The 57671-nt window shown below is 41.3% G+C and carries 54 protein-coding genes (2 of these 54 only partly in view); 7 read left to right on the top strand and 47 right to left on the bottom strand.

What is annotated here, in order from left to right; translation table 11 throughout:
* Positions 1-336 carry the 3' portion of an NlpC/P60 family protein gene (locus ACIQXQ_RS08290; RefSeq protein ID WP_402956613.1) on the top strand. 324 nt of this gene lie to the left of the window's left edge, so the window shows 336 of its 660 coding nt (coding positions 325-660); the start codon falls outside the window, past its left edge; its stop codon occupies positions 334-336.
* A 55-nt stretch (positions 337-391) separates the two neighbouring features.
* On the opposite strand, the gene ACIQXQ_RS08285 is transcribed toward ACIQXQ_RS08290, so the two are convergent.
* The 3 genes from ACIQXQ_RS08285 to ACIQXQ_RS08275 all read right to left on the bottom strand — a co-directional run bounded on the left by ACIQXQ_RS08285 (position 392) and on the right by ACIQXQ_RS08275 (position 2862).
* Entirely contained in the window at positions 392-925 is a 534-nt protein-coding gene (locus ACIQXQ_RS08285) for a DUF3221 domain-containing protein (protein ID WP_402956611.1), read from the bottom strand.
* 153 nt (positions 926-1078) lie between these two features.
* Positions 1079-1870: an SDR family NAD(P)-dependent oxidoreductase gene (locus ACIQXQ_RS08280; protein ID WP_402869331.1), complete on the bottom strand. Its 792-nt coding sequence runs from the start codon at positions 1868-1870 to the stop codon at positions 1079-1081.
* Positions 1867-2862 carry an MBL fold metallo-hydrolase gene (locus ACIQXQ_RS08275; protein WP_402869333.1) on the bottom strand — a complete coding sequence of 332 codons (996 nt, stop codon included), beginning with the start codon at positions 2860-2862 and terminating at the stop codon, positions 1867-1869. The genes ACIQXQ_RS08280 and ACIQXQ_RS08275 overlap by 4 nt, the downstream gene beginning before the upstream one ends.
* A 521-nt stretch (positions 2863-3383) precedes the next feature.
* Here ACIQXQ_RS08275 and proC point away from each other — a divergent pair.
* Together proC and ACIQXQ_RS08265 are read left to right on the top strand one after the other, a co-directional pair.
* A complete protein-coding gene (gene proC, locus ACIQXQ_RS08270) occupies positions 3384-4229 on the top strand; it encodes a pyrroline-5-carboxylate reductase (RefSeq protein WP_402956608.1) in 846 nt (281 codons plus the stop codon).
* Between the two features lie 374 nt (positions 4230-4603).
* Positions 4604-5155 carry a MerR family transcriptional regulator gene (locus tag ACIQXQ_RS08265; RefSeq protein ID WP_402956605.1) on the top strand — a complete coding sequence of 184 codons (552 nt, stop codon included), beginning with the start codon at positions 4604-4606 and terminating at the stop codon, positions 5153-5155.
* A 172-nt stretch (positions 5156-5327) separates the two neighbouring features.
* Here ACIQXQ_RS08265 and ACIQXQ_RS08260 read toward each other — a convergent pair whose 3' ends face one another.
* The 5 genes from ACIQXQ_RS08260 to rnz form a co-directional block, all read right to left on the bottom strand.
* Complete coding sequence (locus ACIQXQ_RS08260; protein WP_402869338.1) at positions 5328-6122, bottom strand: ABC transporter ATP-binding protein; 795 nt, start codon at positions 6120-6122, stop codon at positions 5328-5330.
* Positions 6097-7125, bottom strand: coding sequence for an ABC transporter permease (locus ACIQXQ_RS08255; protein ID WP_402956603.1), 1029 nt, complete (start codon positions 7123-7125; stop codon positions 6097-6099). Before ACIQXQ_RS08255 ends, ACIQXQ_RS08260 begins: the two co-directional genes overlap by 26 nt.
* Before the next feature lie 33 nt (positions 7126-7158).
* A complete protein-coding gene (locus ACIQXQ_RS08250) occupies positions 7159-8154 on the bottom strand; it encodes an ABC transporter substrate-binding protein (RefSeq protein ID WP_402869342.1) in 996 nt (331 codons plus the stop codon).
* Between the two features lie 206 nt (positions 8155-8360).
* Entirely contained in the window at positions 8361-9179 is an 819-nt protein-coding gene (locus ACIQXQ_RS08245; protein WP_402956601.1) for a squalene/phytoene synthase family protein, read from the bottom strand.
* Positions 9180-9244: 65 nt separating this feature from the next.
* Positions 9245-10177, bottom strand: a complete 933-nt coding sequence (rnz, locus tag ACIQXQ_RS08240; RefSeq protein WP_402869346.1) for a ribonuclease Z — start codon at positions 10175-10177, stop codon at positions 9245-9247.
* 216 nt (positions 10178-10393) lie between these two features.
* Between rnz and zwf the strand changes: the two genes are divergently transcribed.
* Complete coding sequence (gene zwf / locus ACIQXQ_RS08235) at positions 10394-11890, top strand: glucose-6-phosphate dehydrogenase (protein ID WP_402869348.1); 1497 nt, start codon at positions 10394-10396, stop codon at positions 11888-11890.
* 42 nt (positions 11891-11932) lie between these two features.
* On the opposite strand, the gene ACIQXQ_RS08230 is transcribed toward zwf, so the two are convergent.
* Positions 11933-12085 (bottom strand): hypothetical protein, encoded by a 153-nt coding sequence (locus ACIQXQ_RS08230; protein ID WP_402869350.1) that lies wholly within the window; start codon positions 12083-12085, stop codon positions 11933-11935.
* A 272-nt stretch (positions 12086-12357) separates the two neighbouring features.
* Here ACIQXQ_RS08230 and ACIQXQ_RS08225 point away from each other — a divergent pair, with 272 nt between their 5' ends.
* The gene (locus ACIQXQ_RS08225; protein WP_402956599.1) at positions 12358-12531 is read left to right on the top strand and encodes an asparagine synthase; all 174 of its coding nucleotides are present in this window, start codon (positions 12358-12360) and stop codon (positions 12529-12531) included.
* 95 nt (positions 12532-12626) lie between these two features.
* Here ACIQXQ_RS08225 and gndA read toward each other — a convergent pair whose 3' ends face one another.
* From gndA to mce, 5 genes are all read right to left on the bottom strand, one after another.
* Positions 12627-14036, bottom strand: coding sequence for an NADP-dependent phosphogluconate dehydrogenase (gndA, locus tag ACIQXQ_RS08220; RefSeq protein WP_402869354.1), 1410 nt, complete (start codon positions 14034-14036; stop codon positions 12627-12629).
* Positions 14037-14064: 28 nt separating this feature from the next.
* Positions 14065-15330, bottom strand: coding sequence for a DNA polymerase IV (locus ACIQXQ_RS08215; RefSeq protein WP_402956597.1), 1266 nt, complete (start codon positions 15328-15330; stop codon positions 14065-14067).
* A gap of 328 nt (positions 15331-15658) precedes the next feature.
* Positions 15659-16780, bottom strand: coding sequence for a tripeptidase T (locus tag ACIQXQ_RS08210; protein ID WP_402956969.1), 1122 nt, complete (start codon positions 16778-16780; stop codon positions 15659-15661).
* A gap of 147 nt (positions 16781-16927) precedes the next feature.
* Positions 16928-18478: an acyl-CoA carboxylase subunit beta gene (locus ACIQXQ_RS08205; protein WP_402869359.1), complete on the bottom strand. Its 1551-nt coding sequence runs from the start codon at positions 18476-18478 to the stop codon at positions 16928-16930.
* Entirely contained in the window at positions 18475-18897 is a 423-nt protein-coding gene (mce, locus tag ACIQXQ_RS08200; protein ID WP_402869361.1) for a methylmalonyl-CoA epimerase, read from the bottom strand. Before mce ends, ACIQXQ_RS08205 begins: the two co-directional genes overlap by 4 nt.
* Positions 18898-19066: 169 nt before the next feature.
* Here mce and prli42 point away from each other — a divergent pair, with 169 nt between their 5' ends.
* On the top strand, positions 19067-19162 hold the full coding sequence (gene prli42, locus ACIQXQ_RS08195; protein ID WP_402869363.1) for a stressosome-associated protein Prli42: 96 nt from the start codon (positions 19067-19069) through the stop codon (positions 19160-19162).
* Between the two features lie 37 nt (positions 19163-19199).
* Here prli42 and ACIQXQ_RS08190 read toward each other — a convergent pair whose 3' ends face one another.
* The 15 genes from ACIQXQ_RS08190 to ACIQXQ_RS08120 all read right to left on the bottom strand — a co-directional run bounded on the left by ACIQXQ_RS08190 (position 19200) and on the right by ACIQXQ_RS08120 (position 38046).
* Positions 19200-19715 (bottom strand): L,D-transpeptidase, encoded by a 516-nt coding sequence (locus ACIQXQ_RS08190; protein WP_402869365.1) that lies wholly within the window; start codon positions 19713-19715, stop codon positions 19200-19202.
* A gap of 31 nt (positions 19716-19746) precedes the next feature.
* Positions 19747-20736 carry an aromatic acid exporter family protein gene (locus ACIQXQ_RS08185; protein WP_402956594.1) on the bottom strand — a complete coding sequence of 330 codons (990 nt, stop codon included), beginning with the start codon at positions 20734-20736 and terminating at the stop codon, positions 19747-19749.
* Between the two features lie 188 nt (positions 20737-20924).
* Entirely contained in the window at positions 20925-21647 is a 723-nt protein-coding gene (locus ACIQXQ_RS08180; RefSeq protein ID WP_402956592.1) for an amino acid ABC transporter ATP-binding protein, read from the bottom strand.
* Positions 21640-22299, bottom strand: a complete 660-nt coding sequence (locus ACIQXQ_RS08175) for an amino acid ABC transporter permease (RefSeq protein WP_402869370.1) — start codon at positions 22297-22299, stop codon at positions 21640-21642. The genes ACIQXQ_RS08180 and ACIQXQ_RS08175 overlap by 8 nt, the downstream gene beginning before the upstream one ends.
* A gap of 125 nt (positions 22300-22424) precedes the next feature.
* Positions 22425-23228, bottom strand: coding sequence for a transporter substrate-binding domain-containing protein (locus ACIQXQ_RS08170; RefSeq protein ID WP_402956967.1), 804 nt, complete (start codon positions 23226-23228; stop codon positions 22425-22427).
* 337 nt (positions 23229-23565) lie between these two features.
* Positions 23566-24003: a BrxA/BrxB family bacilliredoxin gene (locus tag ACIQXQ_RS08165; RefSeq protein WP_402869372.1), complete on the bottom strand. Its 438-nt coding sequence runs from the start codon at positions 24001-24003 to the stop codon at positions 23566-23568.
* Positions 24004-24130: 127 nt separating this feature from the next.
* Entirely contained in the window at positions 24131-25288 is a 1158-nt protein-coding gene (gene meaB, locus ACIQXQ_RS08160; RefSeq protein WP_402956589.1) for a methylmalonyl Co-A mutase-associated GTPase MeaB, read from the bottom strand.
* Positions 25288-27480 carry a methylmalonyl-CoA mutase gene (gene scpA, locus ACIQXQ_RS08155; RefSeq protein ID WP_402956587.1) on the bottom strand — a complete coding sequence of 731 codons (2193 nt, stop codon included), beginning with the start codon at positions 27478-27480 and terminating at the stop codon, positions 25288-25290. Before scpA ends, meaB begins: the two co-directional genes overlap by 1 nt.
* A complete protein-coding gene (locus ACIQXQ_RS08150) occupies positions 27477-29360 on the bottom strand; it encodes a methylmalonyl-CoA mutase family protein (RefSeq protein ID WP_402956585.1) in 1884 nt (627 codons plus the stop codon). The genes scpA and ACIQXQ_RS08150 overlap by 4 nt, the downstream gene beginning before the upstream one ends.
* Before the next feature lie 333 nt (positions 29361-29693).
* Entirely contained in the window at positions 29694-30968 is a 1275-nt protein-coding gene (locus ACIQXQ_RS08145) for a dihydrolipoamide acetyltransferase family protein (protein ID WP_402869380.1), read from the bottom strand.
* Positions 30969-30991: 23 nt separating this feature from the next.
* Positions 30992-31975 (bottom strand): alpha-ketoacid dehydrogenase subunit beta, encoded by a 984-nt coding sequence (locus ACIQXQ_RS08140; protein WP_402869381.1) that lies wholly within the window; start codon positions 31973-31975, stop codon positions 30992-30994.
* 12 nt (positions 31976-31987) lie between these two features.
* Positions 31988-32983, bottom strand: a complete 996-nt coding sequence (locus ACIQXQ_RS08135) for a thiamine pyrophosphate-dependent dehydrogenase E1 component subunit alpha (RefSeq protein ID WP_402956965.1) — start codon at positions 32981-32983, stop codon at positions 31988-31990.
* A 22-nt stretch (positions 32984-33005) separates the two neighbouring features.
* A complete protein-coding gene (lpdA, locus tag ACIQXQ_RS08130; protein WP_402956583.1) occupies positions 33006-34427 on the bottom strand; it encodes a dihydrolipoyl dehydrogenase in 1422 nt (473 codons plus the stop codon).
* A gap of 69 nt (positions 34428-34496) precedes the next feature.
* Positions 34497-35594, bottom strand: coding sequence for a branched-chain amino acid dehydrogenase (gene bcd, locus ACIQXQ_RS08125; protein ID WP_402869385.1), 1098 nt, complete (start codon positions 35592-35594; stop codon positions 34497-34499).
* 385 nt (positions 35595-35979) lie between these two features.
* On the bottom strand, positions 35980-38046 hold the full coding sequence (locus tag ACIQXQ_RS08120) for a sigma 54-interacting transcriptional regulator (protein ID WP_402869387.1): 2067 nt from the start codon (positions 38044-38046) through the stop codon (positions 35980-35982).
* Between the two features lie 173 nt (positions 38047-38219).
* On the opposite strand from ACIQXQ_RS08120, the gene ACIQXQ_RS08115 reads away from it, so the two are divergent.
* Entirely contained in the window at positions 38220-38456 is a 237-nt protein-coding gene (locus tag ACIQXQ_RS08115; protein WP_402869389.1) for a DUF2627 domain-containing protein, read from the top strand.
* A 45-nt stretch (positions 38457-38501) separates the two neighbouring features.
* On the opposite strand, the gene ACIQXQ_RS08110 is transcribed toward ACIQXQ_RS08115, so the two are convergent.
* The 18 genes from ACIQXQ_RS08110 to spoIIIAG all read right to left on the bottom strand — a co-directional run.
* Positions 38502-39233 carry a glycerophosphodiester phosphodiesterase gene (locus ACIQXQ_RS08110; protein WP_402956581.1) on the bottom strand — a complete coding sequence of 244 codons (732 nt, stop codon included), beginning with the start codon at positions 39231-39233 and terminating at the stop codon, positions 38502-38504.
* 74 nt (positions 39234-39307) lie between these two features.
* On the bottom strand, positions 39308-40885 hold the full coding sequence (locus tag ACIQXQ_RS08105; RefSeq protein ID WP_402956579.1) for a flagellar assembly protein A: 1578 nt from the start codon (positions 40883-40885) through the stop codon (positions 39308-39310).
* A 357-nt stretch (positions 40886-41242) separates the two neighbouring features.
* On the bottom strand, positions 41243-42034 hold the full coding sequence (spo0A, locus tag ACIQXQ_RS08100) for a sporulation transcription factor Spo0A (RefSeq protein WP_402869392.1): 792 nt from the start codon (positions 42032-42034) through the stop codon (positions 41243-41245).
* 311 nt (positions 42035-42345) lie between these two features.
* Entirely contained in the window at positions 42346-43647 is a 1302-nt protein-coding gene (spoIVB, locus tag ACIQXQ_RS08095) for a SpoIVB peptidase (RefSeq protein WP_402869393.1), read from the bottom strand.
* Between the two features lie 153 nt (positions 43648-43800).
* On the bottom strand, positions 43801-45516 hold the full coding sequence (recN, locus tag ACIQXQ_RS08090; protein WP_402869395.1) for a DNA repair protein RecN: 1716 nt from the start codon (positions 45514-45516) through the stop codon (positions 43801-43803).
* Between the two features lie 22 nt (positions 45517-45538).
* Entirely contained in the window at positions 45539-45988 is a 450-nt protein-coding gene (gene ahrC, locus ACIQXQ_RS08085; RefSeq protein ID WP_402869397.1) for a transcriptional regulator AhrC/ArgR, read from the bottom strand.
* A 335-nt stretch (positions 45989-46323) separates the two neighbouring features.
* On the bottom strand, positions 46324-47151 hold the full coding sequence (locus tag ACIQXQ_RS08080) for a TlyA family RNA methyltransferase (protein WP_402869399.1): 828 nt from the start codon (positions 47149-47151) through the stop codon (positions 46324-46326).
* Between the two features lie 4 nt (positions 47152-47155).
* Positions 47156-49048, bottom strand: coding sequence for a 1-deoxy-D-xylulose-5-phosphate synthase (gene dxs, locus ACIQXQ_RS08075; protein ID WP_402869401.1), 1893 nt, complete (start codon positions 49046-49048; stop codon positions 47156-47158).
* A 247-nt stretch (positions 49049-49295) separates the two neighbouring features.
* On the bottom strand, positions 49296-50189 hold the full coding sequence (locus ACIQXQ_RS08070; RefSeq protein ID WP_402869403.1) for a polyprenyl synthetase family protein: 894 nt from the start codon (positions 50187-50189) through the stop codon (positions 49296-49298).
* Position 50190: 1 nt separating this feature from the next.
* The gene (locus ACIQXQ_RS08065; RefSeq protein WP_402869405.1) at positions 50191-50424 is read right to left on the bottom strand and encodes an exodeoxyribonuclease VII small subunit; all 234 of its coding nucleotides are present in this window, start codon (positions 50422-50424) and stop codon (positions 50191-50193) included.
* Positions 50421-51773 (bottom strand): exodeoxyribonuclease VII large subunit, encoded by a 1353-nt coding sequence (gene xseA, locus ACIQXQ_RS08060; protein WP_402869407.1) that lies wholly within the window; start codon positions 51771-51773, stop codon positions 50421-50423. Before xseA ends, ACIQXQ_RS08065 begins: the two co-directional genes overlap by 4 nt.
* Before the next feature lie 149 nt (positions 51774-51922).
* Positions 51923-52798, bottom strand: coding sequence for a bifunctional methylenetetrahydrofolate dehydrogenase/methenyltetrahydrofolate cyclohydrolase FolD (folD, locus tag ACIQXQ_RS08055; RefSeq protein ID WP_402869409.1), 876 nt, complete (start codon positions 52796-52798; stop codon positions 51923-51925).
* 67 nt (positions 52799-52865) lie between these two features.
* Positions 52866-53258 (bottom strand): transcription antitermination factor NusB, encoded by a 393-nt coding sequence (gene nusB, locus ACIQXQ_RS08050; protein ID WP_402869411.1) that lies wholly within the window; start codon positions 53256-53258, stop codon positions 52866-52868.
* 465 nt (positions 53259-53723) lie between these two features.
* A complete protein-coding gene (locus tag ACIQXQ_RS08045) occupies positions 53724-54137 on the bottom strand; it encodes an Asp23/Gls24 family envelope stress response protein (RefSeq protein ID WP_402869413.1) in 414 nt (137 codons plus the stop codon).
* A gap of 29 nt (positions 54138-54166) precedes the next feature.
* Positions 54167-55519, bottom strand: coding sequence for an acetyl-CoA carboxylase biotin carboxylase subunit (gene accC, locus ACIQXQ_RS08040; RefSeq protein WP_402869415.1), 1353 nt, complete (start codon positions 55517-55519; stop codon positions 54167-54169).
* Positions 55520-55533: 14 nt separating this feature from the next.
* Positions 55534-56028, bottom strand: a complete 495-nt coding sequence (gene accB / locus ACIQXQ_RS08035; RefSeq protein WP_402869417.1) for an acetyl-CoA carboxylase biotin carboxyl carrier protein — start codon at positions 56026-56028, stop codon at positions 55534-55536.
* A 592-nt stretch (positions 56029-56620) separates the two neighbouring features.
* A complete protein-coding gene (locus ACIQXQ_RS08030; protein ID WP_402869419.1) occupies positions 56621-57205 on the bottom strand; it encodes a SpoIIIAH-like family protein in 585 nt (194 codons plus the stop codon).
* A 14-nt stretch (positions 57206-57219) separates the two neighbouring features.
* Positions 57220-57671 carry the 3' portion of a stage III sporulation protein AG gene (gene spoIIIAG / locus ACIQXQ_RS08025; protein WP_402869421.1) on the bottom strand. Its footprint extends 220 nt past the window's final position, so the window shows 452 of its 672 coding nt (coding positions 221-672); its start codon lies beyond the right edge, outside the window; the stop codon is at positions 57220-57222.

Below are 57671 nucleotides of genomic sequence, written 5' to 3'. Positions count from 1 at the left end.
ACATTGACAGGCTCACCATACAAATGGGCTGGCACGACACCAGCAGGATTTGACTGTTCGGGGTTCATCTATTATGTATTCCAAAAATCACAAGGAATTACCCTACCACGGACAACATCCCAGCTTTACGCGAATACCGGATTGAAAGTATCATCGCCATCAAAAGGCGATCTTGTATTCTTTGATACTTCTTCTGGAAAGACGGGTGTTTCCCATGCTGGAATCTACATTGGAAACAATCAGTTCATTCATGCTTCATCTTCTAAAGGAATTACCATCACCGATATGAATAACTCCTATTGGGCGCCAAAATACCTGGGTGCAAAAACTTTATAAAAAAACATAAGACTAAAACGAAGCAGGGCAGAATCTATTTGATTCTGCCCTGTTATTATTTTAGATATAAGATTTCTTCAGTAGAATCGTCTACGGTCACAGTAAATGATGCATCCAAGTTGGAGCGATTCATCATTTCAATATTGTATACATGCTCGGAAGGGAAATGAATGATTTCAAGAACCATGAAACGCTGACTAGGAGCTTTAGTCACATGCTCCAGTGCAGCAGTTACGGCCTTTTGCTCTTCTAGACTCTCTTCATCCTTTAAAATCCGTATCAATTCTGCATCCGCTTTCGAAGGAAATGATTCTTCGACCTCTCCACCGTACCATGGTTTAACTTTCATCCCGATTGCCAAGTCTGAATAACTGAGCTTTGCCCCATGTTCATCTTGTATATACGTATGATTTTTCACCTTGTAATACGTCCGTTTTATCAGAATCCGCTTATCATCTAAATCTGTAATGAATCCTTCTTCTCCCTTGCCAATGGACTTATGGGGTTGCTCTTCAGAGAAGGATTGACAGCTTCCCAGAATGAAAAAAAGGAATAAAAAGATAAAAGACTTTCCCATAACGAGCTTCATACAAAATCCCTCCTATAAAACAGACGAATTCACCAATGAAATGGTTACATAAGATGGAAAGATAATCCAAATAAATTCAAAAAAAGGGAATGTCAGATGACACTCCCTTAATTTCTTATTAAAATAGTAATCTTCACTTATATTTAGAAGTATCTATTTTTTAAAAAATGCTTTTTTCCCAACGGTCTCAGTGATTCTTGGAAACAAGGTATAAAACTTACTCACCATATTCATCCAGGCGGGCAGATTGACTTCCCGTTTATTAGTTAGCATGGCAGCAACGATTTTGGCTGCTACATCCTCAGGCTTAAGCATGAATTTCTTAATGCCCTTCATATATGTCCCGGATTCATCCGCTATAGTAAAAAAGTTGGTTTCGATTGGCCCAGGATTGACGGTGGTCACATGAATGTTGTCTTCCATCAATTCAAGCCGGAGAGCATTCGAATAACCAAGCACCGCGAATTTAGTGGCTGAATAAAGTGTGGACTTAGGTGTTGCAATTTTCCCTGCCTGTGACGCAATATTAATGATGTGCCCCGCTTGTTTGCGCTTCATATGTGGAAGCACAAACTTCGTACAGGCCATCAAGCCGATTACATTGACAGCAAACATCCCTTTACTCTCTTCTAAATCCGTATCAAGGACTTCTTTAAACGTGCCGTGCCCGGCATTATTGACCAACACATCCACGGTGCCGACCTGGTCGTGGATGTCAACGAAGACCCTTTCCACTTGTTCTGTATCGGAAACATCCAACTTCCATACAAAAACATCGACCCCGTATTGGCTGGTCAGGCTCTCCTTCAGAGTCTGCAATTTATCCAGGCTCCTTGCCAAAAGAACGAGTCTTGCCCCAAGTCGGGCAGATTGAATCGCAATTTCCTTTCCAATTCCTCCCGAAGCCCCGGTAATGACAATGACTTTCCCGCTTAATTTACTCAATAGATTATCCCCTTAGAAACTGTCGTCGCACTTGAATATAAAATGACACCCGATTGCATTTCCAATTCGATTTCACCCAAATCCTCCAGATAATCCAACTGACCGACCGTTTCCGAGAGTGTCAAGTCGACTTCCTGACGATAAACTTTTGGGAAGAGGCGCTGACACACTTCAAATCCCGTTAAAGGTTTTTCTTGGAGCATGCTTTTCACCTGCATGGCCCGATTATGCTGTCGCTCAAATCTATATCGAATCAAATCGGACACTTTCTCTCCATCAATTTCTCCCCCATGTCCTGAATAAACCTTAGAAATCGGAAAGTCTAATAGTTTTTGAAGGGAGGCATTGTATTGAAGCAATGGCCGTTGACGAACGCCACCCACAATCAAGGGTGGCTCCATTAATGGATTAGGCGAAATTCTTGCAAGTAAGTGGTCTCCTGCAATCATTAAGCCGTCACTCTCCCGATAAAAGGAAACATGGCTTTGCGCATGACCAGGAGTCTCGATTACTCGCCATCCTGGAAGGCCCGGAAGTTCGTCACCCTCAGCCAAATGTGCTTGCATGTTCCTTTTACTAAGGAATTGGATTTCTTCTTTGTCATGGGTCAATCTATGTTTCAATTCTTCAGCCACGCCCAATTTCCCTGCAAAGTCTAGAAAGAAAGAATTATGGGTGTCAAGGAACTCATCGCTTAGAGTCAGCCACCGCTGATTGTTTTTATGACCATACACCGGGACTTTCTTATCGAAGAAATCGAGTGCACCAGCATGGTCTGGATGATGATGCGTCAAGATTATTTGTTCAATATCAGATAGTTGCAGCCCTAATTCCCCAAGTCCAGCATTCAGTGCCTCTTTTGATTGTACGGTTTTAACCCCCGTATCAATTAAAGTTAAGGCATCTCCTTTAACTATGTAAACATTTACATCGCCCACTGCAAACGGCGTCGGCAGAGAAAGCTTTGCGATATCCCCATTCCAATTCACCATGTCTATTTCCACCTTAATATTATATTTAAATAAGCTTATATATCCGTAAAATTTGGTATTTCCTTATTTTATTAGAAAACTGTGTATGTAATCACTATTTTACATATAATCCTGAACATTGTCATTATTTTCACATAATTAACGACTATATTTTAAGGCTCAGCATATATTACTATTGACAGAGTACTCATGCATCCTTCATAATCACAAGTAATTAAAGACGGCACGGCTATGATTGAGGCCAAGTAAATAATGGATGGCGTAAAGAGAGTGAAGTTCTTAAATGTGCTGAAAAGCTTCACCGTCCTCTCTATTATTGAACCTACCTTATGAGCCTTCAGTAAAACTGACGTTCATCCCACGTTAGCGGATTCAAGTGCAACTTCCTTTTTATTTTGTAGGAGTTGAACAAAGGTGGTACCACGGAAGCCAGACCTTTCGTCCTTTATTGGATGAGGGGTCTTTTTTATTTTATTTGGGAAAACTGACCGTTACTAGTATGCATTAAAGGAGTGAGTGAAATGAAAAAAATAGCTTTTATCGGGGCTGGATCAATGGCCGAAGCAATCATTTCCGGTTTGGTCACTCAGCAAGTAATAAACCCGGCTGACATTTTTGTGACCAACAAGAAAAATGATGAACGATTCACTTATCTAACAGAACAATATGGGGTTACCCCAACACGGTCTCTTCCGCAACTACTAGAGAATGCGAACATAGTAGTACTTGCAGTAAAGCCAAAAGATATTTTAACCACGATGCAATCCATAAAGGAATACATCCAGGAAGATATGCTGTTCATTTCCGTTGTGGCAGGGGTCCATACGGCAAGTCTTGAAGGGATTGCAGCCAAACCGGTCGCCATCGTAAGAGCTATGCCTAATACATCGGCAGCCGTTGGAAAGTCAGCCACTGCCCTATCGGCCAATGCACATACAAATGAATCGCAATTGCAGACGGCCATCACACTTTTCGAAACGGTGGGCTCGGTTGCCATTGTCGAAGAAACACAGCTTGATGCCGTAACGGGCTTATCCGGAAGTGGTCCCGCTTATATTTATTATTTGGTCGAGGCTCTGGAAAGATCCGCGGAATCCATTGGCCTTGATGCCGTAACAGCAAAGCAATTAATCCTTCAGACTTTAACCGGTGCAGCTGAGATGCTGCAGAAATCGCCAAAAACACCAGCGGTACTGCGAAAAGAAGTCACTTCACCGGGAGGGACAACGGAAGCTGGCCTGAAAGCACTTCAAGCCCATCATGTACAAGAAGCATTTATCTCCTGTGTTCAAGAAGCCACCGAACAATCCAAGCGGATGGGAAATCAAATCAGTAAAGAGCTGGCTAAATATGTAGTTCCCCAATAACAACAAGTAAACAGGCTGTTGATTCCCAACTGGGAGTTAACAGCCTATTGTGTCTAAATGGCCATGACTAAGATAATGAAGAGAAGCTGTCATCCATCCTTCAAGATTAACCCATATTTCAAATCGAATATTTCTAAAATCCCCTTCCCGCTTATCCAGCTTACTTGGCAAATACGTTTTTCCCTCCGAAATGATTGAATTACGTCGGGAAGAACACCCACTGGAAATACGACGGTACCGGTAAATAAAATCGACATGGCAGCAAAAACAGGTAGGAAATCCACTATCTTTGGCGAATCAGTACTTGTTTTGTCAACGGCAAAGGAATCGCTTCTTTTATCTAGAATTCTACAACCAAAAGGAGGGGAATCTAGATGAATACAAGTGCAGTTGCCAAGTTATTGAACGTTTCTCATAGTACCATTCAACGCTGGGTTACCCAATTGAACATGGAAGTAGAACGGAATCAGCTAGGTCATTACCAGTTTTCGGAGGAAGATATTGACTTATTGAGGAAAATCCAAGACCAGCTGAACGAGGGAGTGGTCTTACAAAAGGTGAGCATTTCAGAAAAGAAGACCAGAAAGGCCACTGTTAAACAACCTATTGAGTCGGAAAAAGGACAAGATCACCTAAACGAAAGAGTCTCCAGGCTAGAAAAAAGTCTGAAAACAAAAGCGGATGACGTTGTTTCCTATCAACTATTACAGCATAGAAGTGAAATGGAAGACATGCATAAGCTCGTCACTAAACTTGAAGCCCGTATTGAAGCATTAGAAGCGGCCACCATTCCACCAGCAGATTTTTATCTCGCTACCGAAGAAGCTGCCGCCGCTAAAAAAACAAAGAAAAAGTCCTTCATGAGAAACTTTTTTGGAACCAAAAAAGATGACAATTCTCCTTGGAGCACAGCTGATAGCGATTAAGCAGGAGGACCTTGCATTCTCTCCGAACGTCCACTGTCCTCTGCAGTCAACCCGTTCTCTTGGCCTTCCGTAAGGCGAGACTCAGTCACTCGATAGTAAACCCTTCCGATTCCGCCGAAAAAAGAGGCCTCGGTCCAAGGTCATTCACCTTGAGCGCTAGGTCTCTTTCACTTTATATCAACACCGCACGGTCATTTAGCATTTTTTCACCCTTGATACGCTGGAATTCATTCAAGAGCTTATCAACAGTCAGTGCCTGTTTTCTCGGGCCTCTTGCCTCGAAAATGATTTGGCCTTTATCCATCATGATTAAAGAATCACCAAGATCGATGGCCTGCTGCATATTGTGAGTCACCATCAATGTAGTTAACCGGTTCTTTTCAACAATTTCCTTCGTCAGGCTTGTAACAAGCTCTGCCCTGGATGGATCGAGAGCAGCTGTATGTTCATCGAGAAGCAGGATTTTCGGATCGGTGAAGGTCGCCATCAATAACGATAATGCCTGACGCTCCCCTCCCGATAATAACCCCACTTTTGCATTCATCCGATTTTCCAATCCTAAATGGAGTGTACTCAGGCTATCGTTAAAAAGCTCTTTCCGTCTTTTCGTTACCCCAAAGCCAAGACCCCTTCGATTCGTCCTGCCATACGCGATGGCCATATTTTCTTCAATGGTCATGTGCGGGGCCGTTCCGAGCATGGGGTCCTGGAAAACCCGCCCAATCATTTTCGCCCGCTTATGTTCTTCAATCGATGATACATTTTGGCCATCAATGATGACATCACCAGCATCGGGAAGGGTCTTACCGGAAATCATATTCATCAACGTGGACTTCCCAGCACCATTACTGCCAATGACCGTTACAAATTCACCCTTTGACAGCTGTAAATCCAGATTGCCAAGGGCAAGCTTTTCATCCGGAGTCCCTTCATTGAAGACCTTATAGATCTGATTTAGCTGCAGCAAATTCCTCTTCCCCCTTTGTAGGCTCGATACGGTGCAGTTGCAATTCTTTGAGTCTTTTTTTCTTACGACCTTTTTCTTTTTGTTTTTCGGAAATTTGCGGGATGACTAAGGCACCGATTACAATAAGCGCAGTGATTAATTTCACATCACCCGTATCAAGGAATTTTACACGTAGCGCCAATGTAACGACGATACGATATATGATGGCTCCCCCAATGACAGCTAGCGTGGCGCGTACAATCGTTTTTGCGCCAAATAACGCTTCCCCGATGATGACGGAGGCCAGACCGATTACGATGATCCCGATTCCCATCCCAATATCGCTAAAACCATTGTACTGGGCAACTAAAGCACCAGAGAAAGCAACTAGGGCATTCCCGATGGCAAGGCCTAATATCTTCATATTCCCTGTATGAGCCGAAAAACTCTTGACCATCGCTTCATTGTCACCAGTTGCCCGAAGCGCAAGGCCTACATCCGTTTTTAAAAAGGCGGACATCCCCAGTTGAATCATTACTACTACAATAAACATGACAATGAGAATGCCCCATGTTTTTGGCAAACTTTCACCAAGGCCAATGATTGAAAAAATCCCATTAAACATTTGATCCAAACCAGTATGAGACCATGCTTCTGAGATGTTCGTGATAATCGTCGTTTGAGAAAGCAAGGGAATGTTCGAAGCCCCCATGATCCTTAAGTTAATGGAAAAGAGCGCAATCATCATTAAAATACCGGCAAGAAGCGGATTTATCTTCCCTTTTGTATGCAGCAGCCCTGTCATCGTCCCTGCCACAAATCCGGCAAGCATGGCGCAAAACGTGGCCATAATCGGCGAGAAACCATTGACGATCATAATAGCGGCGACAGAAGCTCCTGTCACGAAGCTACCTTCGACCGTCATGTCCGGGAAATCGAGAATTCTGAATGTCAAATAGACTCCAAGTGCCATGATCGCATAGATCATTCCAGATTCAAAAGAGTTAAATATGGCTGTTGGCATTTTTATCTTCCTTCCCTGGAATAACGCAAAAGCTTATTTAACAAACTCAGCATTTGCTTTCCATTCTTCTTTTATTTCAACACCCATTTCCTTTGCAGCTGTTTCATTAATCACCAATTTTAATTTTTGAGGATATTGAACCGCGATATCACCCGGTTTTTTATCATCTTTTAATATTTCTACCGCTTTCTGGCCTGCTTCGTAGCCAATATCATAGTAACTGAAGCCATATGCTGCGAAACCGCCTGCATTCACGGAATCAAGTTCCCCGACAAATAAGGGGATATCCTGGTCATTCGCTACCGAAATCACTGATTCTAACGCTGAAACTACTGTATTATCCGTAATGATATAGAAAGCATCCGCTTTTCCAATCAACGATTCCGTTGCCTGCTTAACTTCGGCTGAAGTCGAGACGGATGCTTCCACGACTTTCAAGCCCGCTTTTTTTGCCTCCGCTTTCACATTTTTAATTTGAACGACTGAATTTTGTTCGCCCGTATTGTAAACCGTCCCTATTGTTTTCGCTCCAAGCTCTTCTGCCAGGAACTTCATGGAATTTTTGATGGCATCCGGATGAGAATCGGTCGTACCTGTCACATTTCCACCTGGTTTCTCCATGGACGTAACAAGTTCCGCAGCTACTGGATCAGTTACAGAAGTGAAGACGATTGGAATATCTTTAGTCGCATTCAATGAACTTAAAGCGCTTGGCGTCGAGTTAGCAAAAATCAAATCCACTTTATCCCCGACAAAGTTATTCGCTATCGTCTGGCTGTTGTTTTGATCGCCCTGAGCAATTTGGAGATCATATTTTGCTTTAATGTCACTATCCTTCAAAGCAGCCTGAAACCCTTCATATGCTTGATCCAAAGAATCGTGCTGAACGATTTGTGTCACTCCGACTTTGAAAGCATCCTTATCACTTTCGTTTTTTGCCGAGTCTTTCTCGTTTTCATTTCCACACCCTGCAAGTAAAATTCCAGTAATCAAGGTCAAGGCTGCCGTTGAATATAATCTCTTTTTCATAATGTTCCTCCGCTTTTCTCTTTTTTTAAAATTCTGTCTCTCTAACGAAGTCAACTTTTCCGCTTTTATGTACTAAATTATAATCGTTTACTGCCACTATTCCAATGTATTTTTTTAAATTTTTAGAATTTTACGATTACTCTTATGAAGTAATAAAAAAGCTACTGTATAAAGTTGTATAAACTTTATACAGTAGCTTGCTCTTCTTAATTATCGACGACCTGGTTTACGATAGTGGTAACCGTTGACCGATTGATTTTTTCTTTTCCTTCTTTTAACGCCTTCAAAGTAGCTTTAGCCAATTCCAAAGGAATTTTACAGAAATGGACAATATCCTTTGTCTCGATGTCTTCAATGTACCTATCCGCCAATTCAAGATTATATTCTGTATGGCTCAGCATCTCTTTGAAGCCCCATCCATTCGGATAAAAATTCACGCCGCGTTCTGCATCTTCTTCACGGTTCCGTAGGATGTTGACCGTTTGAAGGCCCTGTCCAAATGCAATGGCAAGATTGCGATCCGTATCTGTTCCATCATACCATTTCCAAATATCAGAGAGCATCACCCCAACTAAACCAGCGACATAATAGGTATACTCATCAAGCTCTTCCTTATCATGTATTTGCCAATTCTTCGAAACCCACTTCGCCATGCCTTCAGCCATTTCCTTGGTAGACTCAAGGACCTTACCAAGCACACCTGGAGGACAATAATCCATCCAATCTCCAAGTTGCAAGGTCACTTCCGGAAGCACATCCTTATATGGTTCAAAAACAGCCTGGATGTCCTCTTTACGATAATCGGTTTTCAATAGGCTGCTAACAGCCTGCAATAGGGCGATTTTATCTTCGGCACCTAGATTCGGGTGGTCTTCAATTTCATCAATGGCCCGCATGCAAAGATATGCCGAACCAATGGCTTCCTGTAATCCTGATGGCAAGTAACTAATAGGGATAAAAAAAGTACGACTTGTTTTCAAAAGAAAATCCATCGCCTTGTTATGTAAATTATTTTGTTCAGTCATTTTTTCACCCTCCTTATATCCAATAAGCAATTGAACTATTATACCAAATAATCGTAATGATTTCCCTATTCTTGTACATATAAAGGGATTTTAATCGACAATAAATCTTCTGCCATGGTTGTATTCGAAAGGATTGCACTGCTTTCCTCTTTTAACCGTTCTGCATCCTCAAGAGTATAGCGTGAGGAGATATGTGTTAAAACAAGGTGCTTAACCCCCGCTTTTTTGGCAGTTTCAGCCGCTTGTATAGTAGTTGAATGGAAATAGGCCGTTGCCAATTCCGTTTCTTCCGCAGAAAAGGTTGCTTCATGGATGAGATAATCAGCTGAGTCGGCAAGGACGAGGGCATTGTCGCAAACCCTAGTATCACCAAGTATCGTAATAATTCTGCCCTTCTGTGGTGCACTAAGATAGTCTTTCCCATTAATGGTCCGGCCATCTTCAAGACGGACCGATTCCCCATTTTTCAATGCTTTATAAAGGGGACCCGGTGGCACTCCTTGTTTACGCAACTGGTCAACCAGTAAACTCCCCTGCCGATCTTTTTCCACGATTCGGTAACCGACACTATAAATGCCATGATCAAGTTCCAGGGCCGTCACGGTAAACTGGTCATCTTCGAATATGACGCCTTCCTCAATTTCAATGATTTCCAATGGATATTTCAAATGAGTGGCACTCACTTGTAAACTCGTCGTGATATAAGCATCAATGCCTTTTGGGCCGTACACCGTCAATTTTTCGACTCCACCCTGAAAAGACCTGCTGCTTAAAAGACCAGGAAGACCAAAGATGTGGTCACCATGCAAATGCGTTATGAAAATCTTTTCAATTTTACGTGGTTTAACCGCCGTTTTTAAAATTTGATGCTGTGTCGCTTCCCCGCAATCAAAAAGCCATACTTTTCCCCGTTCTTCTAATAATTGAAGGGCGATTGCCGTCACATTACGCGCCTTTGCCGGAACACCAGCACCCGTTCCTAAAAAAACAAAATCCACATTCCTACCTCCGTTGCAAAAACTTTATACCTTACTATAGCATAACAGAGGCCCTGATTCATTTTTCAACTTTTAAAATTCGGTCTCTTTGAAGATTTTAATGAAATTACGAAAAAATGCGCAAATAGATTGCTTTGAGGGAAAGCTAACCGTAAAATTAAGAATTAGTACATATCCAACTTTAAGACAGAAATTACAGAAAGTTGAGGTTCTAACATGACAGAAAATAAACCTACAGCATTAATCATGATTTTTGGCGCTACCGGAGATTTAGCGAAACGAAAGCTGTTTCCTTCGATATATCGACTATTCCAAAAGGAAAAAATCAATAAATTCGCAGTGGTGGGTGTCGCCAGAAGGCCATTAACCAATACTGAGTTTCAAGCAAGTGTAAAAGACTCCATCCTGACATTTGGACATGCGGAGGAAAAGGTTGATGAATTCGTTTCCCATTTCCACTATCATTCACATGATGTAACTAGTTCAGAGTCCTATTTACAATTAAAGCAGGTTGCTGATAATTTAGACGGCCAGTATGATCTGGAAGGCAATCGTATCTTTTATTTAGCGATGGCACCGGAGTTTTTCGGAACCATTGCCGAACAGGTAAAAGCCCAAGGCTTGACCGATACCAAGGGTTACAAACGCCTTGTCATCGAAAAGCCATTTGGGCACAGTTTTGAAACAGCACAAATCTTGAATGAGCAAATACGTACCGCATTTGCTGAAGATGAAATTTATCGAATCGACCATTACCTGGGCAAAGAAATGGTACAAAACATTGAAGTCATCCGTTTTTCCAATGCCTTATTCGAACCACTATGGAATAACCGTTATATTTCCAACATCCAAGTTACTTCAAGTGAAACACTTGGTGTCGAGGAACGTGGGCGTTATTATGAAACGAGTGGCGCCTTACGGGACATGGTCCAAAACCATTTATTGCAAATGGTCGCCCTGCTTGCCATGGAACCTCCGATTGCCTTGACTACAGAAGAAGTCCGCAGCGAAAAGGTCCGAGCATTACGGTCACTCCGACAAATGAAAGTGGACGAAGTCAAAGAATATTTCGTCCGTGGTCAATATGGCTCAGGTACGGTAGGGGAACAAACACTCCCTGCTTATCGTGATGAATTGAATGTCGATCCTGAATCTAATACAGAAACCTATGTTGCGGGTAAATTGATGATTGATAACTTCCGCTGGGCGGGTGTTCCTTTTTATATCCGTACTGGTAAAAGAATGGATGTAAAATCAACGAAGATCGTTGTTCAATTTAAAGACATTCCAATGAATCTCTATTACAAAACCGAAGAAACCTTGCAACCAAACCTTCTTGTCATCCATATCCAACCTGAAGAGGGTATTTCCCTTTACTTAAATGTGAAGAAATCGGGAACGACGATGAATACGAAGCCAGTGAAGTTGACGGTTTCCAACAAAGGAATCGAACATATCAATTCACCTGAAGCTTACGAAAAGCTTTTATTTGATAGCATGCGTGGAGATGCCACAAACTTTACACATTGGGATGAGGTCGCACTTTCTTGGAAATTTGTCGATACCATTTCGAATGCCTGGGAAAATACGAAAGAAGCCTCTTTCCCCAATTATGAAGCGGGTTCGACAGGACCAAAAGCATCCGATGAGCTTTTAGCAGAAGATGGACATGTTTGGTGGCAAATCGAAAAAGAAAAAAGAAATAATCAGTAAACTAATAAGAGGATGCAGTGAACCTGCATCCTCTTCTCTATTTTATGAGGCACTCTTTTTGATGATTTTCTCTCGAATGGCATGGATAAAATCCTTCGATTCTGAATCTGTTCCATGATTAAGCCAAAAAGTCACACTTGATTCAATAACCACAAAAAATAAAACAAGGGCTACGATCATCCAGATGAAGTGCATAAATTCAACCACTCCTTTTCTTGCTTCACTATACGCTCATCATCCCATACATTTTATACAGGTACATAAACTGTTAAAGATGGTTGCTATAAATCTTACTACTTTCGGCATAAAAAAGAAATATACAAAGTACCCATTTTTTCATTGAGTTCAGTTTATTATTTCATCTCTCCTTTTTCCATATAGCCGAATGATACCGTCCAGCTGTGGTAACAATATAAATGGTGTTCTTTATCTGAATACCACTACTAACCGATGCGGAGGGATTTACGATGGATGTTCGTGAAGGATTAATTCCAACAGCGTTAGGAACTGCCGTAACTGCTGCAGGTTATGCCATGAAGCAGAACCGTGGCTCAAACAAGATGGTCGCTAATACGGTTTTTGGTTTCGGATTGGCACATGTTGTATTAGGGGTCATTGACCTTGTTGAGCATCGACGTTAGTAGAAGAAGGGAGCACACTTGTGCTTCCTTCTTTTTAAGTTGTCGAATAAAAAAACTGGCTAAAATAGAATGTCTATTCCAGCCAGTTTTTTTGATTATTTGTCCATCCATTCAGTGTGGAAGGTACCTTCTTTATCGATCCGTTCATACGTATGTGCTCCAAAGTAATCGCGTTGAGCTTGAATTAAATTGGCCGGAAGCGTTTCTGTACGGTAGCTATCGAAATAAGCGAGTGCAGAAGACAAGCAAGGAACTGGAATGCCGTTCAACACAGCGGTAGAGACCACTTCACGCAAAGCTCCTTGATAATTTTCGGCAATTTCTTGGAAATAAGGATCTAGAAGCAAGTTGTTCAAGTTTGCCTCGCGATCATATGCATCTTTGATTTTTTGCAGGAACTGAGCACGGATGATGCAGCCCCCACGGAAAATCATCGCGATGTCCCCATATTGAAGGTTCCAGTTATTCTCTTCAGATGCAGCCTTCATTTGAGCGAAGCCTTGTGCATACGAACAAATTTTACTCATATAAAGCGCTTTGCGAATGCTTTCAATCAAAGCCTTTTTATCACCGGTAAATTTAGCTTCCGGACCGCTGAGGACCTTGCTTGCTTCTACCCGCTCTTCTTTTATGGCTGAAATGTATCGTGCAAAAACGGATTCCGTTATGATTGGAAGTGGTACACCAAGATCCAGTGCACTTTGGCTCGTCCATTTACCTGTACCTTTTTGGCCAGCTTTATCTAAAATGACATCGACCATGGGCTTACCTGTCTCTTCATCATAGCGTTTGAAAATATCAGCAGTGATTTCAATAAGATAGCTATCCAACTCTCCCTTATTCCATTCAGTGAACACCTCATGAAATTCTTCAGCGGACAGACCCAGAAGATTTTTCAAAAGGAAATAAGATTCCGAAATCAGCTGCATATCACCATACTCAATTCCATTATGCACCATCTTCACATAATGTCCGGCACCACCTGGTCCGATATATGTACAACATGCATCCCCATCAACCTTGGCAGAAATATCCTTCAAGATAGGCGCTACCAAATCATATGCTTCCTTCTGCCCGCTTGGCATGATGGAAGGACCAGTCAGGGCTCCTTCTTCCCCTCCTGAGACACCAGTTCCAATGAAATGAATACCAAGTTCACTCAATTCCTCATTGCGGCGCTGCGTGTCCTTGTAGAACGTATTCCCGCCATCAATGACGATGTCCCCTTTTTCAAGAAGCGGCTTAAGTTGATCAATGGTTGCATCCGTAGCGGCACCCGCTTTTACCATCAATAGAATTTTCCTTGGTGTTTGAAGCGAATTCACGAATTCTTCAAGCGTATATGCCGGTACTACATTTTTGCCTTTCGCTTCTTCCATCATTTCGTCCGTCTTTGCAGCGGAACGATTATACACGGAAATTGAATACCCTCTGCTTTCGATATTAAATGCAAGGTTCTTACCCATTACAGCAAGTCCGATAACGCCAATTTGTTGTTTTGTCATGATTACCTTCCCTTCATTTGGATGTATGTCACCTTAGTCCATTTTTACTTCTGGTTCGCTCAAAAAAGTCTTTGCTAAAACTGGTATTCGTACCAATTGACCGTTCTTTCAAAGTAAGGCCCTTTTTAATAATATTTTCTCCATACTTATTTTGCAAGTGTTCCATCACTTCGTATAAAGGTTCTTTGTCAGCATCCTCTTCAAAGGAAAAGATATCGAGTTGTTTGAATGCAGATTCTTTTTCAATGACATCATAAGCCGTTACACCTAACAGGCGAATGGCCTCTCCATTCCAATTCTTCAAAAACAGCTCAGTAGCCCAATCCGAAATATCCGTTTTTTCAAAAAATGGATTGGAAACCATCTTACTTCTTGTAATGGTCCTCCAATTTTTATAACGGATGGTCACTCCAATCTTCTGACCTAGCAAACGTTTATTCTTCAAACGTACTGCAACTTTTTCCGAAAGCTTCTCCAATACCCCGACCAGCTCTCTTTGATTGGTAGTATCCTTAGGCAGGGTTGTCGAGTTCCCAATGCTTTTATGGTCAAAAATGGCCTCTGGATCAACAAGTCGCGAATCCATTCCGTTAGCCCGTTCCTTCAAACGGATGCCATTTATCCCTAGCAACTGTTTTAACTGGGTTTCGTTGGCCTTGGCAAGGTCTCCAATTGTCTGGATACCGATTGTCTGGAGTTTTTCTGCCGTTTTACCCCCAATCCCATGCATCTCCACCACCTGTAAGGGCCAGAGAACCTTGGGAACATCTCTTTTCCTTAGAACCGTGATCCCCATCGGCTTTTTCATATCCGATGCTGTTTTAGCCAAAAATTTATTTGGGGCGATGCCAATGCTACAAGGAAGATCCATTGTATTATATATACGCTCTTGAATACTTTTGGCAATTTCCAAAGGTGAACCCCATTCTGCACACTCACTGATATCCAGATACCCTTCATCGATGGAAACAGGTTCAACTATTTCCGTATACTGCCGCAATACTTCAAATATGGCGAGGGAAGCCTTTCGATATCGCTCAAAATTCGGCTTTTTAATGATTAATTGAGGGCATAGTTTTTTGGCCTGCCAAATGGGCATGGTCGTTTTAACACCATATTTTCTAGCTTCATAACTACAGGTAACGATGATTCCCCTTCTTTCTTCAACATTACCGGCAATTGCTAATGGCTTCCCTTTCAATGATTCATCATAGGACATTTCCACAGATGCATAGAAACTATTCATGTCTACATGGAGAATGACCTTTCCATTTTTAGGATACATATCCTTCATGTGACTGTCACATCCTTGTTGGTACAAATCTCAGGAAATTGGGTCCATATAAACTAAATCTTCTTCATTAAGATACCCCAATCTAACCTTGATAACCATTGAAGTAGTGCTTCATTCTAAGAAAAACAGTCATCATATTACTGATGACTGTACATATATTCCTGTATCCCTTTTATGTCCACTAAAGATGAACGAGTTTTTTTGGATCATTATTAATGTGACAAGTGACTTCCAATATTCGCTACACCCTGCATATATTCGGTTTTTTGGTGGCTAACACGCCAATTTACGATATTCTCGGGAAACTACTTCATCCATCTTCGCGTAATTATTCTGCCGAAACTTCCTGAATGATACTGATGACCATTTCAGCCAACTTTGTCAATTCTTCCACTGGAATTCTTTCATTCGTTGTATGAATGTCTTCATAGCCGACTGCTAGATTAACCGTAGGAATGCCAAATCCAGCAATTACATTTGCATCACTACCGCCGCCGCTTTTCACCAATTCGCATGGACGGCCAATTTTCTCTGCCGCTTTTCTTGCAACTTCGACCACATGGTCACCTGCTCCATATTTAAAGCCTGGATACATGACATTGACTTTCACTTCGGCCCGTCCGCCCATTTCGATGGCAGCAGTCTCGAAAGCTTCTTTCATTCTTGCTACTTGTTTTTCCATTTTTTCAGGAACCAATGATCTTGCTTCTGATAAAATTTCAACATGATCACAAACGATATTCGTTTGTTGTCCACCTTGGAAACGTCCGATATTGGCTGTCGTTTCATCATCAATGCGGCCTAAAGGCATTCTTGAAATGGCTTTGGCAGCAATCGTAATGGCAGAAACCCCTTTTTCAGGAGCTACGCCAGCATGGGCGGTCTTGCCTAAAATGGTTGCAGCTACCTTGGCTTGAGTAGGGGCAGCAACGACGATATTCCCAACTTTACCATCACTGTCAAGAGCAAAGCCGTATTTTGCCGTTACAAGAGAACGATCTAGAGCTTTTGCTCCTACTAACCCTGATTCTTCACCAACGGTAATGATGAACTCAATTGTTCCGTGCTCAATATTCTGCTCCTTAATCACTTTCAACGTTTCTAACATAACAGATAAACCTGCTTTGTCATCTGCCCCTAGAATCGTCGTTCCATCTGACACTATGTATCCATCTTTAATAGACGGTTTGATACCGTTACCTGGTACGACCGTATCCATATGTGATGTGAAATAAATGGTATCTACGCCAGGTTTCGTGCCTTTCAGCGTACAAATTAAATTACCAGCCCCATGACCCGTAACAGACATTGTATCATCTTCAAAAACATCCACGCCAAGTGCCGTGAATTTTTCTTTTAAAACTTTAGCTATTGCTGCTTCATTTTTAGTTTCTGAATCAATTTGCACCAATTCAAAGAATTCACTAACTAACCGTTCTTCATTAATCATCATTTAAACCTCCATAAAAGTAATCCTTTATAAGTATATCTCTAAAGCCGTTACCCGGCAAATAATCCGATAGGAAGATCTCCTTTCAATAAAAACATAAAAAAGCAAAAAAAGGAGCCTGGTTTCAGGCTCCCCTCATACTGGTACTTACAACGGAATATTCCCGTGTTTTTTCCATGGACGGGTTTCTTTTTTATTACGTAGCATTTCAAGCGATTGGATGATTTTAATTCTTGTTTCACGAGGGTCAATAACATCATCGACCATTCCAAGACTTGCCGCTACATATGGATTTGCAAACTTTTCACGATATTCCTCAATTTTCTCTGCACGTGTGGCTTCAGGATTCTCACTATTTTTAATTTCACGGGCAAATATGATGTTTGCAGCTCCAGCTGATCCCATCACCGCAATTTCAGCATTTGGCCAAGCAAACGTAAGGTCTGCCCCGATGGATTTACTATTGAGGGCCACATAAGCACCACCATAGGCTTTACGGAGAATGATCGTTAATTTTGGCACAGTTGCTTCTGAATAGGCATATAAAAGTTTCGCACCATGGCGGATGATCCCACCATGTTCTTGTTTAACACCAGGGAAAAATCCAGAAACATCTTCAAAAGTGATCAATGGTATATTGAATGAATCACAGAATCGTATGAACCTGGCAGCTTTATCAGATGAATCAATATCGAGTCCACCAGCCAACACTTTAGGCTGGTTACAAATAAGCCCCACTGATTTCCCTTTAATGCGTGCTAGACCAACCACGATATTCTTCGCAAACCCTGCTTGCACTTCCATAAATGAATCCTCGTCGACAATTTGATTGACCACTTTTCGGACATCGTATGGACGAATGCCTTCATATGGGACAACGTCCGTTAGATCTGGACGATAGTCGTCTTCATCTGTCGCTTCCAGAGCCGGTGGCTTTTCTTGGTTGTTTTGCGGGAGATAGCTTAAAAGACGTTTAACATCAGCTAAAACTTCTTCCTCCGAAGCACCCATGAAATGAGCATTACCACTGACCGTGTTATGTACCTTCGCTCCACCTAATCCTTCAGATGAAATTTTTTCCCCTGTCACCGTTTCGATAACTTTCGGTCCTGTAATGAACATCTGGCTTGTTTTCTCAACCATGAAAACAAAATCCGTAATGGCTGGTGAATAAACCGCGCCACCTGCACATGGACCCAATATGACAGAAATCTGAGGGATCACACCAGAATATATCGAATTACGATAGAAAATTTGACCGTATCCATCAAGGGAGACAACCCCTTCCTGAATCCGAGCTCCGCCAGAATCGTTCAACCCGATGAAGGGAGCACCATTTTCCGCAGCCAAATCCATAACATTGGCAATTTTCAGAGCATGCATTTCTCCGAGCGCCCCACCAAACACGGTAAAGTCTTGAGAGAACAGGTAAATGTCACGACCATTGACTTTCCCATAACCAGTTACTACTCCTTCTCCCGGTCCTTCTGCTTTTTCCATGCCAAAATTGGTGTTCCGGTGTTTGATAAAGGGATTCAGCTCAACGAAGGTACCCTCATCCACTAGAAGTTCGATTCTTTCCCTCGCCGTTAGTTTTCCTTTTTCGTGTTGCTTTTCAATTCTATCTTCCCCGCCGCCCATTTCTACCTTTCGGCGTCGATCGTACAAGTCATTGATAGTTTCATAGATATCAGTCATTTTTGCTCCTCCTTTAATTCAGTTCTTTCACATAGCTCATATAGGACACCCGACGTCGATTTAGGATGGATAAAAGCGACATCTGCGTGATGTGCCCCTTTTCTTGAAGTCTCATCAATCATACGAAGACCGGATTCTTTTATTTCCTGGATTCGATCCTCTATTCGCTCTACACCCAAAGCCACATGGTGAATCCCTTCACCCCGTTTTTCAATGAATTTAGCGACGGCGCTATCAGGAGATAACGCTTCCAATAACTCTAAACGAGTATTCCCTGCTAGGATAAATGCCACTTTAACGCCTTGGCTCTCAACCGTTTCTATTCCTTCAAGCTCCAATTTCAATGTTTCAGTGTAAAGCGGCAAGGCTTCCTCTATTGATTTAACCGCAATCCCGATATGATCAATATTCTTAATCATTTTACTATTCCCCCATACTATGTACTATTTTCACTCTATTGAATTTTCTATCAATTCATTATGTAACTATACCATTCTTTTGAATAATGAGAATATTGCACTTTTGCTTGTTTCTCCTATATGTTCAAGTTAAAATGAAAATAATCATACTGTTTGAGGAGAGAACATAATGAAAAATAAAAAAGTAAGAAAAGTTGTTGTCTATCTCATGCTTATCTCGATGTTATTGACGACCTTACTATCAGGCATCGCATTTTTATTGTAATAGGCTGCAGGAGGGGAGCTAAAAGCTTCCCTCTTTCTTATTTGATAGCCCCTATATTTCTGGCTAACGTGTTGAAACTTTCATTTGATAGAGTTATTAGAACCTTTGTCCCAATCGGAACCTTGTCATATAACCGCTCTACATCCGGTTTATGCATCCTCACACAACCATTGGAAATGTATTTCCCGATTGAGGATGGTTGATTGGTTCCATGTATCCCATAAATCCTGCCATCTGTATTCCTGGCATCAAAACCAATCCATCTTGACCCAAGCGGATTTCTGGGATCTCCACCAGGGATATTCTTTTTTCGATAGTAAGGATTAACCGCTTTTACCTTGACGGTAAATAACCCTTCAGGCGTCAATTCCTGACTCTTGCCTGTTCCGACTGGAAGTATCTCTTGTACCACGTTGTCGTCAATGAAAGCCAGTTTATTATTCGCTTTATTGATAATAATGAATGGCTCTCCGTGATTTACGGTTTGAGCAAGGGCCTGAGATGGTACAGCTGACAAGACAAGCAATAACAATAAAGAAAGGATTCGTTTCATTTCTATCAGTTCCTTTACTTTTTTGCTTAGTTTAAGCCAACGGCCTCTTTTTCATTCGATTATGACTCTCCTTAGGGAATCCCTTGAAAGAATGCTTAAGCAATAAATAGCGTTCCATTTCCTTCATAAGCTGCAATAAAGCTGCACGTGATTCAAACTCTTCCCGGGTTTGAGGAAGTTCCATCCCCTTAAAAAACTCTTCCATTTCCTCAAGTTGCCTCAAGTAAAGGATCGCCGTATTTTGAGGATGAACATTTTCAGCCAAATCCTCTATAAAGTCTGCCAATATACCGCTTTGCTTCACTCTTAAAGGAATATTTGTGACCAAAGGGAGAATCCTCTCAATAATTTCGAATTGCTTTTCCCTCATTTTGAAATAATGATAATGGAGATCTTCTTCCCGAAGAAAATGATTCTCCACATCCCTAAAGGCAAGACTTTTGGCTTCATTAAGAAGATTTGCTGTTTTTGTAATTTCCTTTCCATCCCATGTATGGTCATTATCCCGTAAATAGCGGACAACTGCCATTAAGATAGCACTAAAATTCATCTCAATTCTATCCTGGTAAGCAATTAATTTTTTTTCCACACTAGGCATGTATAGATTCATGATAAGTGCCACACCCACTCCAACGACAATCAAAATCGTTTCATTGACGAGCAGTGCAATAGTAATCTTTCCAGAGCCATAGAGATGTAGGATGATGACACTGCTTGTAACTATTCCCTGGCTAACATTCAAGGCAACTGTAGTCGGGATGAAGATGAGAAGGATTAGCCCGATTACAAGGGGATGGAAAGCTATACCCTGAAACAGTAAAGTAGAATAAAGCATTGCGATCATACAAGCCAAAAATCGATGCCAGGAGGCAAATACCGATTTCCTTTTTGTAACCTGTATACACAAAATCGTTATGATGCCAGCAGAAGAGAAATTATTCAAACCCAGCAATTGTGCAATAATAATTGCGATGGATGCCCCCATAGCAGTTTTAATCGTTCTATACCCGATTTTGAACATTGTTATGTATCACCTTGCTTCTTTCACTTCTATTATAATACTATCAGCTATTCAGATAATTTTACAGTCCTTTATGAAGGAAAATTCTAAATTATTAATAATTCATTATACCTATGATACATTATTTGGGTAAAATAAAAAAGGTAACTAAAGTTACCTTTTTTCACTACATGTTCATTTTTTTCATTTTAAAGCACTTTTTGAAGAAAATCTTTGGCACGCTGGCTTTTCGGGTTGGAAAAGAACTCATCCGGAGCACCTTCCTCAACAAGCAAGCCGCCATCCAAGAATAGAACCCGATCGGCCACTTCTTTAGCAAATCCCATTTCGTGCGTAACAATTAACATTGTCATCCCGGTATGGGCCAGTGACTTCATAACGTCCAATACTTCTTTTACCATTTCCGGGTCTAATGCGGAAGTCGGCTCGTCAAACAGCATGACTTCCGGATTCATGGCCAATGCACGTGCTATGGCAACCCTTTGTTTTTGCCCGCCGGAAAGACGATTTGGATACGTTGTTTCCTTATCAGCCAATCCAACTTTATTCAAAAGCTCTCTTGCCTGTTTCACAGCGTCTGCTTTGGATAACTTTTTCACCTTCATAGGCGCATATGTCAGGTTCTCAAGCACCGTCTTGTGTGGGAATAAATGGAAATGTTGAAATACCATCCCGACATTCTCACGGACTTTCATAATATTAGTCTTTTTATCCGTAATATTTTGATCTTTGAACCAAATCTGTCCATCAGTAGGTGTTTCAAGCATATTGATACACCGGAGAAAAGTCGACTTTCCTGATCCGGAGGGACCGATTATCGCTAGGACTTCACCCTGTCCAATTTCTGTACTGATTCCTTTTAGAACGTTAAGTTTGCCATAACTCTTTTGAAGCTGATCTATTTTAATCACTGCGTCTCATTCTCCTTTCGATCACTTTACCTAAGATAGTGAGAATCATGACCATCACATAATAAATGAGACCGGCAAATAATATCGGCTCGAAGAATTTATAGGTCTCACCACCGACAATATAAGAACGGCGCATAATATCGCCTAAACCGATGATGGTTACCACGGCGGATTCCTTCGTTAAGGAAATGATTTCATTCACTAAAGAAGGGAGAATGTTCTTGATGGCCTGTGGCAAGATGATATTCAACATCATACTTGAATAAGGAACCCCAAGGGCAAGCGCGGCTTCCCGTTGCCCTTTATCGACCGCTAATATACCACCCCTGATGATTTCCGAGATATACGCGGCAGAGTTTAAGCCGAAAGCCAAGAAAGCAGCCTGAAACGCTTCGATTTGAATCCCTAAAATTTGTGGGGAACCAAAATAAATAAGCATTAATTGTAAAACTAATGGTGTACCGCGGAAAATCGATGTATAAAAGTCAGCAATCCAATTTAACGGCTTAATTCTGCTGATTTTCAGTATGGATAAGATGATCCCCAAAACAAAACCGATTACAGCCGCAACCGCCACAACTTTTAGTGTAGTCGGTATTCCCTCCATGATATATGGAAGGGAAGGCATAATCCTTTCAAAATCCAGATTCACTCCATTCATCCTCTCTTATAAAGACCTATAAAGGCCTTCCTTATTCACTTTATACTCAATAAAGCGTGGAAAAACGCTCAGAAGGCGTATTTTATCACTTCTGAACGTTTTCCCTTTTCTCTGTATTATTTAGTTTCACTGCCACCGAACCATTTTAGAATTAATTTTTCCATTTCACCATTTTCCAACATTTCGTTCAGTTCAGCATTGAAATCTTCCGTTAAATCACTGCCCTTTTGGAATGCAATAGCGGAACCAGCGTCTTCTTCCCCAGTTTCCATCTCATATCCTACTAAATCCGGATTGTCTTTCAAATATCCTTTAGCAACTGTATCTTCAATAATCACGGCATCAAAACGTTTCGCAACCATTTCCTGGATGATTTCAGGAATACGATTCCGTTTTTCAATCTTCATCCCGATATTTTCATTTTTATTCAAGTCATTTGCCAATGTCTCTTGAATGGAAGCAAGCTGTACGCCTACCGTTTTCCCTTTTAAATCATCTACCGTTTTTATCTTGCTGCCATCTGTCGTAATGATCATGTTTTTCGCTGTATAATAAATATCACTAAAATCAACGGATTTCTCACGTTTCGGTGTTGGAGTCATTCCAGAGATAACAAAATCCACCGATTTATTTTCAAGTGATGGAACAAGACTGTTAAAATCAATATCCTTCACCTGGATTTCATATCCTAATTTCTTACCGATCGCTTTAGCGATATCTACGTCAAATCCTTTGATTTCATCGCTTTTGGATGTTTCAACATATTCAAACGGTGGATAATCCGCAGATGTTCCCATTACTAGCACTTTTTTATCTTTATTACCTGATGTATTCTCTTCTTTTTTCTCTGAGGTTCCACATGCTGCTAAAATACCTACTAATAAAACAGAAGTAAGCAACAATGCTACCCGCTTTTTCAATTTCATCATTATTCCTCCAAGTAGTTTTTGATTCTTGTATGAGCCAATGGCCAAATTACGATAAACTTAAACTCGTATGCGAACTAATATTCATGCACTCTTGTGTATTTTAACACATTCTTATAATTATTCAATAAGCTTAATGAAAAATTTATTTTTTAGAATATTATTTTAACCAAATTCTAATATAATACTCTACCTACTACAAAATACACCTGGTTAACCAACCAATTTCTTCCGATTCCAACTGATTCCAAGCAAATTCACCAATAAAAAAACCGCCAAACTCGGCGGTTTTCCTAAAAGATACTAGTAAGCTTAATGCATAAGCAAAGTCTTACACTTCTTCACAATATTCATCGAAGTAAGCTTGCAATTTTTCCACTACAGACATTGGATGATGACCCTCGATTTCATGACGCTCAATCATCGTGATGATTTTTCCATCTTTCAGAAGAGCGAATGATGGTGATGATGGTGGATATCCTTCGAAATAATCACGGGCCTTCTCAGTCGCTTCCTTATCTTGACCTGCAAAAACAGTTACAAGCTGATTAGGACGTTTATCGTTATGAATCGCATGGGCTGCAGCTGGTCTAGCAATTCCCCCAGCACAACCACAAACGGAATTGACCATAACTAGCGTCGTACCCTTTTGGGCCAATACATCTTCTACTTCCTCAGCAGTCGTCAGTTCTGTATATCCAGCAGTCTTAATCTCATCGCGAGCTTGTTTGACCACGTCATTCATTAAAAAATTGAAATCCATATTCATAGTATAGTGCTCCTTCCAGCTTTTTCTCTTCACCACTATCATAACAATTGACGAAGCCCGATTCAATCAATTTAACTGGCCATGATTAAAAACATCAAGATTCCAATTGGTGATAAGAAAGGGAGAGCTATATCCGTTCGTTATCTGTGGGACCGCATTCATTCGAACTTAAGGATTCAGAGAACGATTGAAATGCTTGTTGTACGGCTTTAGTGACCGTTTTATTACCGGACATCACTTCATTTTCAAGCTTGGGCAGTAAGCCTTTGACAGTATCATTTTTATAGAACATGGTTTTAAGCTGATGGTCTATTAATGAATACAACCACTCTTTGGATTGCATTCTTCTCCGTTCCTGAAAAACACCCGATAACTTTGTTGTCTGCGAAAAGTCCTGTAATACGTCCCAAATTTCAGGAATCCCTTTTCCTGTAACAGAAGAACATGTATACGCTTTTCCAGCCCACCCTTTAGTGGCAGGCTGAAGGAAATGGAGAATACGACTGTATTCCGACCTTGTCCTGTTCGCAAGCGGAATGTTTTCACCGTCTGCTTTATTGACCACTATACCATCAACAAGTTCCATGATTCCTTTTTTCATGCCCTGCAATTCATCTCCGGCTCCTGTTAGGACAAGCAACATGAAAAAGTCGACCATACTTCGGACAATCGCTTCACTCTGCCCTACACCCACCGTTTCAATCAAAATCACATCAAAACCGGCCGCCTCACAAAGTAACATCGTTTCCCTCGTTTTCCTATGCACCCCACCCAAAGTTCCTTCTGATGGGGAAGGTCGGATAAAAGCTTGAGGATTCCGTGCCAGTTCCTCCATCCTCGTCTTATCCCCAAGGATGCTCCCTCCATTAATCGAGGAACTTGGATCGACAGCGAGTACCGCAACCTTATATCCTTTATTACATAAAAACGTTCCAAAGGTTTCGATGAATGTACTTTTACCAGCCCCAGGGACACCTGAAATGCCGATGCGGAGCGAAGCACCTGTGTGTGGGAGAATTGAGTGCAAAAGTTCTTGTGCCAACTCGAAATGATGTTCGGCATTGCTTTCCACTAATGTGATCCCTTTAGCAAGCTTTGCTCTCTCCCCTGTCAAGATTCCATCTTTCAATTGCGGTATCGAGATTCTCTCATTTTTCTTTTTGATAAATCTACTTTTTGATGCTTTATTATGACCAGCATCCAATTCCACACCTGGCTTTAACGAAGAAGCAAAACCATCCTGATTGTTAGGATCGACCCATTCCGGCTTCTTATCTTCACTCATTACTGTGCCACTTCCTCATATCCTAGGCGATGGTATATTTCTTGTAGCACTTTTTTAGCTGCCTGTGGGATGACCGTGCCAGGTCCAAAAATCGCTGATGCGCCGTTTTGCATTAAATAATCATAATCTTGTGCTGGGATGACTCCACCGACAATGACGATAATGTCTTCCCGGCCCAATTTCTTCAACTCGGCCATCAATTGCGGCAATAGTGTTTTGTGGCCGGCAGCGAGCGAGCTCATCCCAACAACATGCACATCATTTTCCACAGCCTGAAGAGCGGTTTCCTCCGGTGTTTGGAATAGTGGCCCGATGTCAACATCGTAGCCTAAATCAGCAAACCCCGTACCAACCACTTTCGATCCTCGATCATGGCCGTCCTGCCCCATCTTAGCCATCAATAAACGAGGGCGTCTGCCTTCATTTTCAAGAAATTCGTCAGTCATGGCAATTACTTCTTCAATTTCCGCCTCTTTCGAATAAGCTGAGCTATAAACACCACTAATAGAACGGATGGTGGCCTTATGGCGACCAGCCACTTCTTCAATTGCATCGGAAATTTCCCCAAGTGAAGCGCGGACTCGAGTTGCCTGTACTGCCAATTCAAGCAAGTTACCTTCACCAGTTCGTGCCGCTTGCGTCAATGCCTGAAGAGCTTCATCGACTTTCGCCTGATCTCTTTTTTCTTTAAGGATGCTTAAACGCTTAAGTTGACTTTCGCGGACGGCGGTATTATCTATCTCCAAGATTTCAATCGCATCTTCTTTTTTCAGGCGATATTTATTGACACCCACGATTGTTTCATCTTGAGAATCGATTTTAGCTTGACGTTTTGCTGCCGCTTCTTCAATCCTCATTTTCGGAAGACCGGTTTCAATCGCCTTTGCCATGCCCCCAAGACCTTCAATTTCTTCGATATGAGCCCAAGCCCTTTCAATCAGTTCATTTGTTAGCGATTCGACATAATAAGAACCTGCCCATGGATCGATGACCTTTGTAATGCCAGTCTCCTCTTGAAGATAAAGCTGTGTATTCCGGGCAATGCGTGCTGAGAAATCGGTTGGAAGGGCAATGGCCTCATCCAATGCGTTCGTATGCAAAGATTGGGTATGGCCCAAGGCAGCTGCATGCGCCTCGATCAGTGTTCGTGCTACATTATTGAAAGGATCTTGCTCTGAAAGGCTCCACCCCGATGTTTGGGAGTGTGTTCGTAAAGCCATCGCTTTCTTATTCTTCGGTTCAAACTGTTTCATTAGTTTTGACCATATGAACCGTCCCGCTCTCATTTTTGCCACTTCCATGAAATAGTTCATTCCAACAGCCCAGAAGAACGACAAACGAGGGGCAAATTTATCAATATCGATACCGGCTTTCATTCCTGTCCTTGCATATTCCAGGCCATCCGCCAACGTATAAGCAAGCTCGATATCTGCAGGTGCTCCAGCTTCTTGTAGGTGATAACCGGAAATGGAAATAGAATTGAACTTTGGCATATATTTTGAAGTATATTCAAATATATCAGCAATGATTTTCATCGACATCTCGGGTGGATAGATATACGTATTCCTAACCATGTATTCCTTTAAGATATCATTTTGAATGGTACCAGAAAGCTTATCCTGGGTGACTCCCTGCTCCTCGGCTGTAACGATATAAAAAGCAAGAATAGGTAAAACCGCTCCATTCATTGTCATGGATACCGACATTTGATCGAGTGGTATTCCATCAAATAGGATCTTCATATCCAAAATCGAGTCTATCGCCACACCCGCTTTTCCTACATCCCCAACAACACGAGGATGATCCGAATCATAGCCGCGATGTGTTGCCAAATCGAAGGCCACCGAGAGACCCTTTTGACCCATCGCTAAATTCCTGCGGTAAAATGCGTTGGATTCCTCTGCAGTTGAGAACCCTGCATATTGTCGTACTGTCCATGGCCGGTTCACATACATGGATGGATAGGGTCCCCTTGTATATGGAGCAATTCCCGGTACACTTTCCATGTGCTCCAAATTCTGACTATCTTCTTTCATATATAATGGTTTAACCTTGATTTGTTCATTCGTTTCGAATAAAAGTTCCTCGATGTTTTGTTCAACTGCTGCTTCTGCCTCTTGTTTCCATAATTCAACTGTTCCTTTACGCTCAGACTTAGCAGGATTTATGGTAGAGAAATTTGGTTTTTTCATTGTTCATTCACCCCTAGCTCTTGTAGTAGTTCTGTCAAGACCGCCACAACATTCGTTTTAACATGGATAAAGTCGTCCGCTCCAGACTCCAATAAAACGGTCTCCAATTCTGCCGATTGCTTTCCAGCGACATATAGCTTGATGTGTGGGTATTGCTGTTTAATCTCTTTTATGATGGATTCCGCCTTATCCGAGTAATCAAGATCACTTCCACATACACAGTATATGGAAAGCTTAGTTTCAGCTATATAATCCACCGCTTCCTTACTATCATGGCATCCTTCACTTTCCATCGTTTCAATTCCACCGGCTGCAACAAAGCCTTTTATAAAATCAGCACGAGGCTTATAAGATTTAAGTTCATTCAAGTTAATAAGGCCGATTGTCGGTGCTTTCCCGCCATTTTGTTTACACTCTTCACTTCGTAATCTTAACTGTTCAAATTGGGATGATATACGATCTAACTTGATTGGTGTAATATCTACTGGCCCCTGAACCACCATATATGATCTCTGTGTTTCAGTTGTAGGAACTTTGATTTTATCGGTAGGGTTCGGATAAACGTTGGTACCAATAATACTTTCTTTCCGTAGTGCCGCATTCTGGACCCTTTCCTCGTAGACTTTTGCTATGTCTGCTTGTAAAGCCCCTTGCATAATGGCATCAAGTACCCCGCCTGACTCGTCAATCTCAAGGAACTTCACCCATGCTTTATCAGCCAATTCATCCGTCAATTGCTCGACATACCAAGATCCGCCGGCAGGATCGACCACCGTTGTGATATTCGTTTCCTCTTTAAGGATTAAATGCGTGTTGCGTGCTATTCTTTCCGAAAATTCATTACACTCACCTGAAGCATGATTAAATGGATGGATCTGCAAGTACTGAATCCCTCCAATTGCTGCAGTAAATGCTTGATTCGTGGTCCGCAGAATATTCACGTGTTGATCATAGAGCGTTTCTGTCAACTCGGATGTAACTGCATGTATAACCATTTTAAAATACTCGGCATCCTCTTCAAAAGCTTCCGCTAGACCAGCCCAAAGTCTTCTAGCCGCCCGTATCTTCGCAATCGACATAAAGTAATTGGAATCCACTGCAAAGGAAAACACGATCTTTCCGACAATATCCCGTACGGAAATCCCTTGTTTTTGCCCTTCCCATATATATTGGACAGCAACTGCCAATCCATAGGCAAGCTCTTGAATTGCATTGGCTCCTCCATTATGAAAACTAGCCGTGTTAACAAGAATTGACTTTAAGTCCGGACCAATCTGTTGATAATCTTGGATTGTTTTTGCCCATTCGGCAAAATATGTTTCTGTATCTTCAGGAACTTGACCACCGACTAACCATTCTGCAATCGGATCTTCTGCAAGCACACCCTTAATTTGCGCATTTTGTTGATTTGCAACAGCTTTGAATTGAGGGAATAGTTCCTTTTGCTTTCCCTTCAGGTCAATGAAAACGGGAAGTTCATTTAATGATAGGCCATTAAAAAGTTTTGAAACCCTCGCACCCTCCGCAAGAAGATGAGCTGGATAGACGATAATATTCTGACCGCGCTCTAGTGCGGCGTGCATCTTTTCATTTGCCTCGTCAGCCGTGATACCGCTTACAGGCTGTACGACAAACCATGGCTGCTCGTAATAACCGGTCGGAGCAATTCCACGTGTAAAGGGAGCAAATCCGGGAAGCTCTGTTTGTTCTCCATCTGAAACAGATTCCTCTGTATAGAGGGGATTTAAAGTAATGCCTTCATATGTATTCGTTTTTAATTTTTCGACACTTCTGCCTTTTAAACTAGTTTCTGCCGCTTCCTTCCACTCTTCTAATGAAGGTTTTGGAAAGGATATGTTTTTTACATCTTTCAATTCCATTTTAATCGCTCCCTTATATTTTGCTTTCCTACTGGTTCAATCGTCAATACGTAGACCGAACGCTCAGTCAATTACATAAGAAAAACACTCTCCCATCAATTTATATATATTCTATCATAATATTCTTATAATTTTAGCTAATATCAAAACCTGTTAAAAAAACCATATGATAGAAGATGGAGAATAATTATGAGAAGAGCCTCTATAAAATAATAGCAAAAATAAAAATATTGTCGACTATTTTCTAAATACTCTTATATTTCTATTCATAAACAGTTAAAGAGGCACAGAGAAAAGGAAGCACCTTTATGGTTACCTCCTTCTTTCTCCCTATTAATAAACAGATGTATTATCTGAGGTTATTTTTTCAATAATTTCTTTTACTCGCGCTAAGAATCTGCCGCATACAAGACCGTCCAATACCCGATGATCTAGTGATAAACATAGGTTGACCATATCACGGACCGCTATCATGTCATTGATGACGACAGGTCTTTTTACAATGGTCTCCACTTGTAGAATCGCTGCCTGGGGATGATTTATAATTCCCATGGACTGGACCGAACCAAATGAACCAGTATTATTGACAGTGAAAGTGCCGCCTTGCATATCCTCGACTCTTAACTTTCCTGCTTTCACCTTTGATGCCAGGTCATTGATTTCCCTAGCAATCCCTTTGATCGACTTTTCATCTGCATTTTTTATGACCGGAACAAATAAAGCATCTTCCGTTGCGACCGCGATTGAAATATTAATTTCTTTTCTTTGAATGATTTTATCGCCTGCCCACATTGAATTGATCTGAGGAAATTCGGTTAGAGCCTGCGCAATCGCTTTAACAAAGAATGCAAAGTAGGTTAAGTTATACCCTTCTTTTTGTTTGAAATCCGATTTAAGTGAATCCCTAAGTTTAACCATATTCGTCGCATCAACTTCAACCATTGTCCATCCATGTGGAATCTCATGCTTACTTTTCGACATATTCGAAGCAATTGCTTTCCTTACCCCAGTTACGGGTATTTCTCTATCTCCAGTCATGCTAGGAATGACAGTTTCTTTCTCATTTGATGGCAATGATTGGGGCAGATGTTCTTTTGGCTCGGAAGCAGTTCTTACTTCAGCTACCGATTGAGGGAGGTTTCCGGACTCAATGAGTTTCAATAAGTCTTTACGCGTTATCCTTCCTTCATTCCCCGTCCCATTCACTTGAGAGAGATCGATATCATGTTCCTGGGAGAGCTTTAGTACAGCGGGAGAAAACCGGACTTTATTCGGAGTCGGAGTTTCTACGTTAGGCTTCATGCTATTAACTGCATCATCATTTTTCTCTGCTGGGTCTTCTTTTTCCTCTTCCTTGGGCTTGGTTGATTCGACCTCAATGGAACATATAACTTCCCCCACAGCCAGCGTTTGATTCTCATCCGCCTTTAACTCCTTAACAATCCCCGTAAAAGAAGAAGGAACTTCAGCGTTTACTTTATCCGTCATCACTTCAGCTAGTGGATCATACTTCGTCACGTGATCTCCTGGCTGAACAAGCCATTTACTTATGGTCCCTTCTGTCACGCTTTCACCAAGCTGGGGCATTTTCATTTGTTCTATCGCCATCATTTAATCCTCCTTCTTTTCTATTAAAATTCAGCCAGTTCTCTCATCGTCTTCTCCACTTTATCAGGGGTAACCATAAAATATTTTTCCATTGTAGGTGCATAAGGCATTGCAGGGATGTCCGGACCAGCCAGTCGCTTGATTGGGGCATCCAAATCGAATAGGCAATGCTCGGCAATGATGGCTGCAACCTCACTCATGATGCTACCCTCTTTATTATCTTCTGTAACCAATAAGACCTTACCCGTTTTGGAAGCCGCTTCTATGATGGCTTCCTTATCCAACGGATATACGGTGCGCAAATCTAAAATATGCGCTGAAATACCATCCATTGCTAGTTTTTCTGCCGCTTGGAGAGCAAAGTGAACACAAAGCCCATAGGTTATGACCGTAATGTCCTCTCCCTCTCTTTTCACATCAGCTTTACCGATTGGCAGTACATAATCATCATTCGGAACTTCGCCTTTAATCAAACGGTACGCACGCTTATGTTCAAAGAAAAGTACCGGATCCTCGTCGCGAATGGCAGCTTTAAGCAAGCCTTTTACATCATATGGGGTGGAAGGCATCACAATTTTCAATCCTGGTTGGTTCGCGAACATAGCTTCCACGGATTGGGAATGATATAACGCTCCGTGAACTCCGCCACCATACGGAGCACGGATGACCATTGGGCAGTTCCAATCATTATTGGAACGATAACGGATCTTTGCCGCTTCGGAAACAATTTGATTTACAGCGGGCATGATAAAATCCGCAAATTGGATTTCGGCAATAGGTCGTAGTCCATACATGGCTGCCCCAATTCCTACACCAGCAATCGCTGACTCTGCAAGGGGCGTATCGATGACCCTTGATTCACCGAATTGCTCATATAGACCATTTGTCGCCTTAAAGACTCCGCCCTTTTTCCCGACATCCTCCCCCAAAACGAATACTCGCGAATCTCTTTCCATCTCTTCGCGCATTGCCATTGTCACCGCATCTATATAAGAAATTACCGACATCCTTTTCCCCCCTTACTTTTGTTCGTAAACATGATCCATAGCGCTTTCAGCTTTCGGATATGGAGCATGTTCGGCGTAATCTGTAGCTTCGTTCACTATTTTCATCACTTCATCATTAAGTTGTTTTTCAAGGGTTTCATCCATGATACCCGCTTCCTTTAAATACGCTCCAAAAGTCATGATGGAATCTTTTGTTTTCGCTTCAGCCACTTCTTCAGCTTCACGATAACTGCGGTCATCGTCATCACTTGAATGGGGAGTCAGCCTATATGAAACGGTTTCAACTAAAGTGGGGCCTTCTCCTCTACGAGCGCGATCAGCCGCTTCTTTAACCGCTTTATATACCTCCAACGGATCATTGCCATCCACCGTGATTCCAGGCATGCCGTATCCAATTGCCCGGTCCGATACCTTTTCACAGGAAAGCTGTTTGGATATAGGAACGGATATGGCGTATTGGTTGTTTTCACACATAAGGATGACTGGAAGCTTATGGACGCCTGCAAAGTTGGCCCCTTCATGAAAATCACCTTGATTGGATGAACCTTCCCCAAACGTGACGAATGTCACCAAATCCTTTCCTTCCATTTTCCCTGCAAGGGCAATTCCCACTGCATGTGGTACCTGTGTAGTTACCGGAGAAGAACCCGTAACGATCCGGTTTTTCTTTTGTCCAAAGTGACCTGGCATTTGCCTTCCCCCGGAATTGGGATCCTCGGCTTTGGCAAATCCTGATAGCATCAATTCTTTCGCCGTCATTCCAAATGACAAGACGACTCCGACGTCCCGATAATAAGGCAATACGTAATCCTTTTGCCGATCCAAGGCAAATGCAGCTCCAACCTGTGCAGCTTCTTGCCCTTGGCAGGAAATCACAAAAGGAATTTTCCCTGAACGGTTCAACAGCCACATCCGCTCATCCATCCTACGTGACAGCAGCATGGTCCGATACATATCTAATACAGTTTCATCATTCAAGCCCAATTGTTCATGACGTGTTTCCACCATTATCAAAAAACCTCCTCCTTTTTTATGAGTGAATGGCAAGGCCATCCACTGCGAGAGCTGCCTCTCCGATTGCTTCCGAAAGACTCGGATGGGGGTGAATCGTCTTTGCCACTTCCCAAGGGGTGGCATCCAGTACCTTTGCCAGGCCAGCTTCGGAAATCATATCCGTAACATGCGGACCAATCATGTGGACACCCAGAATATCATTCGTTCTTTTATCCGAGATGATTTTGACAAATCCATCCGATTCCCCATAAACAAGGGCTTTACCGACAGCCCGGAATGGAAACTTTCCAATTTTCAATTCATATCCATCTTTTTTGGCCTGTTCCTCTGTCATGCCGACGCTTGCTGCTTCTGGACTGGAGTAGATGCATTTCGATATAAGCGAATAGTCGATCTTTTCCGTTTTTTTTCCTGCCATGTGTTCAACTGCCGTCAATCCCTCATGTGAAGCAACATGGGCCAACTGCAAACCGCCGATGCAATCTCCAATCGCGTACATATGCGTCTCTTTCGTTTGGAAAAATTCATTGGTGACAATATATCCATTTTCAATGACGATATCCGTATTATCCAAACCAATCGATTCAAGATTAGCCTTTCTTCCAACGGAAACCAATAGTTTATCTGCCTCGAACTCCTCGAGTTTTCCGTTGATTTCTGCAGTGATGGACACTGATTTATCTTTTTTCAGCGTCTCTGGAAACACCTTAGCGCCTGTATGAAAAGTAATGCCTTTTTTCTTCAATAAGCGAAGCATTTCATCCGAAATTTCATGATCTTCTGTGGGAATGATTTTATCTGCATATTCTAGTACCGTTACTTCCACACCAAAGTCATTTAACATCGAGGCCCATTCAATACCTATCACGCCTCCACCAACTATAATGATTGATTTTGGCAAGCTGTCTAGCTGAAGTGCTTCATCGGAAGAAAGGACAAGATCCCCATCAATCGATAAACCTGGTAATGATTTTGGGCGTGAACCGGTAGCAATGATGATATTTTGTGGAATCAGCATTTCATTTTCACTACCATTATTCATTTCCACGGAAATTGTTCCTGGCATTGGTGAAAAGATGGAAGGTCCAAGTATTCGGCCTATTCCTTCGTAAACGTGGATCTTCCCTTGCTTCATCAAGTGCTGGACCCCTCTATAAAGCTGGTCGACCACCTTGTTTTTCCGTTCCTGGACTTTGCTGAAATCCACATTCACGTTTTCTGTGAAAATACCGAATTCCTCACTTTTGATAGCCGTTTGGTAAACCTCTGCACTTCTTAACAAAGCTTTGGAAGGAATACAGCCTTTATGTAAACATGTCCCGCCTACCTTTTCTTTTTCAACGACTGCCGTTTTTAAACCAAGCTGTGCCGCCCTGATTGCTGCAACATACCCTCCGGTTCCTCCGCCAAGAATGACAAGATCATATTCTTCAGCCATGTTCATTCCTCCTTGTTGGAAATTCCCATGTCCATCCTGATAACACAGGAATCCAAGTTGTTTTTTAACTCATCTACGTCGGTTCAAGATATGTTTCTCGTCTCGTAAAAATTGACTTCTGGAATTTCTCATTCTTTCAATCCGCTCTTCTGCCATTCTATCAGCTGCTTTATAGGTCGGGATTTTATCCCGTTTTGCTATTTCAATGACTCTTTCAATGCTATCATAAACACCTTCAACTTTTTTCAAGGCTCTTTCCCGATTGTACCCTTTCAGTTCATCCGCAACATTTATGACACCGCCCGCATTAATGACATAATCAGGTGCATAAATGATTCCTTTTTCATGTATTTGGTCCCCATGAATCGGTTCCTTCAATTGGTTATTGGCCGCACCTGCAATCACCTTTGCCTTGATTTTACCGATCGTTCCATCATTTATGACAGCGCCCAATGCACAAGGTGCATAAATATCACAGTCCACTCCATAAATCTCATCGGGGTTTACAGCTTTGGCACCAAATGTTTCAACAGCACGATTTACACTCTCTTTATTAATATCAGTGACAATCAGTCTCGCTCCTTCTTCATTCAGGTGACGGCATAGATTATAAGCTACATTCCCTACCCCCTGAACGGCAATCACCTTTCCTTCCAAGGAATCACTTCCGAATGCTTCCTTTGCCGCTGCTTTCATGCCCCGGTACACACCATAAGCGGTGACCGGCGAAGGGTTCCCTGATGAACCGAACTCAGGTGAAATGCCTGTGACATAATCTGTTTCTTCATGAATAAGGTCCATATCTTCCACTGTGGTTCCGACATCTTCGGCAGTAATATAGCGGCCATTCAATCCCTGGATATACCTACCGAATGCCCTAAACATTTCTTCATTTTTGTCTTTACGTGGATCTCCGATAATCACGGTTTTTCCACCACCTAGATTCAAGCCTGCTGCCGCGTTTTTATAAGTCATTCCTTTTGAAAGTCTTAGCGCATCTTCTATGGCTTCTTCTTCTGAAGCATATGTCCACATGCGAGTACCACCAAGGGCTGGGCCAAGTGTCGTATCATGTATCGCGATGATCGCTTTTAAACCTGATTGTTTATCTTGACAAAATAATAGCTGCTCATAGTCATATCGTTCTAAATAGTTGAAAATTTCCATAATGGAATCCCCCTCAGATGTTTTCAAAGTTGCCAAAAAAGAGAGGCCCATCCTTTATCCTCATTCTTTTCTGACATATAAAGGTTAAAGTCAAATTGTTAATTAGTGTTCTCTTGCCTATATGATAGTGCGCATTTCGCGATTTGTTACCCAAAAAATCCATATTCCATTCAATAACATGCAAATTACATGCCAACAAAATAAATATGGTGGATATATTCCTGTGAAAAGGGAGTGGGAATTGATGTAAAACGTGGAAGCAGAAGAGAAATCCAATCCTATAAGTTTTTTAATTTAATACATTCCATCTGCTTATCGAAGAATAATAAACGCCAAGAACGTGCATTTTTTTGCACACTATGCAATTATTTGCATGCATTTTTTTTCACACTCCCATTTTCTCCATTTTGTAATATAAACTTCTGACTGAAATGCCAAGCGCCTTTGCTGTAAGGGTTTTGTTCCCCTTATACGTATATATCGCCTCTTGAATAACCTTCGCTTCATACCTGTCCATTATTTCCATGAGCGTTTCTCCCGATACGTACGCTTCATTTCTTAATGATTTCTCTTGTATTAAAGGAATGTTATCTTCAATAAAGTCCGGAATGTGTTGGACATCCATGATGGTCTCGGTTAACTTCATGAAGATAATTGCTCTACCCAGGATATTTTCCAGTTCCCGAACATTACCTGGCCAATTATACATTTGCATTTTATGAATTGCTTCATCTGTAATTCCTTCGATGCTTCGCCCGTATTCCTGGTTGATCTTGTGAATCAAATGTTCTGCCAGTTCTTTTATATCTCCCTTTCGCTTCCGCAATGGGGCGATGAAAATGGGCATCCGGTTCAAACGGAAATAAAGATCTTCACGGAATGTCCCTTTTACTATGGCTTGTTCAAGGTTAATGTTGGTTGCAGCGATCACCCTGACATTAATAGGTATGGGATTGGTACCACCCACCCTTATCAGTTCTTGTTCCTGGAGAACCCGAAGTAATTTAGCCTGGATACTCGCCGGCAACTCACCGATTTCATCCAAAAATATACTTCCATGGTTGGCCTCCTCAAACAGTCCGGTTTTTCCGCCTCTTCTTGCTCCCGTAAAAGCACCCTCTTCATACCCGAATAGCTCACTTTCCAACAAAGATTCCGAAATTGCTGCGCAATTAACACGGACGAATTTATTGAACTTTCGATCACTTTCATTATGGATAGCATGGGCAAACAGTTCCTTGCCTGTTCCTGATTCACCTCTTAATAGAACGGTAGCAGGGGTTCTCGCAGACAATTTAGCCTGATCGATAGGTAACTTCATCTCTTCCGAAGTGCCAATGATATCATCAAAAGAATATTTTGCCTGAAGAGTACGGATGATTTGCCTTGCACGGTTCAATTCATGAGTTAACGATTGAATTTCAGAAACGTCATGAATGACTCCAACGCTTCCTTTCAATACTCCTTCAACAATGATTGGTGCAACATTCACAATTACTTCCTTATGTTTAGGACCAACACGCATGTTAACTCCGCGAACAGGCTTTCTAGTCTTAAGGACCTTCATATGCATGCTTTCCCCTTCATAAATATCAATGGCAGCCGGTTTGCCAATTACTTGATTTTTCGTCAATCCTGTTATCCTAGAGTAGGCTGGATTGATCAATAAACCATATCCCCGTTCGTCCACCACCGAAATTGCTTCATCACTAGACTGAATGATGGCCTCAAGCATGGTCTGAATCTCTTTTAAATCCGTTATTTGTTCAGCTAGTTTTACCGCTTCCGCTTCCGTTCTTTTCTTAAACAGCGAGAATGCGCCTATCATTTCATTTTCGTGACTTACCAAGGGAATCCTGGACGTAATGAAATCCATACCCGATTTACTGATGGAAATATGTTGGTTTTCTTCTCGTTCCCTCGTCTCCATCACCCTTAATAACCCACTGGAAGGAACAAGATCGAGGATATGTCGGCCAATTACCGTTTCCCGTTTTGTATTGGTTATTCGTTCAGCATTATGATTGAATAAGGTGACATAGCCGTCCTTATTGATCACTAACATGCCCTCACTCGCTGCATTCAATATCAAGTCCATTATGGAGGATGAATTTTCCAACTTATTAATCAGATGATTCTTCTCTTCGATGAGATTAACAAGAATATGGGCTACACTACCAGGAACCAGGATTGTTTGCTGTCCTGTCTTCTTTTTTATCTCCTTAAAAACAGCAGGGTCACCGGTTGTATCAATAATGATATCCAATTCCCTATCCATCGCACTTTCCCAATTTGATACTGTACAAATTTTTCGTGCCTTTGCAGCCAGGATCCCTTCAGCAGCCTCATTCGTATCAGCCATACAATCAATGAAAAGGGTTTTGCTTTCCAGTAGGAGCTCCAATACAGCACTGCCCCCTTTTCCTCCACCAACGATCATCACCTTTTGCATGACTTCCTCCTTCTGCGATAGTAAGTTCCCGCCTATGATATCTTTGATTTTACCATATTGATTCCAAAATGACCGTTCACACATTCCAATGATTTTCTCAATTACCCATACTTGACAAAAATATATTATCCTTTATCATTTTTTATATGGAATTTCTGGAAGGGACTTGACACATGAAACGTTTAATCGCTTTTTCCATCCTTTTTATCCCGGGAGCATTTGCCGCGTACGGAATTAAGATAATGCGGGATATGGTATTCGGCATTCTCCAACCTCCCTATCCCATGCTTTGGATCCAATTTTTAATTGGACTGCTGATAACGATAGGAGGGATAGCCTTTATCGCAGGGTTTATTCTTCACCGGGATCGTAAAAAAGACAAAGTTCAAAGTAGATTTAACAAATTTTAAACACGTCGAACAAGGGGGCATGAATCACATGGCCCCCTGTTTTTTTTACTTTTCATAATTTGCCCTTACTATTTTTGCTTTTTCCGGAAAATCAGTGATGATGGCACTGCAACCCAATTTGAATAACCGCTTCATATCTTCTTCTTTATTAACGGTATAGGGCCGAACCAGGATCCCATCGTCCATGGAAGATTGAATGATCGAGTCTGGGGCTGATCGGATACTAGGATGTATCGCACTTCCACCAATCGCACGTGCATATACCCAAGGCATATACATAAATTCCCGGTACAATGGTGCGGTTTCTATTTCTGGTGCCAACTGATGGCAAAAAACCAGACTATAATGATTAAAGGAAGAAATAATGATTCGTTCTTCCATCTCATACGCCCGGATGAGCCTAATGACCTTTGCTTCTAGTCCCGGATACATAAAAAAGGTGTTCTTCAACTCAATAATGCAAAAGAGATGGGTATGGTACAACCACTTCAACAGTCCATCAAGCGTAGGAATTCGCTCTTCACACCCTTTACCCGCATAGGATGAAGCCGCATTCAAGGTTTGCAACTCTTTTAATGTCCTGTCTTTCACAAAGCCAGAGACACCTGTGGTTCGATCAAGCTTTTCGTCGTGAATAACGACTACTTCGCCATCCTTTGAAAGCTGCACATCCATTTCAATTCCCTCCGCTCCAACACGAGCAGCCTCTCGGAAAGCCATCATCGTATTTTCAGGATGGGTTCCTGCCGATCCTCGGTGTGCGAAAATTAACGTCATAAAAACTGCCCCCCACAAAAATTTCAGTAGATCTTCAATTTTATGAAAAGGCGCAGTCGGATATTAATTTAAGATTAATCAAAATGCAAATAATTATTTTCCGCATAGAACGTTCCTTTTGTTAAGTCGTTCAATTTTTTCTCCATGCTTTTAATTTGCAGTCGAGTATCAGGAAATGCCATTTGCCCGATGGTAATTTCCCCATCCCCCTTGGATTCAAGTGTATCCATCAATGATTTACGTTTTTCATCGATTTGAAAAATCTCACCATTCAAGCGTTCAAGCTGTTCTTTGGTATGTTCATATTGATAATTTTGCGAAACATTCAATTGTCCGACGAACATTTCATAGACCTCCAGCTTTTCCTTCATTAATTCCAGCTCTTGAACCTTTGCCTTATAACGGAGTAAAGTTTCATTCAATTCCTCTTTTAAATTCATACGATTAAAGCCCTGTACATTTACGATAGTCTTCCGTTCCATTCTATTCCCGATGACGGCAGCCCTGACTTTTCCATGAGCTTCAATAACGCCCCCAATCAATTTTCCTTTCTTTTCATCTGTATAGATATTTTTTGCTTTCAGAAAACTTCCAAGCGAATAATATCCGATATGTATGCTTTCCCCTGCATGTAAATGGCTTTCATTAGCATGCTTTACGTAAATATTTCTACCTGCAGAGATTTCGGAAACCCCTTTTCCAAAAATACCACCTTTAATGAATACATCCCCCTTTTTCGAATAAATTCCTTTTACATTACTTATCCCCAGCTCACTTAAAATGGATATATCCTTGGTTGCGGTTACCGAAAAATTGTCAAGAACCGATCCTTTTATGGTAACGCTTCCTTCGAATTCGATATTACCTGTTTCGATTCCGACATCCCCCTCAATAACAAGGTGATTTCCTACACTGATTTTCCCGCCTTTGAACTCCACCACTCCATCTGTCATGGCCCTGAGAACGATTTTACCCTCACTTTCAATTGCCTCCACAGTTTTTTGGTCATATTGAAGCTTTTTATTTTTCCCCTTCTGTGCGAGAACAAAGTCCCCTGTAATGGACCTTCCCATCGTCCCTTCTGTAGGAGGGGTCTTTTCACCAAGCCACTCTCCCTTTTTTACTTCATCAAGGAAATTCATATCGTAATAATCGGCCTTTCCATCCTCCCGTATCGCAGGCTTTCTATCCGACCTTTTGTAATAGGTGACCACAGCATCCGTTCCATGAACCGGCTCAATGCCTTTAGCCACAACAATTGATTCTTTCACTTGTAACTGATTTTGCAAGACATGCATTAAGATTCCTTCTGAAATATTCTCACGTTGTAGATCCTGTAAAATCATCCCCACTATTTCTGACTGGTGATTCATCAAATAATCCGCAGAACAATTAATCTTTACACTTGCTGTCAGCTTGTCTTCCGCTATCTTCCACTCCAAGAGTGGTTTTTGTTTACCCACTTTGATTTTTTCCCCGCTAGCCTGTATAAGTGCATCCTTTAAATCTTTAAAATTATCCAGTGAGATTTGTGGATATTTATTCAGGATTGGATTCAATTGCAGAATGGAAAAACCTTTTTGAAAAACGGTCATATATACTATTTCTTCTTCCATTTCCAAGATGAAATATTGATTTTCTTCATAAATCACAAACTTTCCTCCTCGTGCCTACGAATATATACCTATAATTATAAGCCATAATCTCATAAAAAAATCTAAAAACATACATATTTTACTAAGTAATTTGATATTTGCAAAAACTCATCCTATATGAAGCCCTATATCCAAACAAAAACGCCTTTTATTTATTGGATTCTTCAGGAATAATCCAATAAATAAAAGGCGTTTAATATAAAAAACTCATGGACTTACTCATACTTGCCTAAAAAAAGACAACTACACCTTATCAACTTAAAAGCGCCACGAGTTCTACTATATTTTATTTAGCGGCTCTAGCCTCTTTATGGTCAGTTGTTCATTAAAAACAATCCGTATCCCCTAACCCTGTCAAGAAGCTTTGTGTTCAAGACGTAGCTTATCTGCGACCATCGCAATGAATTCGGAATTCGTAGGTTTCGCCTTTGTCATGCTGACGGTATAACCAAATAAAGACGAAATCGATTCGATATTCCCACGACTCCATGCCACTTCTATGGCATGACGGATGGCACGTTCAACCCGGCTAGCCGTTGTATTATATTTTTTCGCGATATCCGGATACAGCACTTTTGTTATGGATCCCAATAACTCAATATCATTATAAACCATTGAAATGGCTTCCCTTAAATATAGATATCCCTTAATGTGTGCCGGCACTCCAATTTCGTGGATAATGCTTGTGATACTTGCATCAAGGTTTTTCGGTTTTGACTCATTTTGAGGACGGTAACTAAACTGACTATGGTTCTTTAGAACTGACTGTCCTTTGTTGCTCACTTGACGTATATGGTTGGACAAGTTCTCCATATCGAAAGGTTTCAGGATGAAATATGAAGCGCCTAAGTCCACAGCCTTCTTCGTAACATCTTCTTGACCGAATGCAGTAAGCATAATTACATTAGGCATGTTTCCCCGTTTAACTTCACGAAGTTTTTCCAATACCCCTAATCCGTCTAAATGAGGCATAATAATGTCAAGAATCAAAATATCCGGATCAACGCTTTCTAGCATCCCCATGCAATCTTGACCATTATGTGCAACACCGATTACTTCCATGTCATCTTGTGCAGAAATGTATTCTTCCAGAAGACCAACCAGCTCTCTATTATCATCTACCACGCATACCTTGATTTTTTTCACTCTTGATTTCCTCCTCAACTACAATGGTCTTTTTTCTATATGACTAAATTCTATTGTAATTGAACTTTTCGACAATGGAAACTAAATTCCTTTTATTTTCGAAAAAATAAAAGGAATTCAATATTATTCTCCGGATATCTCTTGTTTTCGACTTCGTTTGCTACCTGAAGAACTGCTTTGTCGAAAAATCTTCATTTATTTTCATTTTATCACATTTCTTTCAAAAAACCTCTTTTCCAAGATAAATCATTTTAGTTGCCATTGATATTGAACCAAGTAAAAAAAGGTATCCAGTTGGATACCTTCGATGGTTAGCTTGCTTTCTCATAATCCTCTTTGTCATATATATTGATACCGGCTTCGTTTAACATCCATTCAATATGGACTCCATATCCGCTTGTAGGATCATTGACAAATACATGGGTAACGGCACCGATTAATTTACCATTTTGTATGATTGGGCTGCCACTCATTCCTTGAACGATCCCGCCCGTTTTTTTGAGTAATTCTTTATCAGTCACTTTTAGAACCATTCCTTTAATTGCAGGAAACTTTTGTGGAATGGAGCTGACTATTTCCACATCAAAGGCTTCTACTTCTGAACCATCCACCACCGTAAGAATTTTGGCTGGCCCTTCCTTCACCTGGTGAGAAAGGGTGATGGGTAATGCCTTATCCATAACACCATTTTTGAAATCTTGATTTAGTTTCCCAAAAATCCCAAAAGGACTATTACGATTAATGTTACCTATTTTTTCTCTGTTAGCCGAAAAACGCGCCAATTTTTCTCCTGGGTCCCCATTACTCCCCTTTTCGATGGAAGTGACCATTGATTGTACAATCTGCCCATCTTTCACGACGATTGGTTTTTTTGTATCCATATCCGATATGACATGTCCCAATGCACCATACTTTTTCGTATCCGGGTGATAAAATGTCATCGTCCCGATACCCGCTGCTGAATCACGGATATACAGACCTAATTTGAAGATTCCTTCATTTTTATCTTTTAGAGGCATGAGCGAACTGTGAAGCACTTCATTATCACGATTGATCACGATCTTCAACGGTTCTCCCTTTTCACCTGCCTGCTGGACAAAAGGAGTGACGTCGCCCATCTTTTTTATTGTTTGGCCATTGATTTCCGTAATGATGTCCCCGACTTCCACTTTTGCTTTTTCACCAGGGGATTTTTTTCCTTGAGGTGTATCAACAAGATGATGACCGACCACGAGCACACCCAACGTGTTAAGTTTAACCCCTATGGACTGCCCACCAGGGATGACTTTAAAATCTTTCAACACTCTTATATCAACCTTCTTGGCAGGTAAGCCTGCCACATCAAGCAACACCTCGTTCGTACCTGGCTTTTCGGCACCTAGTGTAATGGAGGCTTTCTCATCATGGACCGAAATTCCTTGACTTGAATCTGAAGCTTTTGCTGAAACAGGTAATGACTTGGAAATACTATAGTGACTACCCTCAAAGAGTACAAGCTGATTTGGAATTAAAAAATATTCACGAAATGGCTGGTATAACCCTAATGTTAATAGCGAAACAAGGAGAATTCCACCGATGATTCTGTTGATCCATACTAATTTCAATCCATTCACTCTCCTCGCTCTCTAAAACTTTATGGCTACCCCTTTAATTTAGCCCTCATGACAATCATTTATAACAGCTGGACAAAATAAAAGCTATCCGTTTTTGGATAGCTTTACAATGAATGCTTATGATAAATTATGATACCTTCTTACTTAGAAACATCATGAAGTGATTTTCATCTTTTTAGCAAGCTGAATCAATTCATTGGCATGCTGTTTGGTTAAATCCGTTATCTCGACACCGGATATCATCCGGCCAATTTCTCGGATTTTTTCGGTTTCTACCAGAGGCTTCACCGAAGTGTTGGTACGACCGGCCCTCACATTCTTGGCGATGAATAGATGAGTATCCGCCATCGCGGCAACCTGAGGTAAATGGGAAATGCAAAGCACTTGGGAACCCGTGGCCACTTTGTAGATTTTTTCGGCAATGGATTGAGCCACCCGGCCACTTACACCTGTGTCTACCTCATCAAAAATGATGGAGGTAATCCCTTGGTGCTTGGAGAAAATACTTTTCATCGCCAACATAATCCGGGACAACTCTCCTCCAGATGCAATCTTTGACAATGGTTTTAAAGGTTCACCAGGATTGGTGGATATATAAAATTCCATGTTATCGAGACCAGATTGATTAATCCCACGTTCTGATAGCTCATCAAAAGTATAGGCCGTTTGATGAAAATGTGGTTCGAATATGGTCTTTTCCATATATAGATCCTTTAATTCCTGATGAATGCTCTTCGTTAATTGCTGGGCGAATGTTTGTCTGAGCTCAGACAGATTTTTCGCTTCAATAATCAAATCCGCCTTTATTGATTTAAGTTCCTTTTCCAGTTTTAAGATATGACTTTCCCGATTTTGAAGCTTTTCGATTTCTTCTTCAATACCTGCACCATACTCTAAAATCTCTTCGATGCTGCGCCCATATTTTCGCTTCAATTGGTTAATTTCATTTAGACGGCTTTCGATGAACTCCACCCGTTCCGTATCGTAATCCAAAGAATCCAATTGATCTCTAATAGTAGAAACCGCTTCCTCAAGCAGGAAATAACTATTTGAGACGGTTTCGGAGCTTTTTTTCAGTGCTTCATCCAAGTTGGCCGCTTCCTCCATATTACTCATGGCTACTGAAAGCCAATCCACGGCATGTTGCTCTCCATTTAAGGCATTATAACTTGTCTGGAGGGCCTCATGAATCTTCTCAAAATTGTTGATCCTTTTTCGTTCTTCCATCAACTCTTCATCTTCATGAAGCTTCAACTCCGCGTTTTGGATTTCATCGGACTGAAACTGAATCAAATCTAATCGATGGACCATTTGCTGTTCGTTCTGGCTCAAATTATTTAACTGCTTGGATGTCATTTCATAATTCTTATATAGCTTTTGGTATTCAGCAAGTGCGGCCGCGATTTTTTCCCCGCCAAACTGGTCCAGCAATGGAAGATGAAGTCGTTCATCCATTAATTCCTGATGTTCATGCTGACCATGAATATCGATTAATGTCCGCCCTATCTCTCGCAATATCGCGATCGTAACCAATTTTCCATTGACCCTGCATACACTTTTACCACTCAGTGAAATGTCCCTTCGCAGGATAGCCATTCCATCGTTCATATCGATGCCAAATTCTTTCGCCTTAACAAATACCGGATGGGTATCATCTTCTATTTGAAATAGGCCTTCTATCTCAGCCTTCGATTCACCGTGGCGTATGAATTCTGCCGAACCACGCCCTCCAACCAATAGATGCACGGCATCAATGATAATGGATTTACCTGCCCCAGTTTCCCCCGTTAATACCGTCAATCCTGTTTCAAAAGAAACGGACAAGCTATCAATGATCGCAAAATTCCTAATCGAAAGTTCTGTTAACAATCTAGATCACCTCTTCAAAATATTAGAGCATGTCCAAGAATTTGCCGGAAATGATCTTTGCGTCTTCTTCAGAACGGCAAATAATTAAACATGTATCATCACCGCCGATGGTTCCGAGTATTTCTTGCCAATTCAAATTATCTATCAGTGCACAAATTGCTTGGGCATTACCTGGTAACATCTTCATGACTAGCAAATTATTTGCAGCGTCAATGCGAACAAAAGCATCAACCAGCATTCTTTTTAATTTCTGTAATGGATTAAAACGTTGGTCAGCCGGTAAGCTGTATTTATACCTGCCGTCAGATAACGGTATCTTTACAAGGTGAAGTTCCTTAATGTCTCTTGAAACAGTTGCTTGTGTAACGTTATACCCCGCATTTTTAAGTTCTTCCACTAAATCGTCCTGTGTCTCAATATCATTATTCGTAATTATTTCCCTTATTTTTATATGACGCTGTCCTTTATTCATAAGTAGAAGCACCTCTCAACTGTTGCTCATTTTAATTATCATCGTTGCCCTAACTTTAGCAAGCTGACCATATGTAATTGCTTTGCTTTTCCTAATCCTCACAATCGTCCCTAACACACAAGAAAACCGTCGAAGAAAGAGGCTAATATTAATGTTAGCGGATTTTTATACAATTGTACAACTTTTTTCTCTAATATACATTTCTTATCCCTTATTTTGTACTAAAACTTTCTTTGCATACTTTTTCTAAACCTTGGTGCATGAACATGAACCATTTCAAGAAAAAAAGCTCCTTTAGCTAACCATTCAGCCAAAGGAGCCATACGAAGACTTATCTATTCTTTTTTAAATTGGGCATGGGCTTCCCCAACGATATCATCCACCGTTTTGGATAGTAGCATATCTCCCACTTCTTTTGGGCCCTCCCAAAATAAATGGAGCAGAAATTCTATGTTGCCGTCCCCACCAGTAATAGGAGAGAAGGAAGCATCTTTAATATCGTATCCTTCCATTTGTGCAAAGGAAATAATCTTGTTCAACACTTCTTTATGAATTTTAGGCTCACGGACAATCCCTTTTTTGCCAACTTGACCCTTCCCCGCTTCAAATTGAGGTTTTACAAGTGCCACGACGTCGCTTTTTGGAACAAGCAAGGTTTTTAACACAGGTAAAATCAAAGTGAGCGAGATGAAAGATACATCAATGCTTGCAAAGTTAGGCATCTGTCCATCTAAATCAGCAGGTGTGACATAGCGGAAATTAGTCCGTTCCATGACCTTAACCCGCTCATCTTGTCTTAGCTTCCATGCAAGTTGATTATAGCCAACATCAAGAGCATAAGACATGATGGCGCCATTCTGTAAAGCACAATCGGTAAAGCCCCCAGTGGATGAGCCGATATCCAGAAGGATCTTTCCATCGACGTGTAAATCAAATTCTTTCAATGCCTTCTCAAGTTTCAGACCACCTCTTGATACATAAGGCATCACTTTCCCTTTTATCGTCAATTCAAGATCAACCGGCACTTTTTCCCCTGGTTTTTCATATCTTTCTTCATTTGCATAGACAAGCCCAGCCATCACCATACGCTTTGCTTTTTCACGCGTTTCGGCCAATCCTTGTTCTACTAATAAAACATCTAATCTTTCTTTCGCTACTTTCATATTGTCAGGCCCTTTTTTCTTTTTTTGGCGTTATCATTTTAATCTTTTTCTTAACCGTATCCGTTGTTAGGCCGATTTCTTCCAGTAACTCGTCCACACTACCGTGTTCAACGAAGTAATCTGGTATGCCCATTCGGTCAATGATTGCCCCGTAGAACCCTTGGTCATGTGCATATTCAAGTACTGAACTACCGAATCCACCTTGAAGAATGGCTTCTTCAATTGTCAATATTGGCATTTTCTCGCCAAGTAAGCTGCTAAGCATCTTTTCATCAAGAGGCTTTATGAAACGAGCATTGATAACCTTTACAGAGTAGTCCTCTTTTTCAAGTTGGGCTGCTGCTTCAAGAGCCATCGGAATAGTTGTCCCAAATGTTAAAATGGCAACGTCCGATCCTTCTTTCAATACTTCCCATGAACCAATCGGGATTTGTTGTAATTCTGTATCCATGACGACTCCCTGTCCATTTCCGCGCGGAAAACGCATGGCTATGGGACCATCATCATAATTAATGGCTGTATTGACCATATGCTGACCTTCATTTTCATCTTTAGGCATCATCAATACCATATTAGGAACATGGCGTAGGAACGCGATATCGAACACACCTTGATGCGTTTCCCCATCAGAACCGACAAGACCGGCACGGTCAATGCCAATAAAGACATTCAAGTTTTGACGGCAGATATCATGTACCACCTGATCATACGCTCTTTGCAAGAAGGTTGAGTAAATCGCCAAAAACGGTTTCATTTTCTGGGTTGCCAACCCGGCTGCGAAAGTAGCGGCATGCTGCTCAGCAATTCCAACATCATAAAAACGCTCAGGAAATTCATTCGCAAAACCGACTAACTTCGATCCAACGGGCATCGCAGGTGTTATCGCAACGATACGTTCGTCATTTCGTGCAAGCTTGCGTACCGTTTCACTTACTAACGCACTCCAAGCCGGCCCTTTACTAGGTGATTTAACGAAGTCACCCGTTTCAATTTTGTATGGGCCTGTTCCATGCCAATTGCCTGTCGTATCAAGCTCAGCAGGTGAGTACCCTTTTCCTTTTTTGGTAATTACATGCAACAGGACAGGACCCTTAGTTTTCTTGGCAAATCTCAAGTTATCTAACAGTTCTTCATAATTATGGCCATCTACTGGTCCAAGATAGGTAAAACCTAACTCCTCGAAAAACATGCCGGACACCAACAGGTATTTCATACTGTCTTTCAAGCGTTCGGCCGTTGCTGCTAGTTTGCCACCGACTGCGGGAATCTTTTTCAAGAACATTTCCAACTCGTCTTTTGCCCAGTTGTATTTTCCTGCTGTCCTTAATCTTCCCAGTACCGAGTGCAAGGCGCCTACATTAGGGGCAATGGACATTTCATTATCATTCAATATAACGATCATGTCCTTTTTCTCATCACCGATATGATTCAAGGCTTCAAGAGCCATTCCACCTGTAAGGGCGCCATCCCCTATCACTGGTAGGATAAAACTCTTTTCTCCTTTGATATCACGGGCTGCAGCCATTCCCATGGCAGCGGAAAGAGAGGTCGAGCTATGTCCCGTTTCCCAAACATCATGAGGGCTTTCAATCATTTTTGGAAAACCACAAAGCCCTTTGTATTTCTTTAACGTATTAAACTCTCCGGCTCTTCCTGTTAAGATTTTATGAACATAAGATTGATGACCTACATCCCATAAAATTTTATCATTCGGACTATCAAATTCTTTATGAAGCGCGATTGTCAACTCGACCACGCCTAAATTGGGACCGATATGCCCACCAGTTACCGATAATTTTTCCACGAGGAATTTACGAATATCCACACTTAATTCGACAAGCTCTTCATTATTCATTTTCTTCAAAAATGAAGGGTCTTTTATAGATAGAAGATCCAAACAGGACCACTCACTTTCTGTCATTTCCGGTTGTAAGCATAATCAGAGCCTCAAAAGCGACTATTATAGAAGGCTTGACCGAAAAATTCTTTTTAAGTTAAAGAATAGCCGCCAACACCCAGGTGATTTCGGCGGCTTTATATACCAATTTTATCACGTATCGTCATTTATGAATTCATTTTATGTTGCATAAATTTTCACAATGAGTATACCATAAAACTTTGTTTGATAACAAATTTGGTAATGCTCAATGATCTCGATTCGCTATTAGATCCGTTAATTCATTCAATAGGCCCGTTTGTAATTTCGTTTCCGCTAAGGAAGCATGCGCCAATTGGATATGATGATTCAATTTGTCCTTGGCTCCCTGTAGCGTCAGCAGGGAAGGATAGGTGCTTTTGTGGTTCGCCGCGTCACTGCCGACAGGCTTACCAATAAGCTCGACCGAACCTTCAATATCCAGGATATCATCCCGGATTTGAAAAGCAAGTCCCAAGTGATAAGCAAAATCGCGGAGATGCTGACGTTGATTGGCATCGGCTCCAGCTAAGATGGCACCTGAAAGGATACTTGCCGCCAATAGTTTCCCCGTTTTATGTTCATGAATATACTCCATTTCACTAAGGGTCAGCTGCTTTTCTTCGCCTTCCATATCTGCTACTTGTCCTCCAACCATTCCTTCTGCACCGGCGGATTTTGCAATTTCAGTTACTAAATCCAACTTCATCTCCGCACTCACTTCGGGATCAGACATTTCAGCCACCAATTGGAAGCTATATGTAAGTAAGGCATCACCCGCGAGTACGGCCACCGCTTCACCGAAAACTTTATGATTCGTCGGTTTTCCGCGTCGGAGATCATCATCATCCATCGCTGGCAGGTCATCATGAATCAAAGAATACGTATGAATCATTTCAATTGCCGCTGCAGCCGGAATCCCCAACCTCAAATCTTTTCCGAATGCCGACAATACCGAGAAGACCAATAAAGGACGGATGCGTTTTCCGCCTGCCTCCAAGGAATAGGCCATAGCTTCTTTGACGCTTTCTGGAGCGTTCAATTTCTTCACATATTCAACAACTTCTTTCTCTATTAACGCTTTATACTCTTTCGAAAAAGTTTCGAACGTTGCCGTACTCATATTATTCTTCCTCCTGAACCGCAAAGTTTTCCAGTTCTCCATCTTCGCGTAAAATTTGCGTTAACTGATCCTCGACAGTTTTCAACTTGGTATGGCATAGTCTGGATAAATCCATTCCTTGTTTATAAATGGAAATGGCTTTTTCCAATGGTACATCTCCTTCTTCCAACTGTTCTACAATTTTCTCGAGGTTCTCCATCGCTTCTTCAAATGTAATATCCTTTTTGTTAGTCATGGCTCAATCCGCTCCTTTATTTCGGTTATCTCACATTCAAGTGTTCCGTCTTTTATCGAAACAGCTATCTTATCTCCAGTGGATACTTGCTGTGTGCTTTTAATTAACGTCTCATCTTCAGTAAAGACTAACCCATAGCCCCGCTCCATGATCTTCAGTGGGCTTAGGGCCGATAGAGTGGCAGTCATTGAAACGAATCGCTGTGATTTTTGACGATAGATGGCTTCCATAGTCTTACGCAGCGCTTTTTCGTACTGCTGCAGGTTTTCCTTTGAAGTCCTGACCAATTGCTCAGGATGCTGTTTATTCAGAACTTCAGTCATCTGATTCAATTCATCCCTTTTCTTCAGGAAATATCGCGTACTGGTTTTCCCTAACCTCTCTGTTGCCCTATCCAACTGTTCAAGTTTTTGTTCGTACATTTTATGAGGGTAACGGAATGCGTAAGACCTTTCAAGCCTACTCAAATGTGTACGATTGGCATTCACTTGCTCCTGGATGGAACGTGTCAAACGATTCTTGCGATTCATCAACCTTTCCAATATTTCATTCAGGTGAGGCACTGCAAGCTCCGCTGCCCCCGTAGGAGTCGGCGCACGCATGTCAGCAACAAAGTCAGCAATCGTGAAATCCGTTTCATGCCCCACTGCTGAGATAATGGGAATATCCGAATCATATATCGACTCAGCTACTATCTCTTCATTGAAGGCCCAAAGTTCCTCGATGGAACCACCGCCCCTCCCAACTATCAGCACATCGGATTCTGCTCTTGCATTGGCCAGTGAAATCGCCTGTGCAATCGATTTAGCAGCATTATTTCCTTGTACAAGAGCTGGATAAACAATGATTTTAGTAATGGGATAACGCCGCTTGATGGTCGTTATAATATCCCTTAAAGCTGCCCCAGTCGGTGATGTAATGACCCCCACCGATTTGGGGTATTGCGGAATCGCTTTCTTATGTTTAGCCAGGAATAATCCTGCTTCTTCCAGTTTTTTCTTTAACTGTTCATATGCAATGTATAGATCCCCCACACCGTCAGGAGCCATGCTTTTCACATAAAGCTGATACTGTCCACTGGCTTCGTATAGGGATATATCTCCCCTTACAAGTACCTTCATCCCATTTTCAGGTGTGAATTTCATCCCTTTGTTGTTAGCCGCAAACATGACAGCCAGCAAACGGGCTTTCTCGTCTTTTAAAGTAAAGTACATATGCCCGCTTGTATGCTGTTTGAAATTGGATATTTCCCCTTTTATGTATGCATTTTGCAAATGCGGATCCACATCGAACTTTCGTTTTATATATTTTGTTAAAGCCGACACACTTAAATATTGTTGGTCGCTCATATAATGTCTCCTTCCGACAGAATCGGATATAAAGGGAACCAGCCTTTACTGCAGACTTATAGTCCCAGTTAATCTTTACATAGAAAAAAGCGGTCTCTTGTTATTATAAAACAAGAGGTCCGCTTCTTTAAAATAATTTGGCATTTTTTTTAACTTTTCATTGTTTGTTTATCCAAGTTAAGTGTTTTCTGAGCAGATTTAACAGTATTCTTCATGAGCATCGTAATCGTCATCGGACCTACGCCTCTAGGTACAGGGGTAATGTAAGAAGCTTTTTCCTTCACTTCTTCAAACGAAACGTCTCCACAAAGCTTACCTTCATCATTTCTGTTCATGCCAACATCAATCACGACGGCACCCTCTTTAATGTGGGCACTGGTGATTGTATCTCTTTTACCGACGGCAACCACGACCACATCAGCTTGTTTAGTAAAGTAAGCAAGGTCACTCGTCTTAGAGTGGCAATATGTAACCGTTGCATCCGCATTCAAAAACAACTGTCCTGATGGTTTCCCTACGATATTGCTTCTTCCGACAATAACGACGTGCTTGCCTTCAAGGTTATAATCGATATGTTCAAGCATGACCATAATTCCATACGGCGTGCACGGCAAGAAAGCATCCTGTCCCGTCATCATCCTGCCAATGTTGATTGGATGGAACCCGTCAACATCCTTCTCAGGTGAAATCGCTTCAATAATCGCTTTTTCCTGAATATGTCCAGGTAACGGCAGCTGCACCAAAATCCCATGAATGCTGTCATCCTGGTTTAATTCATCGATGTTCTGTATTAATTCCTGCTGTGTTAAATCCGCAGGTTTTTGGATTAACACGGAATGCATGCCTAAATCTTCACAAGCTTTTTGCTTATTTCGCACATAGGTTTGTGAAGCCTGATTGTCACCAACTAATATAACGGCCAATCCGGGCACAACATTTTTTTCACGTAATTGTTGGACTTCCTTGCTAATATCCTGCCTTACCGACTCTGCAATTTCTTTACCATTAATGATTTGAGCTGACATGTGTAGTTCCTCCCAAGTTAACTTTCGCTAAAGAAATTGCGGAGACCCATCAGTACCTAAAATAGCTTTAGTTGCCGACTTTTTCTTTGACTTTGGATAAAACGGCATTCACAAAGCTGCTTGATTGGTCATCACCGAATTTCTTAGCAATTTCAATAGCTTCATTCATCGCAACACTTACCGGGACATCATCACAATGGATCATTTCATAAACTGCGATACGCAGTAGATTCCGATCGATATTTGCGAGTCTTTCCAATGTCCAGTTTTCCAAATTATCTCTGATCATTCCATCAATCTGTTCACGCTTTTCCGCTATCCCTGTAACTAATGTTTCGAAATACTCGTCAGTGGGTGCACCGTTCAGCACACTTTCCATAGCTTCTTCCGGTTCTGACTTGGCGATATCTATTTGGTATAGTGCTTGAAGGGATTTTTCACGGGCTACTCTTCTTTTCATAATCTTACTCCTTTGACATCTACTATTATATATGAAAATGCTAGTACAGACGAACAATAATCAACAATTTATCGAAAATATTAAGTTCTTTATCGTAATTTCTATAGATTCATCTATTTTCCGCTAACAAAAACGTCAAAATACTCTCCATGACATGAACCTCTATGCAATTTCTCATGAGGATTCACGTTAAATGGATGTTTCGCCATTTAACTTTTGTACAACGGATCATGTTATATTTTTTCGAAACTGCCAAAAGTCCCTGCTTAGCTTTCATGATCATATTTCATCTTTTACACTCTAACAGAAAACCCACGTAAATTAAAGGGAAACTTCCATACACCGCCTTATTATGTTCGTATAACAGAATATTATGAGAGCGGGATGGATTCATTGAATAAAGACTCAAAACAAAAACCCGACATATAGTCGGGTTTTTGCAGGTTTTAGTTAGAATGATGCCGATTACACTTCTTGCTCGTAATCCGTTTCATTTTTTGCATTTTCGAAAGCTATTCCAACAACATGAATGTTTACTTCTCCCGCGTCGATAGCAGTCATATTTAGTAACGCTTCACGAATATTGTCTTGAACTTCCTGTGCAATTTTCGGAATAGACACACCAAATTTCATCACACAATATAGATCGACTTTGATCGTTTCACCTGTTAAGTCTACTTTAACACCTTTGCCGTGGTTCTTCTTGCCAAGCTTTTCTACTACGCCTGTCGCAAAATTCCCCCGCATATGTGCTACACCTTCCACTTCCGATGCAGCAATACCCGCGATAACTTCTATAACCTCAGGTGCAATCTCAACTTTACCAAGTCCACTATTGTATTCATCCATTTCGAGTAACTTGCCTTCCAATTCACTCATTCTAAAAGCACCTCCTGTCTTCCTTTACATTATGAGTTCATTACATCATAAATTTCAAGGAATTTGGTATTAAATTCTCCAGAAACAAATTGTTCATGCTGAAGTAACTTAATATGGAAAGGAATTGTAGTCTTAATTCCCTCAATGACAAACTCGCCTAAAGCTCGTTTCATTTTCTCGATTGCTTCTTCTCTTGTCGGTGCATGGACAATTAATTTAGCAATCATGGAATCGTAATATGGCGGTATTGTATATCCTGGGTATGCTGCAGAATCCACACGGACGCCATATCCACCTGGTGGTAAATACATCTGGATTTTCCCTGCGGAAGGCATGAAATTCTTTTCAGGATTTTCCGCATTGATCCTGCATTCGATTGACCAACCGTTAAAGGTCACTTCCTCCTGTGAAAGAGAAAGCTTATCGCCAGAAGCGACTTTGATTTGTTCTTTAATCAAGTCTACACCTGTGACCATTTCCGTAACAGGATGTTCCACTTGGATACGTGTATTCATTTCCATGAAATAGTACTTCCTATTCACATAATCATAAATGAATTCCACCGTACCTGCACCGGAATAATTAACGGCAAGAGCAGCTGTAACGGCAGCTTGTCCCATTTCCGCACGTGTCTCCCCATCAAGGGCCGGAGATGGTGTTTCTTCAACAAGCTTTTGTAAACGTCGTTGAACCGAGCAGTCACGCTCTCCTAAATGAATGGCATTCCCGTGGTTATCAGCCATCACCTGAATTTCAACATGACGGAAGTCCTCGATATACTTTTCAATATATACGCCCGGGTTGCCGAAGGCCGTTGCTGCCTCTTGTTGCGTGATATTAATGCCTTTGACGAGCTCTTCTTCCGTTCTCGCAACACGGATCCCTTTACCGCCGCCACCAGCTGTAGCTTTAATGATGACTGGGTAGCCCATTTCCTTGGCAAGTGCCACACCTTCATCCGTGTCCTTAATGATTCCTTTTGAACCTGGTACGATAGGAACACCAGCTTTACGCATGGTCTCCCTTGCCACGTCCTTAGTTCCCATTTTATTGATGGCCTCAGGACTTGGTCCTATGAATATAATATTACATTCACGACATAGCTCCGCAAAGTTAGCATTTTCTGCAAGGAAACCATATCCAGGATGGATGGCATCCGCACCTGTTTTCTTGGCTGTGCTGATAATGTTCGTTGTATTTAAATAACTATCTTTTGATAGTTTAGGACCAATACAGTAAGCTTCGTCAGCAATTTGTACATGTAGTGCCTCTTTGTCGGCTTCTGAATAAACCGCTACAGTTTCAATACCAAGCTCCTTGCAAGCCCTAATAATCCGGACTGCAATTTCACCGCGATTTGCAATCAATACCTTCTTAATCATTTAGAAACAGCTCCTCATTCAGGCTTTACTAAAAATAATGGTTGACCATATTCTACAAGTTGGCCTTCTTTTACAAGTACTTCTACAATTTCCCCGTTTACTTCCGCTTCAATTTCATTGAAAAGTTTCATAGCTTCCACGATGCAGACAATTTTGTCCGCCGTTACTTTGGAGCCTACTTTCACGTATGCATCAGCATCAGGAGAAGGAGATTGATAGAACGTTCCCACCATTGGGGATGTGATTTTATGTAAGTTTTCTTGCTCATTTATAGGAGTTGCTGGTGTTGCTGCTTCTGGCGCTTTAGCTACTGGCTGGGCTGCTGGTGTAGGTGTGACTTCAACAGCCGCTTTAGCTTGTACGACTTCTTGAGCAGGTGCTGGATAAGCTACTGTACCCGCTTCCGTTTTCTTCAGCAAAATTTTGGTTCCTTCATTTTCATAAACAAATTCACCGATGTTAGATTGATCGACTAACTTAATAATTTCACGAATTTCTTGGACCTTCATTTTAGGCACCCCTTGTCTGATTTAATGGAAATTTGATACAATTCAATATGTATATGTAATTTGCCCATCGTCTTTGGCCTCTGCCGTCTCTAGCACCGGAGCCGTTTCTTTTAAAACACCGAAAGACATTTCACATATCCCTTCTGTAATATAACAGAAGTAAATCCCTCAAAAAATATGTCTAGCAGGAAGTTTTGAATTTTTTAATACCTGCTTCTAATATCATACAATATTAGCTTGTATATATTCAATGATAGATTAGTTGGGACTTGCTATTTACAGTTCTATATTACACTTTTATCTTAAGATTGTGAATTTTTTAAATCTATTTTTAAAATATAATTCGGAATTTCCCCCTATTAAAACGGTAAAAACCATGTAAAACCGCCTTTTTTATTACTTTAAAGGGATTACATTGGATAATGCCGAGGGGAGGTATTTTTATTTTTTTGTCTCCTTTTTTTGGAACCACCAAATCGCGACCATCCATTTTTTTCCGAAAAAAAAGGCCTTTTCTACTAAAGAAAAGAACCAGCATGCATATTTCCTTTTTCGAAAAACTGTTGTGTATCAGTTTCCACTCACTTTAAAATTATTTTTCCGGTTGGAAATTCACGACTACATTTTGTGCATTCTCCACTTCTTTACGTACAAGGCGTATGATGTTATTAGCTTCCGTCTTCGTTTGTTTATCAGCTTTTACACTCACTTTTACATCCGTTCCATCAACCCGGACAAGCGCAGCATTATAATCCATCGCTACAATTAAGTTTTCAATGATATTTTCCTTCACTTTCGTTTCACTTAATTGTTCGATTTTAGCATAAGCTTCATCTCTTTCTTCAGCGGATAGATCGGTATCCCCCATTTTAACCGTTAACTCTTCATTCAATTTCGCACGTTCGTCCTCAATTTGCATTCTTAATGCCTCAAATTCGTCACCGGAAGCAATGGTTACAGAAGAACCATTATCCCCTGTGGAAGTCTCCGTTTCCTTTTTGCTTTCTTCTTTACTGTCTCCTTTGCTTTCCGTTTGACTTTCTGTCTGATTTTTTTGTTCTTCCGTTGCCGGCAAATCTGCTGCATTTTCTTCAGGAGCCGTTAAATAGTAGACCGAGAGCACCACTACTAGACTTAACATCGTCAATAACCAAACCGTTTGTTTTTTCAATAACATGTTCGTTTTCCCCCTTATTTTTTAGGCATGACAGAAACCCGGTGACTTGACACATCAAGCGAGCGTGTTACAGCTTCGACAATCCATTTCTTAATTTGTATATTATCTGCCCCTTTAGCGACAACGAGGACCCCTCGTACGCTTGGCTTTTGGGTTTCGGAAATGATTGGTCCCTCTTTTTCCCCGTTTTTAATCAGGACAAGCTGTTCATCTACCGAGGTGTCTTCGACCGTTCTTTTTCCGCCTTCCTGGTCGGTTTCTTGAGTCACTTGTTTTTGAGTGGTTTTATTTCTTTCATAGACTTTTTTCTCGGATGCATCCACATAGATTACGACTTTTACATCCTCCACACCTACAATGGATTCCAGGGCTTCCTTCATTTCGTTCGCCAGGTATACTTCATAATCTTTTGTCGACTTGAAGTCGGTCTGGTTTTTCTGACCGAATGTTTCCACATCCTCTTCTT

Origin of the sequence: Peribacillus sp. NPDC097198, from assembly GCF_044762055.1 — a bacterium.
Taxonomy (GTDB): Bacteria; Bacillota; Bacilli; order Bacillales; family DSM-1321; genus Peribacillus.
Note: the sequence above shows the minus strand (reverse complement) of the source record. Positions and strands in the feature narration are given on the sequence as shown.

Coding starts and splice junctions, on each gene's coding strand:
- mce (WP_402869361.1), bottom strand. CDS start 18,897: ATGATTAAGAATATTGATCATATCGGGATTGCGGTTAAATCAATAGAG.
- ACIQXQ_RS08150 (WP_402956585.1), bottom strand. CDS start 29,360: ATGGAATTGAAAGATGTAAAAAACATATCCTTTCCAAAACCTTCATTA.
- ACIQXQ_RS08115 (WP_402869389.1), top strand. CDS start 38,220: ATGAAACGTTTAATCGCTTTTTCCATCCTTTTTATCCCGGGAGCATTT.
- bcd (WP_402869385.1), bottom strand. CDS start 35,594: ATGGAAATTTTCAACTATTTAGAACGATATGACTATGAGCAGCTATTA.
- ACIQXQ_RS08275 (WP_402869333.1), bottom strand. CDS start 2,862: ATGGTGAATTGGAATGGGGATATCGCAAAGCTTTCTCTGCCGACGCCG.
- ACIQXQ_RS08230 (WP_402869350.1), bottom strand. CDS start 12,085: ATGCACTTCATCTGGATGATCGTAGCCCTTGTTTTATTTTTTGTGGTT.
- ACIQXQ_RS08215 (WP_402956597.1), bottom strand. CDS start 15,330: ATGAAGGATATGTATCCTAAAAATGGAAAGGTCATTCTCCATGTAGAC.
- ACIQXQ_RS08245 (WP_402956601.1), bottom strand. CDS start 9,179: ATGACTGAACAAAATAATTTACATAACAAGGCGATGGATTTTCTTTTG.
- prli42 (WP_402869363.1), top strand. CDS start 19,067: ATGAAAAATAAAAAAGTAAGAAAAGTTGTTGTCTATCTCATGCTTATC.
- ACIQXQ_RS08205 (WP_402869359.1), bottom strand. CDS start 18,478: ATGACTGATATCTATGAAACTATCAATGACTTGTACGATCGACGCCGA.
- meaB (WP_402956589.1), bottom strand. CDS start 25,288: ATGAGTGAAGATAAGAAGCCGGAATGGGTCGATCCTAACAATCAGGAT.
- zwf (WP_402869348.1), top strand. CDS start 10,394: ATGACAGAAAATAAACCTACAGCATTAATCATGATTTTTGGCGCTACC.
- ACIQXQ_RS08120 (WP_402869387.1), bottom strand. CDS start 38,046: ATGCAAAAGGTGATGATCGTTGGTGGAGGAAAAGGGGGCAGTGCTGTA.
- gndA (WP_402869354.1), bottom strand. CDS start 14,036: ATGACAAAACAACAAATTGGCGTTATCGGACTTGCTGTAATGGGTAAG.
- ACIQXQ_RS08225 (WP_402956599.1), top strand. CDS start 12,358: ATGGATGTTCGTGAAGGATTAATTCCAACAGCGTTAGGAACTGCCGTA.
- accB (WP_402869417.1), bottom strand. CDS start 56,028: ATGAAGGTCCAAGAAATTCGTGAAATTATTAAGTTAGTCGATCAATCT.
- ACIQXQ_RS08145 (WP_402869380.1), bottom strand. CDS start 30,968: ATGGCGATAGAACAAATGAAAATGCCCCAGCTTGGTGAAAGCGTGACA.
- lpdA (WP_402956583.1), bottom strand. CDS start 34,427: ATGGCTGAAGAATATGATCTTGTCATTCTTGGCGGAGGAACCGGAGGG.
- ACIQXQ_RS08285 (WP_402956611.1), bottom strand. CDS start 925: ATGAAGCTCGTTATGGGAAAGTCTTTTATCTTTTTATTCCTTTTTTTC.
- ACIQXQ_RS08065 (WP_402869405.1), bottom strand. CDS start 50,424: ATGACTAACAAAAAGGATATTACATTTGAAGAAGCGATGGAGAACCTC.
- ACIQXQ_RS08045 (WP_402869413.1), bottom strand. CDS start 54,137: ATGAGTGAATTGGAAGGCAAGTTACTCGAAATGGATGAATACAATAGT.
- ACIQXQ_RS08030 (WP_402869419.1), bottom strand. CDS start 57,205: ATGTTATTGAAAAAACAAACGGTTTGGTTATTGACGATGTTAAGTCTA.
- ACIQXQ_RS08250 (WP_402869342.1), bottom strand. CDS start 8,154: ATGAAAAAGAGATTATATTCAACGGCAGCCTTGACCTTGATTACTGGA.
- nusB (WP_402869411.1), bottom strand. CDS start 53,258: ATGAAAAGAAGAGTAGCCCGTGAAAAATCCCTTCAAGCACTATACCAA.
- ACIQXQ_RS08185 (WP_402956594.1), bottom strand. CDS start 20,736: ATGTTCAAAATCGGGTATAGAACGATTAAAACTGCTATGGGGGCATCC.
- ACIQXQ_RS08110 (WP_402956581.1), bottom strand. CDS start 39,233: ATGACGTTAATTTTCGCACACCGAGGATCGGCAGGAACCCATCCTGAA.
- ahrC (WP_402869397.1), bottom strand. CDS start 45,988: ATGAATAAAGGACAGCGTCATATAAAAATAAGGGAAATAATTACGAAT.
- proC (WP_402956608.1), top strand. CDS start 3,384: ATGAAAAAAATAGCTTTTATCGGGGCTGGATCAATGGCCGAAGCAATC.
- ACIQXQ_RS08080 (WP_402869399.1), bottom strand. CDS start 47,151: ATGAAAGTAGCGAAAGAAAGATTAGATGTTTTATTAGTAGAACAAGGA.
- ACIQXQ_RS08070 (WP_402869403.1), bottom strand. CDS start 50,189: ATGAGTACGGCAACGTTCGAAACTTTTTCGAAAGAGTATAAAGCGTTA.
- folD (WP_402869409.1), bottom strand. CDS start 52,798: ATGTCAGCTCAAATCATTAATGGTAAAGAAATTGCAGAGTCGGTAAGG.
- xseA (WP_402869407.1), bottom strand. CDS start 51,773: ATGAGCGACCAACAATATTTAAGTGTGTCGGCTTTAACAAAATATATA.
- accC (WP_402869415.1), bottom strand. CDS start 55,519: ATGATTAAGAAGGTATTGATTGCAAATCGCGGTGAAATTGCAGTCCGG.
- ACIQXQ_RS08255 (WP_402956603.1), bottom strand. CDS start 7,125: ATGCCAACAGCCATATTTAACTCTTTTGAATCTGGAATGATCTATGCG.
- ACIQXQ_RS08135 (WP_402956965.1), bottom strand. CDS start 32,983: ATGGTGGAAACACGTCATGAACAATTGGGCTTGAATGATGAAACTGTA.
- ACIQXQ_RS08140 (WP_402869381.1), bottom strand. CDS start 31,975: ATGTCGGTAATTTCTTATATAGATGCGGTGACAATGGCAATGCGCGAA.
- scpA (WP_402956587.1), bottom strand. CDS start 27,480: ATGAAAAAACCAAATTTCTCTACCATAAATCCTGCTAAGTCTGAGCGT.
- ACIQXQ_RS08190 (WP_402869365.1), bottom strand. CDS start 19,715: ATGAAACGAATCCTTTCTTTATTGTTATTGCTTGTCTTGTCAGCTGTA.
- ACIQXQ_RS08265 (WP_402956605.1), top strand. CDS start 4,604: ATGAATACAAGTGCAGTTGCCAAGTTATTGAACGTTTCTCATAGTACC.
- ACIQXQ_RS08165 (WP_402869372.1), bottom strand. CDS start 24,003: ATGAATATGGATTTCAATTTTTTAATGAATGACGTGGTCAAACAAGCT.
- ACIQXQ_RS08210 (WP_402956969.1), bottom strand. CDS start 16,780: ATGATTAATGAAGAACGGTTAGTTAGTGAATTCTTTGAATTGGTGCAA.